This is a genomic window from Rhizobium sp. 01N424 (assembly GCF_056399485.1).
The window spans coordinates 166,314-220,434 of the sequence record NZ_JBFTRK010000001.1 but is presented as its reverse complement, the minus strand read 5'-3'; the positions used below and the strand labels follow the sequence as shown (position 1 = coordinate 220,434).

Annotated in this window: 61 protein-coding genes (2 of these 61 only partly in view); 37 read left to right on the top strand and 24 right to left on the bottom strand. The window is 61.1% G+C overall.

The window, feature by feature from the left end; genetic code table 11:
• From AC1DNK_RS01190 to AC1DNK_RS01180, 3 genes are all read right to left on the bottom strand, one after another.
• On the bottom strand, positions 1-703 hold the 5' portion of the coding sequence (locus tag AC1DNK_RS01190) for an HlyD family secretion protein (protein ID WP_477938906.1). Its footprint begins 407 nt before the window's first position; the window shows 703 of its 1,110 coding nt (coding positions 1-703); it begins with the start codon at positions 701-703; its stop codon lies off the left edge, out of view.
• Positions 704-733: 30 nt separating this feature from the next.
• On the bottom strand, positions 734-1,264 hold the full coding sequence (locus AC1DNK_RS01185; protein ID WP_477938904.1) for a transporter suffix domain-containing protein: 531 nt from the start codon (positions 1,262-1,264) through the stop codon (positions 734-736).
• 87 nt (positions 1,265-1,351) lie between these two features.
• On the bottom strand, positions 1,352-2,932 hold the full coding sequence (locus AC1DNK_RS01180) for a peptide chain release factor 3 (protein ID WP_477939842.1): 1,581 nt from the start codon (positions 2,930-2,932) through the stop codon (positions 1,352-1,354).
• A 91-nt stretch (positions 2,933-3,023) separates the two neighbouring features.
• Between AC1DNK_RS01180 and dut the strand changes: the two genes are divergently transcribed.
• The gene (dut, locus tag AC1DNK_RS01175) at positions 3,024-3,494 is read left to right on the top strand and encodes a dUTP diphosphatase (protein WP_477938902.1); all 471 of its coding nucleotides are present in this window, start codon (positions 3,024-3,026) and stop codon (positions 3,492-3,494) included.
• Complete coding sequence (locus AC1DNK_RS01170; protein WP_477938900.1) at positions 3,491-4,387, top strand: GNAT family N-acetyltransferase; 897 nt, start codon at positions 3,491-3,493, stop codon at positions 4,385-4,387. The genes dut and AC1DNK_RS01170 overlap by 4 nt, the downstream gene beginning before the upstream one ends.
• Here the strand turns inward: AC1DNK_RS01170 and AC1DNK_RS01165 are convergent, their stop codons facing one another.
• Complete coding sequence (locus tag AC1DNK_RS01165) at positions 4,388-4,879, bottom strand: Lrp/AsnC family transcriptional regulator (RefSeq protein WP_477938898.1); 492 nt, start codon at positions 4,877-4,879, stop codon at positions 4,388-4,390.
• 70 nt (positions 4,880-4,949) lie between these two features.
• Here AC1DNK_RS01165 and AC1DNK_RS01160 point away from each other — a divergent pair, with 70 nt between their 5' ends.
• Entirely contained in the window at positions 4,950-5,846 is an 897-nt protein-coding gene (locus AC1DNK_RS01160) for a DMT family transporter (RefSeq protein WP_477938896.1), read from the top strand.
• Here AC1DNK_RS01160 and AC1DNK_RS01155 read toward each other — a convergent pair.
• Positions 5,836-6,393 (bottom strand): cysteine hydrolase family protein, encoded by a 558-nt coding sequence (locus tag AC1DNK_RS01155; RefSeq protein ID WP_477938894.1) that lies wholly within the window; start codon positions 6,391-6,393, stop codon positions 5,836-5,838. The genes AC1DNK_RS01160 and AC1DNK_RS01155 overlap by 11 nt on opposite strands.
• Positions 6,394-6,476: 83 nt before the next feature.
• On the opposite strand from AC1DNK_RS01155, the gene AC1DNK_RS01150 reads away from it, so the two are divergent.
• Positions 6,477-7,094: a LysE family translocator gene (locus tag AC1DNK_RS01150; protein WP_477938892.1), complete on the top strand. Its 618-nt coding sequence runs from the start codon at positions 6,477-6,479 to the stop codon at positions 7,092-7,094.
• A gap of 133 nt (positions 7,095-7,227) precedes the next feature.
• A complete protein-coding gene (gene cysK, locus AC1DNK_RS01145; protein WP_112385193.1) occupies positions 7,228-8,190 on the top strand; it encodes a cysteine synthase A in 963 nt (320 codons plus the stop codon).
• 145 nt (positions 8,191-8,335) lie between these two features.
• Here cysK and AC1DNK_RS01140 read toward each other — a convergent pair whose 3' ends face one another.
• The 10 genes from AC1DNK_RS01140 to AC1DNK_RS01095 form a co-directional block, all read right to left on the bottom strand.
• Positions 8,336-9,868 carry a YifB family Mg chelatase-like AAA ATPase gene (locus AC1DNK_RS01140; protein WP_477938889.1) on the bottom strand — a complete coding sequence of 511 codons (1,533 nt, stop codon included), beginning with the start codon at positions 9,866-9,868 and terminating at the stop codon, positions 8,336-8,338.
• A 176-nt stretch (positions 9,869-10,044) separates the two neighbouring features.
• On the bottom strand, positions 10,045-10,992 hold the full coding sequence (gshB, locus tag AC1DNK_RS01135; RefSeq protein ID WP_477938887.1) for a glutathione synthase: 948 nt from the start codon (positions 10,990-10,992) through the stop codon (positions 10,045-10,047).
• A gap of 96 nt (positions 10,993-11,088) precedes the next feature.
• Positions 11,089-11,592 (bottom strand): cupin domain-containing protein, encoded by a 504-nt coding sequence (locus tag AC1DNK_RS01130; RefSeq protein ID WP_112385190.1) that lies wholly within the window; start codon positions 11,590-11,592, stop codon positions 11,089-11,091.
• Between the two features lie 100 nt (positions 11,593-11,692).
• On the bottom strand, positions 11,693-12,796 hold the full coding sequence (locus AC1DNK_RS01125; protein WP_477938885.1) for an ABC transporter ATP-binding protein: 1,104 nt from the start codon (positions 12,794-12,796) through the stop codon (positions 11,693-11,695).
• A gap of 2 nt (positions 12,797-12,798) precedes the next feature.
• The gene (ugpE, locus tag AC1DNK_RS01120; protein WP_112385188.1) at positions 12,799-13,647 is read right to left on the bottom strand and encodes a sn-glycerol-3-phosphate ABC transporter permease UgpE; all 849 of its coding nucleotides are present in this window, start codon (positions 13,645-13,647) and stop codon (positions 12,799-12,801) included.
• Positions 13,648-13,657: 10 nt separating this feature from the next.
• Complete coding sequence (ugpA, locus tag AC1DNK_RS01115; protein WP_112385187.1) at positions 13,658-14,542, bottom strand: sn-glycerol-3-phosphate ABC transporter permease UgpA; 885 nt, start codon at positions 14,540-14,542, stop codon at positions 13,658-13,660.
• A gap of 63 nt (positions 14,543-14,605) precedes the next feature.
• On the bottom strand, positions 14,606-15,931 hold the full coding sequence (ugpB, locus tag AC1DNK_RS01110; protein ID WP_112385186.1) for a sn-glycerol-3-phosphate ABC transporter substrate-binding protein UgpB: 1,326 nt from the start codon (positions 15,929-15,931) through the stop codon (positions 14,606-14,608).
• A gap of 125 nt (positions 15,932-16,056) precedes the next feature.
• Positions 16,057-16,425: a YraN family protein gene (locus AC1DNK_RS01105; protein WP_477938883.1), complete on the bottom strand. Its 369-nt coding sequence runs from the start codon at positions 16,423-16,425 to the stop codon at positions 16,057-16,059.
• Positions 16,415-17,332: a 16S rRNA (cytidine(1402)-2'-O)-methyltransferase gene (gene rsmI / locus AC1DNK_RS01100; protein ID WP_477939840.1), complete on the bottom strand. Its 918-nt coding sequence runs from the start codon at positions 17,330-17,332 to the stop codon at positions 16,415-16,417. The genes AC1DNK_RS01105 and rsmI overlap by 11 nt, the downstream gene beginning before the upstream one ends.
• Positions 17,325-17,483 carry a hypothetical protein gene (locus AC1DNK_RS01095; RefSeq protein WP_162698717.1) on the bottom strand — a complete coding sequence of 53 codons (159 nt, stop codon included), beginning with the start codon at positions 17,481-17,483 and terminating at the stop codon, positions 17,325-17,327. The genes rsmI and AC1DNK_RS01095 overlap by 8 nt, the downstream gene beginning before the upstream one ends.
• A gap of 95 nt (positions 17,484-17,578) precedes the next feature.
• Between AC1DNK_RS01095 and dnaN the strand changes: the two genes are divergently transcribed.
• From dnaN to AC1DNK_RS01060, 7 genes are all read left to right on the top strand, one after another.
• Positions 17,579-18,697, top strand: coding sequence for a DNA polymerase III subunit beta (gene dnaN, locus AC1DNK_RS01090; protein WP_112385183.1), 1,119 nt, complete (start codon positions 17,579-17,581; stop codon positions 18,695-18,697).
• A 114-nt stretch (positions 18,698-18,811) separates the two neighbouring features.
• Positions 18,812-19,405 carry a phospholipid N-methyltransferase PmtA gene (pmtA, locus tag AC1DNK_RS01085; protein WP_112538374.1) on the top strand — a complete coding sequence of 198 codons (594 nt, stop codon included), beginning with the start codon at positions 18,812-18,814 and terminating at the stop codon, positions 19,403-19,405.
• Complete coding sequence (locus AC1DNK_RS01080; RefSeq protein WP_477938880.1) at positions 19,405-19,995, top strand: histidine phosphatase family protein; 591 nt, start codon at positions 19,405-19,407, stop codon at positions 19,993-19,995. The genes pmtA and AC1DNK_RS01080 overlap by 1 nt, the downstream gene beginning before the upstream one ends.
• A complete protein-coding gene (gene pyrF / locus AC1DNK_RS01075; protein WP_310293404.1) occupies positions 19,992-20,687 on the top strand; it encodes an orotidine-5'-phosphate decarboxylase in 696 nt (231 codons plus the stop codon). Before AC1DNK_RS01080 ends, pyrF begins: the two co-directional genes overlap by 4 nt.
• Positions 20,688-20,710: 23 nt before the next feature.
• The gene (locus tag AC1DNK_RS01070; RefSeq protein WP_112514160.1) at positions 20,711-20,998 is read left to right on the top strand and encodes a DUF1330 domain-containing protein; all 288 of its coding nucleotides are present in this window, start codon (positions 20,711-20,713) and stop codon (positions 20,996-20,998) included.
• Between the two features lie 112 nt (positions 20,999-21,110).
• Positions 21,111-22,091: a complex I NDUFA9 subunit family protein gene (locus AC1DNK_RS01065; RefSeq protein ID WP_477938877.1), complete on the top strand. Its 981-nt coding sequence runs from the start codon at positions 21,111-21,113 to the stop codon at positions 22,089-22,091.
• Between the two features lie 141 nt (positions 22,092-22,232).
• Positions 22,233-22,529, top strand: coding sequence for a hypothetical protein (locus tag AC1DNK_RS01060; RefSeq protein ID WP_148194260.1), 297 nt, complete (start codon positions 22,233-22,235; stop codon positions 22,527-22,529).
• Positions 22,530-22,651: 122 nt separating this feature from the next.
• On the opposite strand, the gene AC1DNK_RS01055 is transcribed toward AC1DNK_RS01060, so the two are convergent.
• Positions 22,652-23,449, bottom strand: coding sequence for an undecaprenyl-diphosphate phosphatase (locus tag AC1DNK_RS01055; RefSeq protein WP_112385177.1), 798 nt, complete (start codon positions 23,447-23,449; stop codon positions 22,652-22,654).
• Positions 23,450-23,718: 269 nt separating this feature from the next.
• Between AC1DNK_RS01055 and AC1DNK_RS01050 the strand changes: the two genes are divergently transcribed.
• The 13 genes from AC1DNK_RS01050 (at position 23,719) to guaA (ending at position 37,370) form a co-directional block, all read left to right on the top strand.
• A complete protein-coding gene (locus AC1DNK_RS01050; RefSeq protein WP_112385176.1) occupies positions 23,719-24,411 on the top strand; it encodes a glutathione S-transferase family protein in 693 nt (230 codons plus the stop codon).
• A gap of 12 nt (positions 24,412-24,423) precedes the next feature.
• On the top strand, positions 24,424-25,581 hold the full coding sequence (gene queG, locus AC1DNK_RS01045; RefSeq protein ID WP_477938875.1) for a tRNA epoxyqueuosine(34) reductase QueG: 1,158 nt from the start codon (positions 24,424-24,426) through the stop codon (positions 25,579-25,581).
• Positions 25,581-26,453: an SDR family oxidoreductase gene (locus AC1DNK_RS01040; protein ID WP_477938873.1), complete on the top strand. Its 873-nt coding sequence runs from the start codon at positions 25,581-25,583 to the stop codon at positions 26,451-26,453. Before queG ends, AC1DNK_RS01040 begins: the two co-directional genes overlap by 1 nt.
• A gap of 399 nt (positions 26,454-26,852) precedes the next feature.
• Entirely contained in the window at positions 26,853-27,221 is a 369-nt protein-coding gene (locus tag AC1DNK_RS01035) for a septal ring lytic transglycosylase RlpA family protein (RefSeq protein WP_112385173.1), read from the top strand.
• A 140-nt stretch (positions 27,222-27,361) separates the two neighbouring features.
• Positions 27,362-28,651, top strand: a complete 1,290-nt coding sequence (locus tag AC1DNK_RS01030; RefSeq protein ID WP_477938871.1) for an RsmB/NOP family class I SAM-dependent RNA methyltransferase — start codon at positions 27,362-27,364, stop codon at positions 28,649-28,651.
• A gap of 176 nt (positions 28,652-28,827) precedes the next feature.
• Positions 28,828-30,105: an imelysin family protein gene (locus AC1DNK_RS01025; RefSeq protein WP_112514165.1), complete on the top strand. Its 1,278-nt coding sequence runs from the start codon at positions 28,828-28,830 to the stop codon at positions 30,103-30,105.
• Positions 30,106-30,391: 286 nt separating this feature from the next.
• Entirely contained in the window at positions 30,392-31,876 is a 1,485-nt protein-coding gene (locus AC1DNK_RS01020) for a di-heme oxidoreductase family protein (RefSeq protein ID WP_477938869.1), read from the top strand.
• The gene (locus AC1DNK_RS01015; RefSeq protein WP_477938867.1) at positions 31,876-32,970 is read left to right on the top strand and encodes an imelysin family protein; all 1,095 of its coding nucleotides are present in this window, start codon (positions 31,876-31,878) and stop codon (positions 32,968-32,970) included. Before AC1DNK_RS01020 ends, AC1DNK_RS01015 begins: the two co-directional genes overlap by 1 nt.
• A gap of 5 nt (positions 32,971-32,975) precedes the next feature.
• Positions 32,976-34,067: a DUF1513 domain-containing protein gene (locus AC1DNK_RS01010; protein WP_477939839.1), complete on the top strand. Its 1,092-nt coding sequence runs from the start codon at positions 32,976-32,978 to the stop codon at positions 34,065-34,067.
• 40 nt (positions 34,068-34,107) lie between these two features.
• The gene (locus AC1DNK_RS01005) at positions 34,108-34,560 is read left to right on the top strand and encodes a TspO/MBR family protein (protein ID WP_112385168.1); all 453 of its coding nucleotides are present in this window, start codon (positions 34,108-34,110) and stop codon (positions 34,558-34,560) included.
• Positions 34,561-34,628: 68 nt separating this feature from the next.
• Positions 34,629-35,078 (top strand): PaaI family thioesterase, encoded by a 450-nt coding sequence (locus tag AC1DNK_RS01000; protein WP_112385167.1) that lies wholly within the window; start codon positions 34,629-34,631, stop codon positions 35,076-35,078.
• Positions 35,075-35,713, top strand: coding sequence for a 5'-methylthioadenosine/S-adenosylhomocysteine nucleosidase (locus AC1DNK_RS00995; RefSeq protein WP_112385166.1), 639 nt, complete (start codon positions 35,075-35,077; stop codon positions 35,711-35,713). Before AC1DNK_RS01000 ends, AC1DNK_RS00995 begins: the two co-directional genes overlap by 4 nt.
• A 94-nt stretch (positions 35,714-35,807) precedes the next feature.
• Positions 35,808-37,370 carry a glutamine-hydrolyzing GMP synthase gene (gene guaA, locus AC1DNK_RS00990; protein WP_477938865.1) on the top strand — a complete coding sequence of 521 codons (1,563 nt, stop codon included), beginning with the start codon at positions 35,808-35,810 and terminating at the stop codon, positions 37,368-37,370.
• Between the two features lie 54 nt (positions 37,371-37,424).
• On the opposite strand, the gene AC1DNK_RS00985 is transcribed toward guaA, so the two are convergent.
• On the bottom strand, positions 37,425-38,021 hold the full coding sequence (locus AC1DNK_RS00985; protein WP_477938863.1) for a TetR/AcrR family transcriptional regulator: 597 nt from the start codon (positions 38,019-38,021) through the stop codon (positions 37,425-37,427).
• 111 nt (positions 38,022-38,132) lie between these two features.
• Here AC1DNK_RS00985 and AC1DNK_RS00980 point away from each other — a divergent pair, with 111 nt between their 5' ends.
• Complete coding sequence (locus tag AC1DNK_RS00980; RefSeq protein ID WP_477938861.1) at positions 38,133-39,158, top strand: SDR family oxidoreductase; 1,026 nt, start codon at positions 38,133-38,135, stop codon at positions 39,156-39,158.
• A gap of 64 nt (positions 39,159-39,222) precedes the next feature.
• Here AC1DNK_RS00980 and AC1DNK_RS00975 read toward each other — a convergent pair whose 3' ends face one another.
• The gene (locus AC1DNK_RS00975; protein WP_477938859.1) at positions 39,223-39,786 is read right to left on the bottom strand and encodes a methylated-DNA--[protein]-cysteine S-methyltransferase; all 564 of its coding nucleotides are present in this window, start codon (positions 39,784-39,786) and stop codon (positions 39,223-39,225) included.
• 327 nt (positions 39,787-40,113) lie between these two features.
• Between AC1DNK_RS00975 and AC1DNK_RS00970 the strand changes: the two genes are divergently transcribed.
• From AC1DNK_RS00970 to ybaK, 4 genes are all read left to right on the top strand, one after another.
• Positions 40,114-40,587 (top strand): 2'-5' RNA ligase family protein, encoded by a 474-nt coding sequence (locus tag AC1DNK_RS00970; protein WP_162702622.1) that lies wholly within the window; start codon positions 40,114-40,116, stop codon positions 40,585-40,587.
• A gap of 77 nt (positions 40,588-40,664) precedes the next feature.
• Positions 40,665-41,723, top strand: a complete 1,059-nt coding sequence (locus AC1DNK_RS00965) for a succinylglutamate desuccinylase/aspartoacylase family protein (protein WP_477938858.1) — start codon at positions 40,665-40,667, stop codon at positions 41,721-41,723.
• 2 nt (positions 41,724-41,725) lie between these two features.
• Entirely contained in the window at positions 41,726-42,076 is a 351-nt protein-coding gene (locus tag AC1DNK_RS00960) for an ArsC family reductase (RefSeq protein WP_112385160.1), read from the top strand.
• A gap of 2 nt (positions 42,077-42,078) precedes the next feature.
• Positions 42,079-42,552, top strand: a complete 474-nt coding sequence (ybaK, locus tag AC1DNK_RS00955) for a Cys-tRNA(Pro) deacylase (RefSeq protein ID WP_477938857.1) — start codon at positions 42,079-42,081, stop codon at positions 42,550-42,552.
• Here the strand turns inward: ybaK and AC1DNK_RS00950 are convergent.
• Positions 42,549-42,992, bottom strand: coding sequence for a MarR family winged helix-turn-helix transcriptional regulator (locus tag AC1DNK_RS00950; RefSeq protein WP_477938855.1), 444 nt, complete (start codon positions 42,990-42,992; stop codon positions 42,549-42,551). The genes ybaK and AC1DNK_RS00950 overlap by 4 nt on opposite strands.
• Before the next feature lie 74 nt (positions 42,993-43,066).
• Between AC1DNK_RS00950 and AC1DNK_RS00945 the strand changes: the two genes are divergently transcribed.
• Together AC1DNK_RS00945 and AC1DNK_RS00940 are read left to right on the top strand one after the other, a co-directional pair.
• Positions 43,067-43,744 (top strand): glutathione S-transferase family protein, encoded by a 678-nt coding sequence (locus AC1DNK_RS00945; RefSeq protein WP_477938854.1) that lies wholly within the window; start codon positions 43,067-43,069, stop codon positions 43,742-43,744.
• Between the two features lie 98 nt (positions 43,745-43,842).
• On the top strand, positions 43,843-45,093 hold the full coding sequence (locus AC1DNK_RS00940) for an aminopeptidase (RefSeq protein WP_477938853.1): 1,251 nt from the start codon (positions 43,843-43,845) through the stop codon (positions 45,091-45,093).
• Between the two features lie 52 nt (positions 45,094-45,145).
• Here the strand turns inward: AC1DNK_RS00940 and xseA are convergent, their stop codons facing one another.
• Both xseA and AC1DNK_RS00930 read right to left on the bottom strand, forming a co-directional pair.
• Complete coding sequence (xseA, locus tag AC1DNK_RS00935) at positions 45,146-46,732, bottom strand: exodeoxyribonuclease VII large subunit (RefSeq protein WP_477938852.1); 1,587 nt, start codon at positions 46,730-46,732, stop codon at positions 45,146-45,148.
• A gap of 59 nt (positions 46,733-46,791) precedes the next feature.
• Entirely contained in the window at positions 46,792-48,630 is a 1,839-nt protein-coding gene (locus AC1DNK_RS00930; RefSeq protein WP_477938851.1) for a hypothetical protein, read from the bottom strand.
• Positions 48,631-48,786: 156 nt separating this feature from the next.
• On the opposite strand from AC1DNK_RS00930, the gene AC1DNK_RS00925 reads away from it, so the two are divergent.
• Positions 48,787-49,812 carry a glycosyltransferase gene (locus AC1DNK_RS00925; RefSeq protein ID WP_477938850.1) on the top strand — a complete coding sequence of 342 codons (1,026 nt, stop codon included), beginning with the start codon at positions 48,787-48,789 and terminating at the stop codon, positions 49,810-49,812.
• Complete coding sequence (locus tag AC1DNK_RS00920) at positions 49,809-50,186, top strand: GtrA family protein (protein ID WP_477938848.1); 378 nt, start codon at positions 49,809-49,811, stop codon at positions 50,184-50,186. The genes AC1DNK_RS00925 and AC1DNK_RS00920 overlap by 4 nt, the downstream gene beginning before the upstream one ends.
• On the opposite strand, the gene AC1DNK_RS00915 is transcribed toward AC1DNK_RS00920, so the two are convergent.
• Entirely contained in the window at positions 50,187-51,173 is a 987-nt protein-coding gene (locus AC1DNK_RS00915; RefSeq protein ID WP_477938846.1) for a Gfo/Idh/MocA family protein, read from the bottom strand.
• A 180-nt stretch (positions 51,174-51,353) separates the two neighbouring features.
• Between AC1DNK_RS00915 and AC1DNK_RS00910 the strand changes: the two genes are divergently transcribed.
• A complete protein-coding gene (locus AC1DNK_RS00910; RefSeq protein ID WP_477938845.1) occupies positions 51,354-52,301 on the top strand; it encodes an aldo/keto reductase in 948 nt (315 codons plus the stop codon).
• An 11-nt stretch (positions 52,302-52,312) separates the two neighbouring features.
• Positions 52,313-52,756 (top strand): GNAT family N-acetyltransferase, encoded by a 444-nt coding sequence (locus tag AC1DNK_RS00905; RefSeq protein WP_112385149.1) that lies wholly within the window; start codon positions 52,313-52,315, stop codon positions 52,754-52,756.
• Here AC1DNK_RS00905 and AC1DNK_RS00900 read toward each other — a convergent pair.
• Positions 52,746-53,363 carry a hypothetical protein gene (locus AC1DNK_RS00900; RefSeq protein ID WP_477938844.1) on the bottom strand — a complete coding sequence of 206 codons (618 nt, stop codon included), beginning with the start codon at positions 53,361-53,363 and terminating at the stop codon, positions 52,746-52,748. The two genes, AC1DNK_RS00905 and AC1DNK_RS00900, sit on opposite strands and share 11 nt — an antisense overlap.
• A gap of 323 nt (positions 53,364-53,686) precedes the next feature.
• Here AC1DNK_RS00900 and AC1DNK_RS00895 point away from each other — a divergent pair, with 323 nt between their 5' ends.
• The gene (locus AC1DNK_RS00895; RefSeq protein ID WP_112538347.1) at positions 53,687-53,980 is read left to right on the top strand and encodes a hypothetical protein; all 294 of its coding nucleotides are present in this window, start codon (positions 53,687-53,689) and stop codon (positions 53,978-53,980) included.
• A 50-nt stretch (positions 53,981-54,030) separates the two neighbouring features.
• On the opposite strand, the gene pheT is transcribed toward AC1DNK_RS00895, so the two are convergent.
• Positions 54,031-54,121, bottom strand: partial view of a phenylalanine--tRNA ligase subunit beta gene (gene pheT, locus AC1DNK_RS00890; RefSeq protein ID WP_477938843.1) — the end only. It continues 2,345 nt past the right edge of the window; the window shows 91 of its 2,436 coding nt (coding positions 2,346-2,436); its start codon lies off the right edge, out of view; it ends in the stop codon at positions 54,031-54,033.

Genomic DNA, 54,121 nt, shown 5'->3' with positions numbered 1-54,121 from the left:
TGACAAAGCCACCGACGGACAGCTGAAGATTGGTGACAACGCCATCGGCGGGCGCGAGCACGGTGGTGCGGAGCAGATCGAGCCTGGCCCGCTCCAGCGCTGCAAGAGCGTCCTGTAGCTGCGGGTTATCCTGGCCGGCCGGTCCGAGCTCTTTCTCGGCGCTCGCAAGTTCTGCATCGGCCGCAGCTGCTCCCGCCTGCGCCTGCTGGAGCGTGGTCCGCGCCTGATCCGCCCGCGTCTGCGCGATGACCCCGCGTTTCAGCAAGGCCTCCGAACGGTTGGCCTGTTCCAGCGCGTTATCGCGTACAGCGCGCGCTTCCACGACTTTCGCCTGGGCGCCATCGAGCGCGGCGATCGAGGCGCCGATCGACTGGCCGACCTTGGCGAGCTGCGCCTCTGCTTGCGCCAGCGCCAGTTCGTATTGCTGCGGATCGATGCGAAACAGCATCTGACCCTTGGCGACCGGGCTGTTGTCGGAAACCGCGACATCTACCACCCGGCCGGAAACTTCAGGCGCGATGCCGACCACATAGGCGTTGACCGCCGCCTGCGCCGTTATTGGCGTGCGGCGTTCCATGAAAACGGAAACCGCGAAGGTGAAGACAAGAAACACGAGGACGCAGACCGCGACCCGGCGCAACGGGTTTCGTGCGCTCACCGGCGCGGCAACGTCCTGCACAGCTCTGTTGTCCTGCTGATCCATTCGCCCCTCCCGAAATCTCTGCGAGAATGATCAGCTGGTTTGGACGCCCTCAGCGGTGTTTACCGCGCGCGCGGTCCGAACAAACAGGGCGCGGATCTTGCCCCAGAAATTGCCGCCGAGAACGAAGATGCTGGCAATCAGCATGAGATCGCCGAGCAGCTGAAACTCCCAGCGGTTCGGGCGAAAATCCGGCCAGATGTTATCGACATAGGGTTCGAACAGCGCAGAAACGAGCGGCAAGCAGAACATCACGAGGCCAATGACATGGCGCAGCGGACTGACGATCTCGTCTTTCAGCGATGGCAGATAGCCGCCGAGCGTCCGCTTCAATTCCTGAAAGCCAGCCTTGCCCATCACCGCGATCATCACGACAAGGATGATCTTGTTGCCGACGAAGATGGCGCCCGTCAGCGCCGCGACGCGCGCAGGCGGCATTCCGGACATCGCCAGAACCGGGATTGCAACGACCAGCAGTAACATCAGCGCAAAGAGCGCAATGCCACATTTGAAACGCCAGCCGCCACTCGCAGGCACATTCTCCAGCTCGATATTCGTGCTCACGTTCGCCAGCCCCCCATGGATGAACGATTTACGAATATCTAATGTACATTAGTATGATTGCGCAGTCATCCCAGCATTTCTGCGAGATCACGCCGCCTTGGCGACGTGATATTCCTTGATGGCATCCATCTTGATTGCCGGGAAACGCTCGGCTTCGTAACGCAGTGAGAAGCTGTCCTGCGCGAGGAACACCGGATCGCCGTCGAGATCGCGGGCGATATCGCCACGCTTGACCGTCAGGAACTTGTCGAGATCAGCGCCATTCTCGGACGAAACCCAGCGGCAGACCGAGAAGCGCGACATTTCGAAGGAGACCGGCAGGCCGTATTCCTGCTGCAGGCGTTCCTTCAACACGTCGAGCTGCAGAGCACCGACGACGCCGACGATCGCCGGTGAGCCATCCTCCGGCGAGAACAGCTGGACGACGCCTTCTTCGGCCATCTGCTGCAGCGCTTCCTTCAGCTTCTTTGCCTTCATCGCATCCTCGAGACGCACGCGGCGGAGAATTTCCGGTGAGAAGTTCGGTACGCCCTGGAAGACCAGCGGTTCGCCTTCGGTCAGCGTGTCGCCGATGCGCAGCGTGCCGTGGTTCGGGATGCCGACGACATCACCGGCATAGGCGGTATCGGCCAGCTGGCGCTGCGAGGCGAAGAAGAACTGCGGTGCAGTGAGGCCGAGCTGTTTGCCGGTGCGGGCGAGACGCGCCTTCATGCCGCGTTCCAGCTTGCCGGAGCAGATGCGGGCGAAGGCGATGCGGTCGCGGTGGTTCGGGTCCATGTTCGCCTGAATCTTGAAGACGAAAGCGGTCATCTTGTCTTCGTTGGCATGAACGGTACGGATATCGGCCACCTGGTCACGCGGCGGCGGCGCAAAATCGGCAAGCGCGTTGATCAGATCGCGCACACCCAGATTGCGCAGCGCCGAACCGAAAAAGACCGGCGTCATATGGCCTTCCAGAAATGCCTGGCGATCAAAGGGGCGGCACGCCTCCTTGGCGAGGTCGACCTCGTCGATGAAAGCCGCACGTTCGTTTTCCGGAAGGCGATCGGCCACGGCCTGCGGGCCATTGACCACGATCGCATCTTCCTTGTCCGATCCGCGCGCCCGGTTTGCGGCGAGGTGGTAAGTGCCGCAGAAGCTCTTCGAGCGGCCGATCGGCCAAGTGACCGGGGCGGTATCCAGTGCCAGCTTTTCCTCGACCTCATCGAGAATTTCGAAGACATCGCGGCTTTCACGGTCCATCTTGTTGATGAAGGTGATGATCGGGATGTCGCGCATGCGGCAGACTTCGAAGAGCTTCAGCGTCCGTGGCTCAATGCCCTTGGCGGCATCGATGACCATGATGGCGGCATCCACCGCCGTAAGGGTGCGGTAGGTATCGTCGGCGAAGTCTTCGTGACCGGGCGTATCGAGAATGTTGAAGACCTTGTCGGCATATTCGAAGGTCATCACCGAGGTGACGACGGAGATACCGCGTTCGCGCTCGATCTTCATCCAGTCGGAACGCGTCTGGATGCGGTCCTTCTTCGCCTTGACTTCGCCAGCGAGCTGAATGGCGCCGCCGAACAACAGTAGCTTTTCGGTCAGCGTCGTCTTGCCCGCGTCCGGGTGCGCGATAATAGCGAATGTGCGGCGGCGGGAGACCGCCTCGGCGAGTGTTTCGGCCATCATGTGAATCCTGTGGAATTGCGGGCTATCTAGCGATTTAGGCCGGGCTTTGCAATTGACCTTCGGCGGCCGGACGCAAACTAATGCCCGCATGAACATTCAAAACGACCTCCGCCCGAAGCTCAATCTCGTCCGCCTCGCCAATGGCGAAGGGCTGGACCTGCCCTCCTACGAAACGTCAGGGGCTGCCGGGATGGACCTGCGCGCCGCTGTCGATGACGGCGCACCACTGGTGCTCGCCCCGGGCAAGCGTGCCCTGGTTCCGACGGGTTTCATCTTCGAGATACCTGAAGGTTTCGAGGCGCAGATCCGCCCGCGCTCCGGCCTCGCCTTCAAGAACGGCATCACCTGCCTCAACACCCCTGGGACCATCGACAGCGACTACCGTGGTGAAGTGAAGGTGCTACTGATCAATCTCGGCGAGGAGCCTTTCGAGATCAGCCGCGGCATGCGGATCGCCCAGATGGTCATTGCGCCGGTAACCCAGGTCCGCGTTGCCGAGATTACCGAGACCAGTGCCACGGCGCGCGGCGCCGGCGGCTTCGGCTCCACCGGCGTATGAGCGGCGGAACCAAGGCGACAGCTCTGGCGTTCCGGCAGGATTACTTTGCCGACCACGCCGCCTGGCGGGCGCTGGTTTCGCTTCTCCACGACACATTCGGCATCGATATCGGCCCATTGATGGAACTCGGCGGGCCTGATCCATCCAGCATGCCCTTCGGCTGGTTTGCCGAAGACGGGACGCTGGCCGCCAATCTTTCGGCCTTCGCCATGCCTATCGTCGTCAATGGCCGCCGGATCAATGCAGCCGGCCTGCAATCCGGCGCCGTGCGGCCGCCCTGGCGCGGCCGCGGGCTCTATCGCGATGTGACGAAGAAGGCGCTCGACTGGTGCTCGTACCAGGGCTTCGAGGCGATCGTGCTCTATACGGACAAGCCTGCGCTCTATGAGCCCTACGGCTTCCGGACATTGCCGATGCACAGCTTCGAGGGTGATGCGCCGAAACCGGATGGCGCCGCTGACGCAAGGACGCTCGATCCCCGGCTCGCCGCTGACCTCGCCTTGCTCCAGGATTTGCTGGCACGGCGAGAACCGGTGTCCGACACATTGGCCGTCGCCGGCAGCCCGGCGATGTTTTTGATCAATACGCAGCTCGATCCCGATGTGCGGCTGACATTCATCGAGAAGCTCAATGCGGTCATTGCCTGGAAGCTCGATGGCGAGCGCTTTATCCTGCTCGATGTCGTGGCGCCCTCGATCCCTTCCCTCGCTGCCATTCTCGGCGGGCTCGGCATCAAGCCTTCGCGCGCTGAAATCCTGTTCAACCCCGATAAGCTTGGCTGGAACGGCGCGCCGCTGCCGTCTTCTTCGCACGGGACGCATTTCATGATCCGCGGACTAGACGGCCTAGAGCTGCGGGCCCCCGCCATGCTCTCGCCGATGGCGGATTTCTGATCAAACCGGCGGCAGGCGGCGCTTGACCGGCGACGACTTGATCATCGACGTGTTGGTTTCGGCGCGCTCCGCGATCTTGTCGAGGATGCCGTCCAGCTCCCCCATCGAGCGCACGACGAGCCGGGCGATGAAGCAATCGTCACCCGTCACCTTGTCGCATTCGATGAATTCAGGGGTTTCCTGGATCAGCTTCTCGACGATATGCAGCTGACCTGGCAACGGGCGGACGCGGACGATCGCCTGCAGGGGATAGCCGAGTGCGGCCGGATCGATATCGATGGTGAAAGCCCTGACGATGCCGCGTTCCTCCAGCCGGCGCAGGCGCTCGGCGGCACTCGGCGAAGACATGCCGGCCGCCTGGGCGAGTTCCTTCAGGGAGAGGCGCGCGTTGACGGCGAGCGCATCCAGCAACTTCTGGTCCGTTTCGTCGATTCTGTCGTAATTAGCCACAACACTCCTTTCACCTAAAATTATTAGGCAATTCGCTTCCATTCTGCTTCACACGATATAGAGACGGCAGCGGTTGCGCAATAATCTGCGCCTCCATCACGGGAGAGTTGCGATGCAGAGCGAGATCAGGCGGGGAAGCGCGGAAATGACGGCGGCAATGCTGATTTCGGGCAGCATCGGCTGGTTCGTTATCATGTCAGGGCAACCGGTTGGCAATGTCGTTTTCTGGCGCTGCCTGTTCGGGGCCATCAGCCTGCTTGTCATCTGCGCGGTGCTCGGGCTTCTCAATCCTCGCCTGCTGTCGTTGAAGAGCTTCGGCATCGCCGTTTTCGGCGGCATCGCCATCGTGCTGAACTGGCTGATGCTTTTTGCGTCCTATTCGCATGCGTCGATCTCGATCGCCACCACGGTCTACAATACCCAGCCCTTCATGCTGCTGGCGCTGGGGGCGGCCTTTCTCGGCGAGAAGATCACCGGTACGAAGCTGTCCTGGCTCGGGCTCGCCTTCGCGGGCATGCTGACGATTGTCGAGGCCAAACCGGATAGCGGTGCGATCAACGGCAGCTACGGCATGGGGATCGCGCTGGCGCTCGGCGCCGCCTTCTTCTACGCGCTGGCGGCACTGGCTGCCAAATGGCTGAAAGGCACGCCGCCGCATCTGATCGCCCTCATCCAGGTTTCGACCGGCATTATTATGCTGGCGCCCTTCGCCGATTTTTCCGCCATGCCTACGGCGGCGGGGACTTGGTCGCTGCTGGTGACCATCGGTGTCGTCCACACCGGGTTGATGTATGTGCTGCTCTATGGCGCGATCCAGAAGCTGCCGACGCATCTCACCGGTGCGCTGTCCTTCATCTATCCGATTGCCGCAATTGCGGTTGATCGCATCGCCTTCGGCCACGCGCTGCAGCCCCTGCAGGTGGTGGGAGCGGCGATCATACTGCTTGCCGCTGCGGGCATGAATCTCGGCTGGACGCCGGGGCGCTTTCTGCGCGTGGTCAGAAGCTGACCTCGGCGGCCTTTGACAATCCGACGCCGTGAGAGCCGGCACCGAATCCCCAGAGAACCATGTTGTGATGCGCGATGATCTGCTCGAAGCCAAGTGCTCCGATATCGCCGCTCATGTGACCGTCCGTGATTAACGTCACATCGAAGCCGAGGGAGACGGCGCGGCGAACCGACGTGTCGATGCAGAAGGGCGTGACGCAGCCGCCGATGACGAGATGGGTGATGCCGCGCCTGCGCAGCTCGGCTTCCAGTGGCGTCTCGAAGAAGGCATCGCAAGCCTGCTTGTTCATCAGCAGCTCGCCGGGCGCAGGCACCACTTCCGCCCTGATTTCCCAGCCCGTGGTACCCTTGGCGATCGGATCGCCTTCGGCTTCGTCATGCTGGACGATGATAACCGGGACCGCTTCCGATCGCGCTTTTGCGAGCACGGCTGCGAGCCGTCTGGTCACTGCGTCGTAGGCTTCCTGGATCGCCGGTACACGCTCTTTCGTCCCCATGCCTTCCAGCACGGCATTCTGAACATCGATCAGCAGCAAAGCCTTGGACATTTCATCCCCCATGACGCCATTTTCGAAGTCGCTTGAAAGCCATTTCACACAGACGTAAATAAGCGGCAATCAGGGAGAGACAAATGACGATTGCAGCGCTCATTGCCTATAGCGGCGCACTGTTCATTGCAGCAGCCATTCCGGGGCCGGGTATCACGGCGATCGTGGCGCGGGCGCTGGGCTCGAACTTCCGCGAGACCTTCTTCATGGGGCTCGGCCTGGTGCTTGGCGACATGACCTATCTGACCGCCGTCATCCTCGGCCTCGCCTTCGTGGCGCAGACCTTCACCGAGATTTTCCTGGTCGTCAAGTTCGCAGGCGTGATCTACCTCTGCTGCATCGCCTACAAGCTTTGGACCTCGGGGCTCCTGCCGCAGGATATCGCCGCGCGCAAATCGAGCAGTATGGGCATGTCTTTTCTTTCGGGCCTGCTCGTAACCCTCGGCAATCCGAAAACGATGCTCTTCTATGTGGCATTGGTGCCGACGCTGATCGATATCCACACCATCGGCCTGCGCGAGTATGGCCTGCTGCTGGCCGCGACCTTCATCGTTCTGCTGACGGTGCTGATCCCCTATATGCTGCTGGCAACCCGTGCCCGCAGCATGCTGAAGCAGCCGCGCGCATTGCAGGCCCTGAACCGGACGGCGGCCGGCATTCTGGCGGGCACCGCAGCCTTTATCGCCACCCGCGCGGCCTGAAAAATTCATCCGTCAAACGGCGGTTTTCAAAGGATTTTTTCTCTGGCTTGCCACTCCTGCGCGTGAGGCTGGTCTGGTCTGACGCCCGCTTTGACCCTATTCTCTGCGCAACACACTTCAAGGGAGAGCACTCATGTCGAAAAAACCGGGCCGCGGCCGCATCTACTCGTCGATCACCGAGACCATCGGCGATACGCCGATCGTGCGCCTCGACAAGCTTGCCAAGGAAAAAGGCGTGAAGGCCAACCTGCTGGCAAAGCTCGAGTTCTTCAACCCGATCGCCTCGGTCAAAGACCGTATCGGTGTGGCGATGATCGAGAGCCTGGAAGCGCAGGGCAAGATTTCTCCCGGCAAGACGACGCTGATCGAGCCGACCTCCGGCAACACCGGTATCGCGCTTGCTTTTGCCGCCGCTGCCAAGGGTTACAAGCTGATCCTGACGATGCCGGAAACCATGTCCGTCGAGCGCCGCAAGATGCTGGCGCTGCTTGGCGCCGAACTGGTTCTCACCGAGGGACCGAAGGGGATGAAGGGCGCCATCGCCAAGGCCGAGGAACTGGCCTCGACGCTGCCTGACGCCATCATTCCGCAGCAGTTCGAAAACCCGGCCAACCCTGAAATCCATCGCAAGACGACGGCAGAGGAAATCTGGAATGATACCGACGGCGCAGTCGATATCTTCGTTTCCGGCATCGGCACCGGCGGCACGATTACCGGCGCTGGACAGGTGCTGAAGTCGAAGAAGCCCGGCATCAAGGTCATCGCTGTCGAGCCGGAAGAATCGCCCGTGCTTTCGGGCGGCCAGCCCGGACCGCACAAGATCCAGGGCATCGGCGCCGGCTTTGCGCCCGCCATTCTCGACACCAAGATCTACGACGAGGTCGTCACCATCAATAGCGCATTGGCCATGGAAACCGCCCGTCTGGTCGCCAGGCTCGAAGGCGTGCCGGTCGGCATCTCGTCCGGTGCGGCGCTTGCCGCCGCGATCAAGGTCGGCAGCCGCGAGGAAAACGCCGGCAAGACTATCGTGGTGATCATCCCGTCCTTTGCCGAGCGCTATCTTTCGACGGCGCTGTTTGATGGGCTCGGGAGCTGATCAGCGAATAGCGAATAGCGAATAGCGAATAGCGAATAGCGAATAGCGAATAGCGAATAGCGAATAGCGAAGCTTGCTCGGCCCTAAGTGCTCAGCAAGCTTTCTTTTTCTATTCGCTATTCGCTACTCACTATTCGCTTCCCTATCATGCTGCCGCGGTCAACCGCTCGCCTGCGATCCTATAGGAGATCGCTTCAGCCAGATGGATACGGCCAACCGTTGTCTTTCCATCGAGATCGGCCAGCGTGCGCGCGACTTTCAGAACGCGATGATAGCCGCGGGCGGAGAAGCGCATCTTCTCGGCCGCATCCCGCAACAGCTGCAAGCCGCCGGCATCCGGCTCGGCGTACTTCTCGATGAGCGCCGTCGAGCAGCGCGCGTTGGTGACGATGCCGCCGAGGCCTGCCGCGATGAACCGGTCGGCCTGCAAGTCTCGCGCCCGCGCGACGCGGGCCGCCACCGTGCTGCTCGCCTCAGCCGGCATCGGCCGGATCAGGTCGGTGGCGGAGACGGCCGGTACGTCGATGCGGATATCGATGCGATCCATCAGCGGGCCGGAGATCCGCCCCTGATAGTCGGACTGGCAGCGAGGGCCACGGGCGCAACTGTGGCCGGGCTCTCCGGCCATGCCGCAGCGGCAGGGGTTCATGGCGGCGACCAGCTGGATACTGGCCGGATAGGAGACCCGGTGATTGGCGCGGGCGATGATGCATTCGCCGGTCTCCAGCGGCTGACGCAATGCATCGAGCGCCTGCGGCGAGAATTCCGGAAACTCATCGAGAAAGAGCACGCCATGATGGGCAAGCGACGCCTCGCCGGGCCTTGCCCGCAAACCGCCGCCGACCATCGCGGCCATGGTCGCTGAGTGGTGCGGGGTGCGGAATGGACGGCGATCGGAAAGCTTGCCGCCGGAGAGCTGCCCGGCGATCGAGTGGATCATCGAGACTTCAAGCAGCTCGGCGGCCGAAAGCGGCGGCAGGATCGACGGCAGGCGCGCCGCGAGCATCGATTTGCCCGAACCGGGCGGGCCGACCATCAGCAAATTATGATTTCCAGCCGCTGCGACCTCGAGCGCGCGCTTGGCGCTTTCCTGCCCCTTGATATCGGCGAGATCGGGCAGGTTGGCGGCGTTGGCGCGGATCGACGGTTCGGGGCGCGACAGCACCTGCGTACCGCGGAAATGATTGGCAAGAGCGATCAGGCTTCTCGGCGCCAGAATATCAAGGCCGGTCCCGGCCCAGGCAGCTTCCGGGCCGCTGTCGGCCGGGCAGATCAGGCCTTTGCCAAGGCCGTTGGCTCCGATCGCCGCCGGAAGCGCGCCGGCAACGGGAGCAATCGTGCCATCCAGATTGAGTTCGCCGAGCACGACATAATCCGCGAGCGCGTCGCCAGGAATGGCGCCGAGCGCCGCCATTAGGCCAAGCGCGATCGGCAGATCGAAATGCGAGCCTTCCTTTGGAAGATCGGCAGGCGCCAGATTGACGGTGACCCGCTTGGCCGGAAGCGCCAGCCCCGACGCATGAAGGGCGGCCTGAACCCGCTCGCGGCTTTCCGCTACGGCCTTGTCGGGAAGACCGACGATCTGCATGCCGACCTTGCCCGGAGCGACCATCACCTGGACTTCGACCGGCACACCTTCAATGCCCTGAAATGCAACCGTACTGACGCGCGCGACCATGCCCCTGCCCCCGCAACCAACTACATCGCGTTTTACGACCCATCATGGCCGTCAATTGCAATCTGGCATGGAAAACAGAATAAAACAAGAACAATAAACGAACAGATTCCCGCGCTCGCTGCGTTCAGGTTGCAGCGGGTTGTATCGGCCCGTCAAAATGAGAACAAAACACCGCTTTATCTACGCTTGCGTTCGATGGCATCCCAGAGAAGGCTGGCAATATCGGCGCCACCGAACTTTGCGACCTCGCGCAATCCGGTCGGAGAGGTAACGTTGATCTCCGTCATGTAGTCACCGATGACGTCGATGCCGACCAGCAGGAAGCCGCGCTCCTTGAGCGCTGGGCCGATACGCTTGCAGATTTCCTTCTCGCGCGCCGTCAGCTCGGTCGCCTCGGCGCGACCGCCGACATGCATGTTTGAGCGGCTGTCGTGCTCGGCCGGAACGCGGTTGATGGCACCGACAGGCTCGCCGTCGACGAGGATGATCCGCTTGTCGCCCTTGCGCACATCAGGCAGATATTGCTGGGCGATGAAGGGCTCGCGGAAGAGCTGGCCAAACATTTCGAGCAGCGAGGAAAGGTTGCGGTCGTCCTTGGTCGAGTGGAAGACGCCGGCGCCGCCATTGCCGTAGAGCGGCTTGAGGATGATATCGCCCATCTCGTCGCGGAAGCGGCGGATTTCGGCGGCATCCTTGGTGATCAGCGTCTTCGGCATCAGATCGGCGAATTCGGTGACGAAGATCTTTTCCGGCGAATTGCGTACCCAGGCCGGATCGTTGACGACGAGGGTCTTCGGGTGGATGCGCTCGAGCAGATGCGTCGAGGTGATGTAGGCCATGTCGAAGGGCGGATCCTGACGCAGCAGGACGACATCCATGGTCGAGAGATCGATGCGCTCAGGCGCGCCGAGCTCGAAATGGTCGCCCTTGACGTCGCGCAGCACCATAGGCTCGACCGAGGCGAAGACCTGGCCGTCGCGGAAACTCAGCCGATCAGGCGTGTAGTGAAAGAGCTTGTAGCCCCGGGTCTGCGCCTCAAGGCTCATGGCGAAGGTGGAATCGCCTGCGATGTTGATGCCCGAAACATGGTCCATCTGGACCGCTACGTTCTTGATCTTGGCCATTTCCGTCCCTCACTGAATGCCGGACAGATGTAGGTCGCAAGACGGCTGAACGCAACGGCCAATCAATGGCTTCGTGATATCGCAATTAAGGTTTATTCAGGCCGCGAGGCCCTGCTGTCCGGTGTTGCGCAGCATGTTGCGGAGGCGGTAGGCGAGCGCCACCGGCTTCGGGAAGGGCTTGCGCAGGAAGGCAACCTTGCGAACGTAATTATCGACCCGCCAGCTGGCCCAGGTGCCGCCGGCGAAGAAGGCGACGTCGCCGGCGCGGAGTGTGCGTTCGGTGCCGTCTTCAGCGGTGATATGGACCTCTCCCTCGATGATCATCACGGTCTCGTCCCAGCCGAAGAACCAGCGGAACTCACCGGCGGTGCAATCCCAGATCGCTGTCAGCGAAGCTTCGTCGTGGCCGCGTGAATGCTCGGCGGTGCGGGCCTGCGGGTCACCGCTGACCACCCAGTCCGGGTTAATCGGAGTCGACTTCATCGGCAGATGGTCGCTCGAATGCGCGATGAAGGATTTGCCGCGCGGCATCGCCACGGCATACGGCACCGTGCGCGCAGCCATTGCGACCGCACTTGCAAGCATAAGCTTCCAGGCCATGAAACACCCCGTTTGCTACCCCAATGTTCGCGGAATAACAGACAAGTCGTAAGAGAGGCGTTCAAGCAGCCGCTAAAATTTTAACGGATCCTGACGAAGCCTAGTGGACTGGCTCGGCGGCGACCGGCGCGACCGTGCTGGCCGCGACGCCGGCACCGATCCGCTTGCCGCTATCGGCTGCGAAGAAGTGAAGCTTTTCGGGAGCGATGACGAAGCGCATTTCACTGGTGATCGGCGTTTCCGGTGAGACGACCGCGGTCAGCTGCTGGTCACCGAGCATTCCGTGGACGAGGCGCTGCGAGCCCAGTTCCTCGACATATTCGACGGCGAGCGGGATGGCATATTCGTCCGGGCGCGCGAGACGCAGATCCTCGGCACGCATGCCGATGGTAACAGGGCCGGAGGCCGGAGCGTTGCCTGCGAGGTCGATCAGGCTCGGGCCGATCGCCAGCTTGTCGCCATGCAGTTCGGCCTTCAGGAGGTTCATGGCCGGCGAACCGATGAAGCTGGCGACGAAGGTGGAGGCAGGAGTGTGGTAGACATCGAGCGGCGCGCCGATCTGTTCGATCTCGCCGCCGTTCAAGACGACGAGACGGTCCGCCAGCGTCATCGCTTCCAGCTGGTCGTGGGTGACATAGATCGAGGTGGTGCCGAGGCGGCGTTGCAGACGCTTGATCTCGCCACGCATCGAGACGCGCAGCTTGGCATCGAGGTTTGACAGCGGCTCGTCGAAGAGGAAGACGGCCGGCTTGCGGACGATGGCGCGGCCCATTGCGACGCGCTGGCGCTGGCCGCCCGAGAGGGCCTTCGGCTTGCGCTCCAGATATTGCTCGATCTGCAGCATGCGGGCGGCTTCGGCGACGCGAGCGTCGATCTCCGCCCGCGGCGTCTTGCGGTTCTTCAGACCGTATTCGAGGTTCTGGCGAACGGACATATGCGGGTAAAGCGCATAGTTCTGAAACACCATGGCGATGTCGCGATCGGCCGGCTCCACGTTGTTGACGACGCGGTTGCCGATCTTCACCTGTCCCTCGGAAATGCTCTCAAGACCGGCGATCATGCGCAGCAGGGTGGACTTGCCGCAGCCGGACGGTCCGACGAGGACGATGAACTCGCCGTCCCTGATGTTGATGCCGACACCCGAGACAGCCTTGACGCCGCCCTGATAGATCTTGCCGACGCCTTCTACATCGATAGAGGCCATTGTCATTTCTCCGTTTCGACCAGGCCTTTGACGAAAAGGCGCTGCATGACGATGATGATGAGAACCGGCGGCAGGGCGGCGAGGATGACGCCTGCCATCACGAGGTTCCATTGGGTGTCGCCGTCCAGTACCGAGGCCAGACGCTTGATGCCCATGACCGCGGTGTAATAGCCGGGATCGGTGGTGATCAGCATCGGCCAGAGATACTGGTTCCAGCCATAGATGAAGAGGATGATGAACAGCGCCGCGATGTTGGTGCGCGACAGCGGCAGCAGGATATCCCGGAAGAATTTCATGGCGCCTGCGCCATCGACTCGGGCCGCTTCCATCAGTTCTTCCGGGATGGTCAGGAAGAACTGACGGAACAGGAAGGTCGCGGTCGCCGAGGCGATCAGCGGGATGACGAGGCCCGGATAGGAATTCAGCATGCCGAGATCGGCGACGACCTTGTAGGTCGGCAGGATGCGGACCTCGACTGGCAGCATCAGCGTCAGGAAGATGATCCAGAAGGCGACCATGCGCAGCGGAAAGCGGAAATAGACGATGGCGAATGCGGAGATGATCGAGATGGCGATCTTGCCGACGGCGATCATGACAGCCATCAGCAGGCTGTTTGCCAGCATCAGCGCGAAAGGCGGCGCACCGGCCACAGAATTCCCGGCGCTGAGCAGCTGGTCGAAATTGGTAATCAGCTGATCGCCAGGAAGCAGTGGCATGAGGCCGCTCATGAAGTCGGTCGGACCATGGGTGGCGGCGATGAAGGCGAGGTAGACGGGGAAGACCACCGTGACGACGCCGACGATCAGGATCAAGTGCGTGAGGAAGTTCAGAAAGGGACGGTTCTCGATCATCGCACGGGCCTCAATACTGGACTTTTTTCTCGATCCAGCGGAACTGGATGACGGTCAGGGCGACAACGATGAGCATCAGCACCACCGACTGCGCCGCCGAAGGGCCGAGGTTCAGGCCGACGAAACCATCGGCATAGACCTTGTAGACGAGCGTATTCGTCGATTGCGACGGGCCGCCTGACGTCGTGGAATCGACGATCGGGAAGGTGTCGAACAGCGCGTAGGTGACGTTGATGACCGCCAGGAAGAATGTGGTCGGCGAAATCAGCGGGAAGACCACCGTCCAGAACCGTTTGAACGGTCCGGCGCCATCGATCGATGCAGCCTCGATGACGGACTGCGGGACGGATTGCAGGCCTGCGACAAAGAACAGGAAATTGTAGGAAATCTGCTTCCAGGCCGAGGCGATGACGATGAGGATCATCGCGTCATTGCCGTCGAGGCGGTGGTTCCAGTCGTAGCCGAACTGGCGAAGGATATAGGGCAGGATGCCGATGCTGGGGTTGAACATGAACCACCAGAGCAGGCCGGCGGCCGCTGGCGCCACGGCATAGGGCCAGACGAGCAGCGTCGTATAGATGCGGCCACTCTTCAGCACGCGGTTGACGCAGACGGCAAAGAGCAGTGACAGCCCCATCGACAGCACGGTGACGGAGACCGAGAAGATCAGCGTCACCCACAGCGCGTTCATATAGTCGGCGCTGCCGAAGAGCTTGGTATAGTTGGCGAACCAGACAAAGGTCGTCTTCATGCCGAAGGGGTCTTCGCGCAGGAAGGACTGCCGGAAGGCCTGAAAGGCCGGCCAGATGAAGAAGACCAGGGTGACTGCGAGCTGCGGCGCCAGAAGAAAATATGGCAGGACGCGGTTCGAAAAGATTGTGCGCTTTGTCTGCATGGCTCGCCCGATATGGAAAGGCCCTCCCCGGACTGGGGAGGGCTCAGCTTCTGCTTCGAAAGCTTAGTTCGAGTTGGCGGCTTCGAATTCGCGCAGGATGGCGTTGCCTTCCTTGACGGCTTCGTCGAGCGCCTGCTGGGCGGTCTGCTTGCCCGACAGCACGGTTTCGAACTGCTGGTCGATAACGTCGCGGATCTGGGTCAGGTTGCCGAAACGAACGCCCTTGGAGTTTTCGGACGGCGTGCCGCGCAGGATCTGCTTCAGGCCAACGTCGGAGCCCGGGTTCTTGTCGTAGTAACCCTGGGACTTACCGAGATCGTAGGCAGCGTTGGTGATCGGCAGGTAGCCCGAGAACTGGTGCCAATCAGCCTGAACTTCCGGCTGGCTGAGGTAGGTGTAGAACTTGGCGACACCCTTGTAGACTTCCGGCTTCTGGCCGTTCAGCGTCCAGAGCGTTGCGCCGCCGATGATCGAGTTCTTCGGATCCTTGGTGACGTCGTCATAGTAGGGCAGTGTCGAGAAGCCGACCTGGAACGCCTTGGCGTTGTTGATCACACCAGCGCGCGAACCCGAGGAGCCCATGTAGATGGCGCATTCCTGCGAGTAGAACTTCGGAGCTGCATCGGGGCCGCCGCCCGGACCACCGTACTGGAAGTAACCGGCATCCTGCCACTTCTTCAGGTCGCTCCAGAGACGAGCCTGGTTCGGACCGTTGAAGCTCAGCTCAGCCTTGGTGCCGCCGAAGCCGTTCTGCAGCGTGCCGTAGGGCAGGTCGTGGATGGCCGAGAAGTTTTCGAGGCCGAGCCAGGTCGCAGCGTAGGTGATGGTGAAGCCGCACTTGGCAGCGCCGGAGTCGACGATCTTCTTCGAGAACTCAGCCAGTTCGGCATAGGTCTTCGGGGCAACTTCCGGATCGAGGCCAGCCTTCTTGAAGACGTCCTTGTTGTAATAGAGGATCGGCGTCGAGGAGTTGAACGGGAAGGACAGGATGTTGCCTTCCGGATCGGAGTAGTAACCGACGACAGGCGCGATGAACTTCGACGGATCCCAGGGCTCGCCCTCGTCGGCCATCAGCTTGTAAACCGGATAGACGGCGCCCTTGGCGGCCATCATCGTGCCGGTGCCGACTTCGAAGACCTGAACGATAGCCGGCTGCTGACCAGCACGGAAAGCGGCGATAGCGGCAGTCAGGGTCTCAGGATAGGTGCCCTTGAAAACCGGGGTCACGTGATATTCGGTCTGGCTGTCGTTGAACTTCTGAACGATCTGCTCGAGCTTCTGCCCGAGTTCGCCACCCATGGCGTGCCACCAGGTGATCTCGGTTGCGGCGAACGATGCCGACGAAGACAATACGACCGCGGCAGCGGCCAGAGAAAACGTCTTGAACATGGATAAATCCTCTCCACCAATTGTTGGGGTGAGGAAGCCAATAGAGGCCTTACGTGACGCCTCCTTTACATTTGCATGACAGAAAAATTACAAAGCCTGTCTGTCTGCACGCCTATGCAATGCCGCTAGAAGGCATTTGGGAAATGCCGGGGCAAGCGGCCGGGCAATACGGCCACGATATCGTAACGCTGCGATAGCAGGTGATTGGCCGGCTGGCGGGCAAGCCAGAGGTCGCTGGCATCACGGATGCGTTTCTGAGCCGCATAAGAAACAGCGTCCACCGCGCCGCGCTCGTCCCGCCGGGCTTTGACCTCGACAAAAATGGCGAGATCGCCCTTGCGGGCGATGATATCGATCTCGCCGAGCTTGGTGCGATAGCGGAAGGCGGCGATGCGGTAGCCCTTCAAGATCAGAAAGAGTGCGGCTGCGTATTCCGAGAACTGGCCCCGGCGCAGCGCCTTCTGCCTGTCCGCGCGAGGGCCGCTACCGCTCATCCGCCTTCATATCCAGCAAGCGCTGATAAAGCTCCTTGCGGGGCAGGCCCGTCAGCTTTGCGGCCTCGGCTGCCGCCTTCGCTGTCGGCATCGTGCCCGAGAGATCGGCAAGGATCGCATCGACATCGGCCGCATCGGCCGGCTTCTCGGCGGCCGGTGCGACGACGAGGACGATTTCGCCCTTCACATTGTCGTTCTCGGCATAGTGGGCAGCAAGTTCCGCGAGCGTGCCGCGGCGGAATTCCTCATAGGTCTTGGTCAGCTCGCGACAAACCGAGGCAAGGCGTTCACCGCCCAGCACATCGGCCGCAGCCGCCAGCGTCGCGCCGATGCGATGCGGGGACTCGAAAAACAGCAGCGTTGCCGGCGTGGTTGCGAATTCGCCCAGCCGGTCGCGGCGCGCCTTGTCCTTGACCGGCAGAAAACCGGCGAAAAGAAAGGCTTCGTTTGGCAGACCGGAACCGACGAGGGCCGCGAGAGGTGCGGAGGCACCCGGGATCGGAACGACCTTGTAGCCGGTCTCGATGGCTGTCTGAGCCAGACGATAGCCCGGGTCGGAGACCAGCGGCGTTCCGGCATCCGAGACCAGCGCGACCGATTTTCCGGCCTCGATCGCCTGCATCAGACGCGGCCCGGCCTCGTCTGCATTGTATTCGTGATAGGAAAAGGGCCGGTTCTGGATGCCGTAGCGGTCGAGAAGCACGCGCGTCACACGCGTATCCTCGCAGGCGAGCACATCGGCTCCCGCCAGCGTTTCCAGCGCGCGAAGCGTGATATCGCCGAGATTGCCGATCGGCGTTGCGACCAGATACAGCGCCGCTTCGAGCGGGCGGGCGGGGATGCTGACATTGTGCAGGCGGTAGGTGCGAAGCTTGCCGCCCTCGCCCGCCGTCTCTTCATTACTCAATTTCAAAGGCCCTCTCTGGCGTCGGCTCTTTATGCGCGCAGGCTTCGTTCGCGGCAAGGGTTCGGATTTCTGTGAGGATCATTGGGTAAATGCGCCTTTGCAGGCCTGCAAAGCCTTGCACCCCTTGCAATGCCCGGCAAAGTTCTGCCATTTTGCCCGTCCACTCCTCCGGCCATGGAGCCGGAAAGGCATTTTTCTGGCGCGCTCGCGCGCCCGGACAGTCACGGTCGAAAGCGGTAGCATCCCATGCGTATTACGATTGAGCGTTCCAACCTCCTGAAGTCGCTGAACCACGTTCACCGCGTCGTCGAACGGCGGAACACGATCCCGATCCTGTCCAACATCCTGCTGCGCGCCGACGGCCAGAACCTCGACATGAAGGCGACCGACCTCGATCTCGAAGTCACCGAAGCGACGCCCGCCAATGTCGAACAGGCCGGTGCGACCACTGTTCCTGCCCATCTTCTTTACGACATCGTCCGCAAGCTGCCCGATGGTTCGGAAGTTCTGCTTGCGACATCGACCGATGGCGGCTCGATGACGGTGCAATCCGGCCGCTCGAAGTTCTCGCTGCAGTGCCTGCCGCAATCCGACTTCCCGGATCTGACCGCCGGCACCTTCACCCATTCCTTCAAGCTGAAGGCAACGGATCTCAAGATGCTGATCGATCGCACCCAGTTTGCGATCTCCACCGAAGAGACCCGCTATTACCTGAACGGTATCTTCTTCCACACGATCGAAAGCGAAGGCGACCTGAAGCTGCGCGCCGTTGCGACCGACGGCCATCGTCTCGCCCGCGCCGACGTGAAGGCGCCTTCGGGCTCCGAGGGCATGCCCGGCATCATCATTCCGCGCAAGACCGTCGGCGAGTTGCAGAAGCTGGTCGATAGCCCGGATGCACTTGTTACCGTTGAAGTTTCCGACGCCAAGATCCGCCTCAGCATCGGCTCGATCGTCATGACATCGAAGCTGATCGACGGCACGTTCCCGGATTACCAGCGCGTCATTCCGACCGGCAACGACAAGGAAATGCGCGTCGATTGCACCACTTTCGCCCAGGCCGTCGACCGCGTCTCGACGATTTCGTCCGAGCGTGGCCGCGCCGTGAAGCTGGCGCTTTCCGACGGACAGCTGCTGCTGACGGTCAACAATCCGGATTCCGGCAGCGCAACGGAAGAAGTCGCCGTCGGCTACGACACGGATTCGATGGAAATCGGCTTCAACGCCAAATACCTGCTGGATATCACGGCGCAGCTTTCCGGCGATCAGGCGATCTTCCTGCTCGCCGATGCCGGTTCGCCGACGCTCATTCGCGACACGGCTGGCGATGATGCTCTCTACGTTCTGATGCCGATGCGCGTGTAAACGCGCGTCGCATTTGGCGGGCAAAGTTTTCAGATTGCGACGTTTGGTCTTGTTTTACTGCCGGATGATTGCAATTAGATAGCCAGCGGTTTGTTGCTTGACGAGGAGGACGGCATGGCGTTGCGGCTGAAAGAACGGCTCGGCAAAAAGTTCGATGAGGAAATCCGTTTCTTCAAGGGAATGATGCAGGGGCCGAAGACTGTCGGCTCCATCGTTCCCACCTCCTCGATTACCGCCAAAAAGATGGCAAGCGTCATCAACATCAATTCCGGTCTGCCGGTGCTTGAGCTTGGACCCGGTACGGGCGCGATCACCAAGGCGATCCTCGGCCGCGGCGTTAAGCCAGAAAAGCTTGTCGCAATCGAATATTCGACGGATTTCTACGAGCACCTCGTTCGCCTCTATCCGGGCGTCCACTTCATCAACGGCGACGCTTTCGATCTCGACAAGACGCTCGGCGCACTGAAGGGACAGATGTTCGATTCCGTGGTGTCCGCCGTGCCATTGCTGAACTTTCCGATGCAGGCCCGCAGCGCATTGCTGGAAAGCCTTCTCGACCGCGTTCCGGCTGGCCGGCCCGTCGTCCAGATTTCCTATGGGGCCGTCTCGCCGATCATCGCGCGGCCGGATCGTTACCACATCCAGCATTTCGACTTCATCGTCCGTAACATCCCCCCGGCTCAGCTCTGGATCTACCGCCGCGGCTGATGTTCGCGCTCTATATCACTCACCCACAGGTCAGGATCGATCCCGATGTCCCCGTTCCGCAATGGGGTCTGTCGGAAACAGGTGCTGCCCGCGCCGGACTAGCCGCCGAACGCCCGTGGGCCACGCAGCTGCGGCGGATCGTCTCCAGCGACGAGACCAAGGCGATAGAGACAGCAGACATTCTGGCCGAAGCCGCCGGGATCCGTGTTGAGATCATCCATGGCATGCATGAGAACGACCGGTCGGCGACCGGATTTCTGCCGCCAGCGGAATTCGAAAAAGCCGCCGACTGGTTCTTTGCCAATCCGGACCTCAGCTTCAAAGGCTGGGAGCGGGCTATCGATGCGCAGGCTCGCATCGTTTCCGCCGTCGATCGCATCCTGTCGTCTCACAATACGGACGAGCCGATCGCCTTTATCGGGCATGGCGGCGTCGGAACACTGCTAAAATGCCACCTGGAAGCAAAGCCGATTGAGCGCGACCGCGACCAGCCCGGCGGAGGCGGCAATCTCTACGCTTTCTCCCTTGCAGACCGGCGCTTATCATGCGACTGGACGCCCATTGAAAGCTGGCAGGGGTGGATGAGATGAACGCACGCGAACGGTTGATCGTCGGGCTCGATGTTCCGACACTGGGCGAAGCGGAAAAGATCGTTTCAACGCTCGGCGACGACATTCTCTACTACAAGATCGGCTATCAGCTGGTCTTTGCCGGCGGGCTGGAATTTGCTCGCGAGCTTGCCCAGAGCGGCAAGAAGATCTTCCTCGACATGAAGCTCCTCGACATCGACAACACGATCGCATCGGGTGTCGAGAACATCGTCAAGATGGGCATGTCGATGCTGACGCTTCACGCCTATCCGAAGGCAATGAAGGCGGCTGTCGAGGCCGCAAAAGGCTCCGATCTTTGCCTGCTCGGCGTTACGGTGCTGACCTCGATGGACGAGCAGGATCTGACAGCGGCCGGTTACGAATATGATCCGCACACCCTGGTGTTGCGCCGTGCCGAACAGGCGCTCGCCGCCGGCATGGGCGGCATCGTCTGCTCGGCCGAGGAATCGTCAGCCGTCCGCAAGATCGTTGGCCCTAACATGGCGATCGTTACCCCGGGCATCCGCCCGGCCGGCAGCGACAAGGGCGACCAAAAGCGCGTGATGACACCGGCAGACGCCTTGAAAGCGGGCTCCAGCCACCTTGTCGTCGCCCGCCCGATCGTCAAGGCGCCGGATCCGAAGGACGCCGCCCGCGCGATCCTGGCCGAGATGGACGCAGCGCTCCGTTAAGCAAAGAGAGGGAGAGGAAGATCATGGCCAAGGGTTACTGGATCGCGCGCGTCGATGTTCGTGACGCCGAGCGCTACAAGGACTATGTCGCGGCCGCAAAACCGGCCTTCGAGAAATACGGCGCCAACTTCCTCGCCCGCGGCGGTGCGATCACCGAGCTCGAGGGCAAGGCGCGGGCGCGCAATGTCGTGATCGAGTTCCCGTCGATGCAGGCAGCCGTTGATTGCTACAACTCGCCGGAATACCAGATCGCCGCCAAAATCCGCCAAGAAGTCGCGGATGCCGAAATGGTGGTCGTCGAGGGAATCTGAGGCGTCTTCGCAGATGCGAGACTGCGGCGCGATGGGCCTTTCCGTCGCGTCTGGATTGGGCTAATACGGGAGCCAACAACCACTCTCTCCCAAGCCTTTCGAGGAACCTGCCATGACACTTGCCAACCTGCCGCCGCTCGTCACCGTGTTCGGAGGCTCCGGCTTCGTCGGCAGGCATGTGGTTCGTGCGCTGGCCAAGCGCGGCTATCGCATCCGCGTCGCCGTGCGCCGTCCCGACCTCGCAGGCTTCCTGCAGCCACTCGGTAATGTCGGCCAGATCTCCTTCGTGCAGGCCAATCTGCGCTACCGCCAGTCGGTCGAGCGCGCCGTCGAAGGCTCCGACTGTGTGATCAACTGCGTCGGCATTCTTTTCGAGACCGGCCGCAACACCTTTGACGCGGTGCAGGATTTCGGTGCGCGCGCCGTTGCCGAAGCAGCGAAGAATGCCAAGGCTCGTCTCATCCACATTTCGGCAATCGGCGCCGACGAGAAGTCGGAATCGAGCTATGCCCGCAGCAAGGGGCGCGCCGAGACGGCGGTGTTGTCGATCAAGAAGGATGCAGTGATCTTCCGCCCGTCGATCGTTTTCGGACCCGAGGACAGCTTCTTCAACAAGTTTGCCGACATGGCCCGTTTTTCGCCGGTTCTGCCTGTCATCAGCGGGGGCAAGACCAAGCTGCAGCCTGTCTACGTCGAGGACGTTGCCGAGGCCGTGGCGCGCGCTGCCGACGGCAAGGCTCTCCCTGGCAAGATCTACGAACTCGGCGGTCCTGAAGTCCTCAGCTTCCGTGAATGTCTCGAGACCATGCTGAAGGTGACAGCGCGCAAGAATCCGCTGGTATCGATGCCGGCAGGTATCGCCTCGCTGATCGGCAGCATCGCATCGCTGATCCCCTTCGTTTCACCGCCGATCACGCCTGACCAGGTTCGCCTGCTGAAATACGACAACGTCGTATCGGCAAAGGCGGAGAAAGAAGAGCGCACGCTGAAAGGCCTCGGCGTCACGCCGACGATGGCGACCTCGGTTCTGCCGTCCTATCTGGTGCACTACCGTCCGCATGGGCAGTACACGGGCACCGGCAAGGCCGCCTGATTCGTCCCATTAGAATTAACCGAAACGCCGCCTGCGGATTTCCACAGGCGGCGTTTCTGTTTTGGGTGAAAGCTCAAATCTGGCGCAAGTTTCGCGTGTTTTTGTGGCCTGAAAACCGGATTGGCGTTGCATAAAAGCCGCATGAAAAAATTAGTGAAATTAACGTCACATTTAGCAGGAACATTTATTGCTATTTGCCATTCCACTGACTACACACCCGGCGCGCAACTAGCGGCTCACGAGGCTTGGCAGGCGCGTTCAATCGATTTGAAAGGCTTTATACCGATGGGCAAGTCAATCGCGCTTCTCTTTGCGTGTGCGGCACTGGTTATCCTGGCCGGCTCCTTCATCGCGCCCGGCTCGGTCGCGGCTGTGAAGGATGGCTGTGCGCCGGCTTACGGTGTCGACCCCTGCTCGACGGCAAGCATTCCCCAATAAGTGGGAGCTTTTCCGCGCGGCTGAGTTGAACAGCCCGCTTGGCGGAAAGCAACGATTTTCAAAATAGTCTGAATTGGTTTCAGCCCCCTGCCTGCCGGCAAGGGGCTGTTTTTCGTCGAGGCTCAGGCAATGATGCCGGCATAGGCCATGCCGAGCAGCACGGCGCCGAGAATGATGCGGTAGATTGCAAAGACGGTGAAGCGGTTGCTCTGGATATAGGAGAGCAGCCATTTGACGGCGATGAAGGCAACGATGGTCGAGACCACGAAGGCAATGCCGAGCGCGGTCCAGTCTTCGTTTGCCGCCCCGCCATCCTTCACGGTCTTGAACAGCTGATAGGCACTAGCCGCGTACATGGTCGGAATGCCGACGAGGAAGGCGAATTCGGTGGCCGCGGCGCGATTTGCCGTTCCGGCCAGCATGGCAACGAAGATCGTTGCGCCGGAGCGCGAGGTGCCCGGGAAGATGCCGGCGACGACCTGAGCAATACCGACCAGAATGGCAACCATCCAGGTGATGTCCTTGTAGGGCGGCTTCTTGGCGGCGGCCCATTCGGCAAAGATCATCCAGAAGCCGCCGATAATCAGCGCCCAGGCGATTGGCGTGGCATGTTCCGGCAGCTCGAAGCCGAGCTTCTTGACGATCAGGCCGAGCACGGCGGTGATCAGGAAGGCGACGATAAGCCTGGAGGCGTAGCGGCGGTTCTTGGGTTCCCGCCAGCCGACAACCAGATCCACGAGGCGGCGCCAATAAATGATGGTGACGGCCAGAATGGCGCCAGCCTGAATGACGATATTAAACGTGTCGGACCGGGCGCCGAGCCACTGCTCTGCAATGATCAGGTGGCCGGTACTGGAGATCGGCAGGAACTCCGTTATCCCCTCGATGACACCCAGGATGATCGCGTTTATATAATCCATCTATGGTCTCCGGTTAAAATTCCTGGCCGCCGAATCAGGACCGGGCAAGCGCCGGCGGCGGGCAACTCATTGGTCATCAGGATGGCGGAAAAAGGCCGGATCTTTCGGGAGATCATGAAAAACCCATCATTGGCCGCACTTAGAAGCGGCTGTAACCCTGCTTCGCAGTTGAAGCCGCCATCCAATCCTATATCTTTCTTAAACTCTAATTGTTAGGAGTTTGAGAAGGACACAATGTCGCCGAAACGCGGGCGGACCGAAAACCCATAATGCCAGTACTTTATCATCACCCCATGTCGACCGCCTCCCGGTTTATCCGGCTGGTGCTTGCAGAATACGGCTATCAGGTCGATCTCGTTGAAGAGCAGACCTGGGACAAGCGCCGTGATTTCCTGGCGTTGAACCCCGCCGGGACGCTGCCGGTCTATGTCGACGACAGCATGCGCGCACTCTGCGGCGCCATGGTGATCTCCGAATATCTCGACGAAACGCACGGCGTCCTCAAGCGGGACCGCCGCCTTCTGGCAGAAGACCCGTTCCAGCGCGCCGAAATCCGCCGCCTCGTCGAATGGTTCATGCTGAAGATGGAAACCGACGTGACGCGCCCGCTGGCGCGCGAGCGGGTCTACAAGCTGCAGATGACTGCGGAGCAAGGCGGGGGCGCGCCTGACTCCAAGATGCTTCGCACCGCGCGCAGCAACATCCGCCAGCATCTGAAATATGTGACCTGGCTTGCCGGCTCGCGCCAGTGGCTGGCGGGCGAGCGCATGAGCTATGCGGACCTGGCCGCTGCGGCATCGATTTCGATCCTCGATTACCTCGGCGAGATCGACTGGGCGGAAACGCCTGTCGTCAAGGACTGGTACCAGCGCATCAAGTCGCGGCCGTCCTTCCGCCCGATGCTCAACGAGCGGGTTCGCGGCCTGACGCCGGTTTCCCATTACGCCGACCTGGATTTCTGACGGGGGCTCTCGATGCCCGCACGATCAGAGCAGGATAAAGAGCGAAAGAAGCGCGAGAGCCTGACCGCTTTCGTGCGCGCCGAGGCAGCAAGCCTCGGCTTCGAGCTCTGTCGCGTGACCCGGCCGGACTCCATTCCTGAAGCCAAGGCACGGCTCGGTGAATTCATTGATGCCGGACGGCACGGAACGATGGAATGGATGGCCGAGACGCAGGAGCGGCGTGGCGATCCCCGCACGCTCTGGAGCGATGTCCGGTCCGTCGTGGTCTTCGGACTGAATTACGGCCCGGAAGAGGATCCGCGCAGCATTCTCGAGAAGCCCGATAAGGCGGCAATCTCGGTCTACGCCCGCAATCGCGACTATCACGATGTCATCAAGGGCCGCCTGAAGGAAATCGCCACGCGCTTTGCCGCACGCGCCGGAGCCGACGTGAAAGTCTTCGTCGATACCGCGCCCGTCATGGAAAAGCCGCTGGCTGCCGCTGCCGGGCTTGGCTGGCAGGGAAAGCACACGAACCTCGTCAGCCGGGCGCATGGATCCTGGCTGTTTCTCGGCTCGATGTTTACCACTGCCGACCTCGATATCGACGCGGCGGAGAGTGATCATTGCGGCTCCTGCCGCGCCTGTCTCGACGCCTGTCCGACCAATGCCTTTCCCGCCCCCTACCAGATCGATGCGCGGCGCTGCATCTCCTACCTGACGATCGAGCACAAGGGGCCGATCGCCCCTGAATTCCGGCCGATGATCGGCAACCGCATCTATGGCTGCGACGACTGTCTCGCCGCCTGTCCCTGGAACAAGTTTGCAGCGTCGGCCTCCGAGATGAAGCTTCAGGCCCGCGAAGACCTGAAGGAACCGGAGATTGCCTTTCTGCTGACGCTCGACGATCCAGGCTTCCGGACGTTCTTCAGCGGCTCGCCCGTCAAGCGGATCGGCCGCAACCGCTTTATCCGCAACGTCCTGATCGCCGCCGGCAATTCCGGCCAGCGGCAATTGATCGATCTCTGCCGCAGCCTCAGCCGCGATCCCTCGCCTGATGTGCGCGGAATGGCGGTGTGGGCCCTTTCGCGGTTGATGGACGCTGGCGAATTCCAGTCGTATGCGGCAGAAAGGCAAACCGAAGAGGACGGCGACGTCCTGAACGAGTGGCGGCTGGCGGGAGTATTGTGATGAAGCTGATGATCTTCGGATGTGGCTTTTCGGGGATGGCGATTGCCAAGGCATTTGCCGCAGCGGGTGCCAGCGTCTACGGCACGACCCGCAGCCGCGACAAGCTGGATCAGCTGCGCGCCGCTGGGATCGACGGCCATATCTTCGACGGCGAGAGCTTGAGCCCGGAGCTGATAGCGGCGATGCATGGGGCAACGCATCTCGTGCAATCGATCGCGCCACGCGAAAGCGGCGATCCCCTCGTCAATATTGCCGGATCGTCCCTCCGGACGCTGATGCCGCAGCTGCAATGGATCGGTTATCTTTCGACAGTCGGGGTCTATGGCGATCACAAGGGTGCTTGGGTCGATGAGGAGACCGTCTGCGTGCCGGTGTCGGGCCGTTCCAAGGAGCGGCTGGAGGCGGAGCAGGCCTGGAGCGACCTCGGCACAGCACTGAATGTACCGGCTGCCATCCTCCGCCTCTCCGGGATCTATGGACCGGGGCGCAACGCCTTCGTCAATCTCGAGCGTGGCACGGCGCGGCGGCTGATCAAGAAGGATCAGGTCTTCAACCGGATCCGTGTCGAGGATATCGGCGGTTCGGCGCTGTTTCTTTCGCAGAGAAAACTGGGTGGCATCTATAATGTCACCGACCATCTGCCAGGCCCACCGCAGGATGTGATCGTCGAGGCGGCCCACCTGATGGGTGTCGAGCCGCCTGCCGAACAGGCCTTCGAGACCGCCGAACTGACGCCGATGGCCCGTTCCTTCTACGGGGAGAACAAGCGGGTCTCGAACGCCAAGCTGAAAGCCGCCGGTTTTGCTTTCGCCTTCCCGAACTATCCCATGTCGCTCGCCCAGATGTGGCAGGACGGGCGATGGAAAATCTAACACTTCCGAGCTAGCGATCTAACTCCTCAAAGAGCAGAAAATTCCTACTTCCGAATTTTAGCAATCAAAATTTCGCGCCCATTTATGGTTAACGGCCTCTAAATTTGCGCAAATACGGCAACAAATATGGCGGTCTAGCAAAATTATTTTTGTGATCACCGTAACATTCCGTGAGCGGACCCAGCCCTCGGAAAAATTGTTCTAATTTTACCTGATTCTATTGTCTTTTTTCCATGAATGCCGCAGCAAGACTTTATTGACCTTAATCCACCGGGAATCACGAATATTACAGACTGTAACATTCCGTGATTGCGCGTGGCACTTTTTCGCCACTTTTGAGCGGATTCAAGCCCTCACCGCCCCCAAGGCGCAAGTTCAATAGTTGAGGGATACTCCGTTTTGAGGAAAACCAGCCGTTCTCTAATCACTGCCGCGGCGATTGCAGCCTGTTCTTTCATCCTTCCTGCCGAAGGATTTGCTGCAGCCGGCTGTGGTGGTGCTTCGTGGTACGCACTGCACTCCAAAACAGCTTCCGGCGAACGCATGAACCCCGCCACACTGACTGCTGCACATCGCTCGCTGAAGTTCGGTACCAAGCTGAAGGTCACCAACCGCAACAATGGCCGTACGGTCATCGTTCGCGTCAATGACCGTGGCCCCTTCATTCGCGGCCGCGTCCTCGATCTCTCCCGTGCCGCCGCTCAGAACATCGGCATGGTCAGCTCCGGCACCGCCAAGGTCTGCTACGAAGTCGTCGCCTCCCGCTAGGCGTCCATCTGCTTGCGCCGAGGCGCTTGCTCTTGCCGTCAATCGCGTTTACCACGCGCTTGAGACTTGTGAATTATCCGCTGCATCCGTCTTCTTTCCCGCGGATCGTTCACAAGCCGTTGGCAACAGGAGACTTGTGAATGCGTTTGGGCGGCCGCCTCGAAGGGGCGATTTCGGTTCTGGCTGACATCGAGCAGCGAAAGAGACCTGTCGCCGACGCTCTCAAGGACTGGGGTCTGGCGCACCGCTTTGCCGGATCCGGCGACCGCGCCGCGATCGGCAACATCGTCTATGACGCGCTGCGCATGCGGCTCTCGCATGCTTTCCTGATGGATGACGACAGCCCGCTGGCGCTTGCCTATGCGGTGATGCTGCGTCAGTGGGGCTTTACACAGGAAAGCCTCGCAGCCGAACTTTCCGGCGACAAATTTGCGCCGCCGGAACTGCCGGATGCGGCAGCCGCCGCTTTCGCAAGCCGCGATCTTTCGTCTGCCCCCGCACATATACAGGGCGATGTGCCCGAATGGGTTCAATCTTCCTTCGAGACCGCCTTCGGCGACAGCTGGCTTGCCGAGGCGCAGGCGCTTGCCGCCCGCCCGACACTCGACCTGCGCGCCAATATCCTCAAGGCCAGCCGCGAGAAGGCCGTGAAGGCGCTGGAACGCGCAGGCGCGCAGGATGCAAAGATCGCCCGCTACGGCATCCGCATACCGGCCGGCGAAGGTGCCTCAAGACTTCCAAACGTCACGGCCGAGCTTTCGTTCCAGAAGGGCTGGTTCGAAGTTCAGGACGAAGGATCGCAGATCGTTGCCGACCTGGTGTTGCCGAAGGATGGCGAGCAGGTGCTCGACTATTGCGCCGGCGGTGGCGGCAAGACGCTCGCCATGTCGGCGGCCATGCATAACAAGGGTCAGGTCCACGCCTATGACGCCGATCGCAAGCGCCTTGCGCCGATCATCGAGCGGCTGAAGCGGGCGGGAACGCGCAATGTCCAGGTTCATGACGACGCGAGAGCGCTCGCAAGTCTCAAGGACCGCTGCGACAAAGTTCTGGTCGATGCGCCCTGCACCGGCACCGGCACCTGGCGCCGCCGCCCGGACACCAAGTGGCGGCTGACCGCCAAGAATCTCGACGAGCGAACCAGCCAGCAGCAGGACGCGCTGACCCAGGCCAGCGCTTTCGTGCGTCCCGGCGGCGAACTGATCTTTGTGACCTGCTCGGTGTTGCCGCAGGAGAACGAGGAACAGGTCCGCAAGTTCACCGCCGATAACCCGGAATTCTCGATCGTCAGCGCCCTGCCGGCCTGGAAAGACCTGTTCGGTGCGTCAGCGCCGCAACCGCGCTCCTCCGATCAGCAGACCATCACGCTGACGCCGGCATCGACCGATACCGATGGCTTCTTTTTCTGCCGGATGCAGCGGAAGGCGTAAGGCGCTTTCGGCACTGTCGCGAGATATCCACGCCACCGCTGGACGCGTTTTTGAAACGCGGACGTTTTAGCACTTTCGATCCTTAAAACCATTCCAAACTAGAGTGTTTGACACCAGTTTGCTTTTGGGCGATGAGACTTGGGCATTTCAGACGGATATCCGTCAAGGAGAGGACCATGAAGCTCAACAAGAATGTCTGCGCAGCACTGGCGCTGGCGGTAGCCCCCCTATCCGCCGCTCCGGCTCTCGCAGCAGCCCCGAAGGCTGCCGAAGTCGTCAAATATTATACCGAAGTCGCGCATGCGAAATACGAGGACTCGCTGACCACGGCGAAGACGCTCGACGCAGCGATCGACGCCTTCCTGAAGGCGCCGACCGACGAGACGCTGAAGGCTGCGCGTGACGCCTGGATCAAGGCACGCGTTCCCTATCAGCAGACGGAAGTCTACCGCTTTGGCAACCCGATCGTTGACGATTGGGAAGGCAAGGTGAACGCCTGGCCGCTCGACGAAGGCCTGATCGACTATGTCGACGCCTCCTACGGCACCGAAAGCGACGAGAACTCGCTCTACGTTGCCAACGTCATCGCCAACAAGACGATCAAGATCAACGGCAAGGATGTCGATGCATCCAAGTTGACGCCCGAGTTCCTCTCCGGCACGCTGGCTGAAGCAGGCGGCGTCGAGGCAAACGTTGCGACCGGCTACCACGCCATCGAATTCTTGCTCTGGGGCCAGGATCTGCACGGCACCGGACCGGGTGCCGGCGAACGTCCTGCCAGCGACTACGACCTGAAGAATTGCACGCACGGCAATTGCGACCGCCGCGCCGAGTACCTGAAGTCGGCCTCCACCCTGCTGGTCTCCGACCTGCAGGAAATGACCGACAACTGGGCTCCGGATGGCGCTGCCACCAAGCATGTCGAGGAAAATGCCAAGGCTGGCCTCACCGCCATCCTGACCGGCATGGGTTCGCTCTCCTACGGCGAGCTTGCCGGCGAGCGCATGAAGCTCGGCCTTCTGCTGCACGATCCTGAAGAAGAGCACGATTGCTTCTCCGACAATACCTACAACTCGCACCTCAACGACGCGATCGGTATCGCCGCTGCCTACACGGGTGACTACACCCGCGTCGACGGCAAGAAGATGACCGGCCCGTCGCTTCACGACCTCGTCGCTGCTAAGGACAAGAAGCTCGACAAGGAAGTCGAAGGCAAGCTGAAGACCACGCTCGACGCCATGCACGCCATGGCCAAGCGCGGCGAGACGGTCGAGAAGTACGACCAGATGATTGCCGAGGGTAACAAGGAAGGCAACGCGACCGTTCAGGCCGCCATCGACGGCCTCGTCGATCAGACCAAGTCGATCCAGCGCGTTATTGCCGCACTCGATCTCGGCAAGGTCGAGCTTGAAGGTTCGGACAGCCTGGATAATCCTAACGCTGTCTTCAAGTAAGCAGATAAAGGCGGGCCGTCCTGAAACAGGGCGGCCCGAACTCCGAAATGCCGCGTACCCCTAGATCAACCACTTCCTCATTCCTGTGCTTGTCACAGGAATCCAGCCACGGCGCGTCTGCGCCGTGAATGACTTGGCCAAAGAGCATTTTCCCGCGCCCAAGGACTTGGGCGCACTGGATTCCTGTGACAAGCACAGGAATGAGGGCACTGGGATTGCTAGCCAGCAACAAAAGCACCTTTCCAGCAGATCCAAACTGATTTCCCGCATCGCCGCGCTTGCCCTTATGTCGGCCGCTCCCGTCGCCCTCGCCGCCAATTTCGATCTGCCGGTGAAGCGGACCGATCTTTCCGATGCCGACATGAAGCGGGTAGCAGACGTGACGCGTCCAACTGCGGACTTCTCAAAGGCCGAACCCTATGAGGCCATGCAGGCCGGGGCAACGACGTCGATCGATCCCGTTACCGAAGACAGTTTCTCGCATATCTCCGCCAATATTCCCTTCGAGGAAGAGCAGAACTTCAAGCTCGGCAATGCGCTGTTCAAGAAGCTCTGGGTATCGGCACCATCCTCGACACAGGCTTCCGACGGGCTTGGCCCGCTTTTCAACGCACGCTCCTGCATGAGCTGCCACGTCAATGACGGGCGCGGCAAGCCGCCGGAGGGCGGCGCCAGCGCAACGTCGATGGTCCTGCGGCTGGCGCGGCCACCAAAGACATCAGCGGAAGAAAAGGCGATCGCCGATGCCGAAACGCTGAATTTTCCCGATCGGGTCTACGGGCACCAGCTGCAGGACCTCGCAGTTCCTGGCATTGCCGCCGAAGGCAAGATGGCGATCCGCTATAGCGAAAGAAGCGTGATGCTGGCGGGCGGCGAAACCGTCATGCTGCGTACGCCCGAATATTCGGTGACCGGTCCCGCCTATGGGCCGCTCGATCCGGCGACGACCATCTCGCCGCGTGTCGCACCGGCAATGATCGGGCTTGGCCTCATCGAAGCGATCCCTGCGGCAGATATCCTGGCGCATGCCGATCCTGACGACCGAGATGGCGATGGAATCTCCGGCAAGGCGGCGATCGTGCGCGACCACCGCACCGGCGACATCGCGCTCGGCCGCTTTGGCTGGAAGGCGCAGAACGCCACGGTGCGCGACCAGAGCGCTGATGCGTTCTCCAACGATATCGGCATCTCCACCCCGGACCGGCCGGATGCCTATGGCGACTGCACGGATGCCGAGACCAAATGCCGCAAGATGCCGACGGGCGTTCAGAAGCGGCTCGGCAACGAGGAGGCGCCCGGACCGGTGCTCGACCTAGTGACCTTCTACTCCGCCAATCTCGCCGTTCCCGCCCGCCGCAAAGCGAGCTTTCCGGATACGCTGCGCGGCAAGCACCTGTTTTATCAGTCCGGCTGCATTTCCTGCCACGTTCCGAAATTCGTCACCCGTCGCGATACGGCTGAAAAAGCTCAATCTTTTCAGCTGGTCTGGCCCTATTCCGATTTTCTGCTGCATGATATGGGCGATGGACTGGCCGACGGACAGCAGGTCGGGCTTGCAAGCGGACGTGAATGGCGCACCCCGCCGCTATGGGGTATAGGACTGACCCGGACTGTCAGCGGACACAGCTTTTTCCTGCATGACGGCCGCGCCAGGAACCTGACCGAAGCGATCCTATGGCATGGCGGCGAAGCAGAAAAAGCCCGCAACGCATTCTCCTCTCTGCCGAAAGACGATAGAGAAGCCCTGATCAGATTCCTGGAGTCCCTGTAATGCGCCTTTGGCAGCCTCTCGTTCTTTCGCTTGCCCTTGCCGGCCAGGCAGCCGCCCAGACGGCAGCGCCTCCCTCGGGTCTCAACGAAGATGCCGTGCCGCAGGTGATGGCCCGCGCCGTCGACGAAGTGATCCGCCCGGGCTACCGTAACATGCAGCAGTCAGCCGCCCGGCTGACGACCGTGATGAAGGACCTTTGCGCCGACGGCACGCAGCAGACGCTCGACAAGGCGAAGTCGACTTTCGACGATACGATCCGCTACTGGTCGAATATCGAGATCGTCCAGACCGGACCGGTCATTCACGACAACCTCTTCGAACACATCCTGTTCTTCCCCGATCGCAAGGGCGTCGGCCTGAAGCAGGTCCAGGCGCTGATCGCCAAGGCCGATCCGAAGGATACGACCGTCGATGCCATCGCCGGCAAGAGCGTTGCGCTGCAGGGTCTGACAGCGCTGGAATACGTGCTCTATGGAAACGGATCGGAAGACCTGATCAAGCAGAAGAACGGCTTCCGCTGCCAATATGGCGCAGCCGTCGCCGGCAATATCCAGCGCGAGGCCGGCGAAGTCGTTGCCGCCTGGGAAAAGCCCGATGGCGTGCAGGCGAGCTGGAAGCATCCAGGCCCCGAGAGCGAAGACTTCATGGACAACAAGGAAGCCGTCACAGCGCTGCTCGGCATCCTCGTTCACGGCGCCGAGACGGTGCGCGACCAGCGGCTGGAACAGTTCTACAAGGGCAAGGACACGGCACCGCGTCCGCGCATGGCGATCTACTGGCGCTCCAAGAACACCTGGAAGTCGATGACGGCCAATATCGAAGGTCTGCGCACGCTCTGGCAGAAGGCTGGCATGGCCGAGCTGCTGCCCGCCGACAAGAAGCCGATTTCCGATGCGATCGACGCCAATTTCAAGACGTTGCTCGACACCGTGCCGAAGCTCAATCCTGACATCGACGTCGCGACCAGTGACGCCGAGAAGGCCAAGCTCGATGCATTTCTGGCGACCAGCCGCGACCTGATCACCCGTATCAGCGATGATTTCGGTGGTGCGGTCGGCCTTTCGGCCGGTTTCTCCTTCTCCGACGGAGACTGATGCCGATGTGGCGTAGTGCTGCGATCGACCGCCGCGGCTTCATGAAAGCCGCAGGCGTGACGTTTCTTGCGGCGCTGCAGCCACGCAGCCTCTACGCGCTTGAGCGCGCCGACGCCGTCTATGCCTCCGGTATCCGGGCGGCTGACGGCTCTTTCGCGGTGGCGACGGTCACCGACCGCGGAGAGATCATCGATCAGGTAGCCTTGCCTGCCCGTGCGCATGGCATGGCCTTCAGCAAGGCGACCGGCAGAACCGTGGCCTTTGCCCGCCGTCCCGGCACCTATGCGATGATCTTCGATCCCTGGAACAAGGGAGAGCCCGTTGTCATCACCTCGGTCGAGGGCCGCCATTTCTACGGGCACGGCGCCTTTTCTCCCGATGGCCGCATCCTCTATGCCAGCGAGAACGATTTCGACGCCAATCGCGGCATGATCGGGCTCTATGACACCACCAACCGCTTTGCCCGTATCGGCGAATACGAGACCTATGGCGTCGGCCCGCACGACATGACGGTTTCCGATGACGGCAAGATGCTGATCATTGCCAATGGCGGCATCGAAACGCATCCGGATTTTGGCCGCACCAAGCTCAATCTCGACCGCATGCAGCCATCTCTGGTGCTGATCGATGCGGCATCAGGCGCGCTCATCGAGCGGCGCACCTTGCCGCCGCAATGGGCGCAGGTCTCGACCCGGCATGTCGATCTCGATGATGATGGCCGCGTCTGGTTTGCCTGCCAATACGAAGGGTCGCGGCGTGATCTTCCGCCGCTGGTCGGCCACTTCTCCAAGGGCGAGGATGTCACCCTCATCGACCTGCCCGAGGACACGACGCGGCGGCTCGGCAGCTATGTCGGCGCAATTGCCGTCAACCGTGCCGACCGGCTGATCGGCATCACCTCGCCGAAGGGTGTTTCGGTCACCATCGATGGGCGCACGGGGCGGATGGTTGCAGAAGACGCTCTGCCGGATGCGGCAGGTATCGCGCCCGCGGAACACGGGTTTGCGGTGTCTTCCTACGAGGGTGAATTCCTGTCGACCCAGAGCGATGTGGCATGGGATCAACACATCGTCCGAATTCAGCGCAAAGGCGCCTGACATCGCTGGACCGCGGGCCCCACGGCCCTACCTCTGCGGCATGAACAAAGCGCTCACCTACATCGTCTTCATTGCCGTCTCCCTCGGCGGCGGCCTGCTGATCGGCACCAACAATCTCCCCGGTGAATGGTACCAGTCGCTGGCCAAGCCGGTCTTCAATCCGCCTAACTGGATCTTCGGCCCTGTGTGGTCGATCCTTTACGTGCTGATCGGCATTGCCGGCGCGCGGACCTGGCTGCGCGGTCACCTGTCGGCAGCCATGCTGATCTGGGCCGGGCAGATGGTCTTCAACTTCCTCTGGTCGCCATTCTTCTTCGGCGCCGAGATGCCCAAGGCAGCACTGGTGGTCATCGTTATCCTGCTCGGGCTGGTGCTGGCCTTCATCATCAATCGCTGGTCATCGGACCGTATATCCGCCAGCCTTTTCCTGCCCTATGCCGCCTGGGTCGGCTTTGCGACAATTCTCAACGCCTCGATTGCCTACCTGAACTGATTTACCCCTTGGCATCCTTGTCGAATCCGGCGCGCCGTGCCACTTTCGCGGCTCGAAGAGGACAAGGCATGAGCGTCGGCAACAACGGTGATTTCCGCGAACGGATAAGGCAGAGCTTTTCGCGCCAGGCGGCGATGGAGACGATCGGAGCGGAACTGACGCGCGTCGAACACGGCGTCGTCGAGATCGAACTGCCGTTCGACGTGAAATTGACGCAGCAACACGGCATTCTGCACGCGGGTATCATTTCCGCTGCGCTCGACAGCGCTTGCGGTTTTGCCGCCTACACGATGATTGACGCCGATGCCTCGATCCTGACAATCGAATTCAAGGTGAACCTGATGTCTCCAGGCCGCGGCGATCGCTTCCTTTTCCGGGGAGAGATCACCAAGCCGGGCAGCAACATCATCGTCGCAGACGGGCGCGGCTACGCGATCGGCGACGGTCCGGCGAAGCTGATCGCATCGATGACGGGCACGATGATGGTCGTGCGGGGAAGAGAGGGAATTACCGGATGAAGTTCGAACTGAAATCCGTTGCCGGAAAGTCGATCCTGTTCGTGATGGCAGCGGAGGCGGAATATGGTCCGTTCCTCAAGTCCCGCTTCGAACCGCTGATGACCGGTATCGGTCCTGTCGAGGCAGCTGTGGCGATGACCAAGACACTGACGCGGCTGGATGCTGCCGACGATCTTCCGCAGCTCGTCGTCTCTTTGGGATCGGCCGGTTCCGCCAAGCTGGAGCAGACGGAAGTCTATCAGGTTTCCTCGGTCGCCTATCGCGACATGGACGCCTCACCGCTCGGCTTCGAGAAGGGCAAGACGCCGTTTCTCGATCTTCCTGCAACGCTCGACCTGCCCCTGCGCATTCCCGGCATTCCCGAAGCGACGCTTTCGACCGGCGGCAACGTCATCTCGGGTGCCGCCTATCAGACGATCGACGCCGACATGGTCGACATGGAAACCTTCGCGATCCTGCGGGCCTGCCAGGGATATAACCTGCCGCTGATCGGGCTGCGCGGCATTTCCGACGGCATCGAGGAATTGCAGCATATTTCAGGCTGGACCGAATATTTGCACGTCATCGACCGCAAGCTTTCCTACGCCGTGGACAGCCTCTTTACAGCGCTCGAAGACGGTGTCTTCTGGTTCTGAAAGCCTTGCAGGCAGGGACAATCGGGACAATAAAATCGGTCAGGCCGTGATTTCCCGCATTGCAAGACCGGGTGCTATTCATTAAAGGCTCGCCATGACCCAGACAGCACATCCCGACAGCGTTCTCATCGTCGATTTCGGCAGCCAGGTAACCCAGCTGATCGCGCGCCGTGTGCGCGAAGCGGGCGTCTACTGCGAGATCGTTCCCTTCCAGTCCGCCGAAGAGGGCTTCAAGCGCCTCCAGCCGAAAGCCGTGATCCTGTCCGGCAGCCCGGCCTCGACGGTCGATGAAGGCTCGCCCCGTGCGCCGCAGATCATCTTCGACAGCGGTCTTCCTGTCTTCGGCATCTGCTACGGCCAGCAGACGATGTGCATGCAGCTCGGCGGCAAGGTCGAAAGCGGCCATCACCGCGAATTCGGCCGCGCCTTCCTTGAGGTCGATGAGGACAGCAAGCTGTTCGAAGGCCTCTGGTCGAAGGGCTCGCGCCACCAGGTCTGGATGAGCCATGGCGACCGCGTTACCGCGCTGCCCGACGGCTTCAAGGTCGTGGCGACCTCGCCGAACGCGCCTTATGCCTTCATCGCCGACGAGAAGCGCAAATATTACGGCGTGCAGTTCCACCCTGAGGTCGTGCATACGCCCGATGGCGCCAAGCTGATCGGCAACTTCATTCACAACATCGCCGGCATCAAGGGCGACTGGTCGATGTCTGCCTACCGCCAGAAGGCGGTCGATACGATCCGCGAGCAGGTCGGCGACAAGCGTGTGCTCTGCGCCCTCTCCGGCGGCGTCGATAGCTCCGTTGCGGCCCTGTTGATCCACGAAGCGATCGGCGACAAGCTGACCTGCGTGCTGGTCGATCACGGCCTGATGCGCAAGGACGAGGCGGCCAATGTCGTCGCCATGTTCCGCGAACACTATAATCTGCACCTGATCCACGTCGACGCGTCCGACAAGTTCATCGGCGAGCTCGAGGGCGTTTCCGATCCCGAGACGAAGCGCAAGATCATCGGCCGCCTGTTCATCGAGACCTTCGAGGAAGAAGCCAAGAAGCTCGGCGGTGCCGATTTCCTCGGCCAGGGAACGCTCTATCCCGATGTGATCGAAAGCGTTTCCTTCACGGGCGGCCCGTCGGTGACGATCAAGTCGCACCACAATGTCGGCGGCCTGCCCGAGCGCATGAACATGCAGCTCGTCGAGCCGCTGCGCGAGCTCTTCAAGGACGAAGTGCGCGTGCTCGGCAAAGAGCTCGGCCTGCCCGACAGCTTCATCGGCCGCCACCCCTTCCCGGGTCCAGGCCTGGCCATTCGCTGCCCGGGCGGCATCACCCGCGATAAGCTGGAGATCCTGCGCGAAGCCGACGCCATCTATCTCGACGAAATCCGCAAGGCCGGTCTCTACGACGCGATCTGGCAGGCTTTCGCGGTACTGCTGCCGGTCCAGACCGTCGGCGTCATGGGCGACGGCCGCACCTACGAATTCGTCTGCGCGCTGCGCGCCGTGACCTCGGTCGATGGCATGACGGCGGACTTCTACCACTACGACATGGAATTCCTCGGCCGCGCCGCCACCCGCATCATCAACGAAGTCCGCGGCATCAACCGCGTCGTGTATGATGTGACCAGCAAGCCGCCCGGCACGATCGAGTGGGAGTGAGGGCGACAACGCCCTCGCTTTTGCCTGGATCGCTTCGATCCTGATCGGCACCGCCTATTTTTTTGGTTCGATCAGACTTGCAATGACCGGTGTCAGCAATTCGACGAGCAAAGCCGGTTCGGCTTTCGTCAGCGGCTCGAGTTCGAGCATCTGACGCATCATCTGCACACCGGCAACAACCGCCAGAAATAGAGCTGCACGCTCTGAAGCGTGGTCCCCTGAAATGGCCTCTGTCGCGGCTGCGTGATGTACCTTGGCGATACGCTCGCGGGCAATACGCGCTGCTGTCGCACTTCCAGTAGAGCGAAACAGGATCAGAAATCCGTCAAGCGGCACCTTGCCTTGCGTCGTCACCCCGACGAGCGCTTCCGCAAAGGCGCGGGATAACTCGGCCCGCTTCAGATTGTCCTGTGACAGGATGATCGGATCCCGCATCGTGTCGGTGACCACCTCGCCGAACAAGCCCTCCTTCGATCCGAAATAGCGTCCGACCATCATCGCGGTAACACCCGCTGCTTCAGCGATGCCACGCAGGCCCGCGCCGTCATAGCCATGTTCCGCAAAGGCTCTTCGCGCCGATGCGAGGATCGCGGCACGTGTCGCGTCGGCCTTGGCGGCGCGGCTATTGGGCGGCTGCGTTGATTTCATCATACACCTGTAGACTTAAGTCGAAATTCAGTATACGGTCGTATATCGAATGTCACAACCGCGATCCGTTCGTACCCTATAACGCCGATCGCTCAATATCCTCAGGAGTTTCATATGGACGAACTTGTCCTCGTCACGGGCGGAACCGGCTTTATCGCACAACATTGCATCGTCGCCCTGATCAATGCCGGCTACCGAGTCAGGACAACCGTGCGATCGTTGTCGCGCGAGGCAGAAGTGCGCGCCAACTTGAAGGCCGGTGGTGTCGAGCTTGGCGAGCGGTTGTCTTTCATTGCTGCCGATCTCAATTCCGACGATGGATGGGCAGAAGCGGCAGCCGGTTGCGCCTACGCCTTTCACGGTGCTTCACCCACTCCATCCGGAAGCTATGCGAGCGAGGAGGAATGGATCAAGCCTGCAGTCGATGGCAACCTCCGCGTTCTGCGTGCATCGCGCGATTCAGGCGTCAAGCGGGTCGTTCTCACCTCGGCCTTCGGCGCAATCGGCGCTGGGCACAAGCCGCTCGCCCGCCCCTTCGTCGAGACCGACTGGACCGATCTGACCGGAAACGTCGCGCCCTACCAGAAATCGAAGACCCTTGCCGAACGGGCGTCATGGGACTTCATTGCCAACGAAGGCCGCGGGCTGGAGCTCGCGTCTGTCAACCCCACCATGGTACTCGGACCGGCGCTGGGGCCGGATTATTCGCATTCGGTCCGCACGATCAGAGAAATGCTGGAGGGTCAGCCCGGATACCCGAAGATCAAGACCTGCGTGGTCGATGTGCGGGATGTCGCCGAGCTGCATCTGCGTGCCATGACCGATCCTGCTGCAAACGGCGAACGCTTCCTGGCCACCTCAGGCGAAGGGCTTTGGCTGGCGGAAATTGCTAAGCTGCTTAAAGAGCGTATGGGCATGGCTGCTAGCCGTGTCTCGACGCGTGTGTTGCCAAACATACTCGTGCGTTCGATGGCTCTCGCCAACCCGGCAATGAAAGGTCTCGTGCCGCTTCTGGGGGCCAAACTGGACGCCAGCGGAGAAAAGGCAGAACGCCTGCTCGGCTGGACGCCTCGCTCGCGAGAAGAGGCAATTGTGGCCAGCGCCGAAAGTCTGCTAAGGTTGGGCCTTGTCAAAACCTGATTGCCGATGAGCAGATCCCGCCGCAAACTCGAAAAGCAGATGGGAGCAGAACCCCTCTCGCTGCCTAAAACCCCAGCGACTGCTGGGCCGGTTCAGGCGGACCGAGGTTGACACCCTCCAGTTCCAGCATCTTCGCCTTGGAGTTCGCCCCACCGGGGGCGGAGAAGCCGCCGAGCTTGCCGCCGGCGGCAAGGACGCGGTGGCAGGGGATGATCAGCGCAACCGGATTTTTCGCCATGGCCTGACCGACGTCGCGGGCGGCTTCCGGGCCGCGGCCGAGTTCCTTTGCAAGCGTGCCGTAGGTCGTCGTCCTGCCCCAGCCGACACGCCGGGCGGCGGCGTAGATTTCCCGGAAGAACTCATCCTGATTGGACAGATCCACCGCAACATCTGAGAAGTCCACAGTCTCCCCGGCGAAATAGCGTTTGACGGATTCGATCGTCGCCGCGACCGCGGCCGGCGGATCTGCGCGAAGACCTGATGACAGTCGCTTCAGCAGCAACTGTTCGGTCGAATGCCCGGATTTGGTCGGCAGCTGGAAGCGGACGATGCCGGCCGCATTCCAGGCGATGCCGCAAAAGCCGCCTGCGGTTTCGAAGATGCAGTAGTGATGCGTTGCCTCGCTCATGACGCAACCTCCATGATTGACTGCTCCAAAGATCGTATGCCTGCGCGCGGCCTTCAACCCGATTCTTGCGCGTAACCGTCATCTCAACAGTTCGATTATTTGTTCTCTTTTTGTTCTTGTCAATTCCTGCACTGATTGCTAGCCTCTAGTCCTTCACGAGGAGGCGGCGCTTGCCGGTTGGAGATGGTTGCTCAGAACCAGACGGAATTTTCATTTGACGGTGCGCCTGACCCCGCGGCGCCGGGTCACGGTGGAGCGGATCGAAAGCCTTGCAATGTCTACTTCGCGCTGCGCCCCGACGAGCGGGCGGCAGAGCAGACGAGGCGCATGGCGGGTGATCTGAGGCGGCGTTTCGGTCTGCGGGAGAAGCCGAAACCCAAGCGCCTGCTTCATGTCTCGCTCTGCCATCTCGGCGAGTGGGATGCGATCCCACCGAGCATGCTGTTCGATGGTCTGGCGGCCGCCGCTGCCGTCAGAATGCGCCCCTTCAAGCTGACCTTCCGGCGCGCCGTGAGTTTTCGCCAGGGCAAGCCGGCACTGGTTCTGCGGGCAGACGAAGGGCGGCAAGAGGTTCTCTCATTGCATGCGCAGCTCGCCCTGTCGCTGCTCAACCGAGGCGTCAGCGTCCGGGTCCAGCCGAAGCTCGAGCCGCATATGACGCTGCTCTATGACTACCGCAGCGTGCCCGAGACGATCCTTTCGGAGCCGATCGTCTGGACGGCGAAGTCTTTCGTGCTGGTGAACAGCCTCGTCGGCGAAGGCCGGCATGTGGATATCGAAGAATGGCCGCTGCTTGGATGAGGAGCCCCTATTGACGCTTGCGCCGGTGCTGCGGAGTTGCTTAAAGCTGCTCCCAGCAGATTTTGCGGAGTGCTGACATGGATACGACCGAGATCATCATTCCTGGCGATACGCCGGGCATCGAATGGCGCCTGCCGGTGCTGCATTTCAAGGGCAGCGACCCGCACGCGCCGCGGATCTACATTCAGGCGGCGCTGCATGCCAACGAGCTGCCGGGAACGGCGCTGCTGCATTTCCTCTGCCGGAAGCTCAGAGCTGCCGAAGATGCCGGAAGGATCGCCAGCGACATTACCATCGTTCCGCAAGCCAACCCGATCGGCGCGGCGCAATCCCATTTCGGCGAGCTGCAGGGACGCTTCGATCTCGGATCGCGCACCAACTTCAATCGCGACTTCCCGCTGATTTCGCTGCGGGATCGCGATACGCTGGTCGAGGATCTGGACCGGTATCCGGCTACGGATCGTCTCAAGCGGCAGCTGATCCACATGGCACTCGGCGCCGATCTGGTGCTCGACCTGCATTGCGACGATGAATCACTGCAATATGCCTATATCGACGAGGCCTTCTGGCCCGAGGCGGCCGATCTGGCCAGCGCTCTGTCGATGGATGCCGTGCTGCTTTCGGATGGCGAAAGCTCGGCTTTCGAAGAGGCCGTCGGCTTTGCCTGGAAATACGAGGTGCCCGGCGAGAAGCGCAGCCGCTTGCCCGGCAAGCTCTCCGTAACGGTGGAGCTTCGCGGCCGCCGCGACGTCTATCCTGACATGGCAAGCGCTGACGCCGATGGCGTCTTCGCCTTCCTCGCCGCCCGCGGGGCGGTCAGGGACAGCGCCCCTCTCGGTGCTTTTACCAGACCTGCCGTGCCGCTCGACAATATCGAGATGATCCGCACGCCGGTTGCCGGCACCCTTCTTTTCCACCGCGACATCGGCGAGACGGTCGCTGCCGGCGATCTTTTGGCAACCATCGTCACGCGGCCGGGCATGGTCGATGGCGAGACGGAGATCCGTGCCCCGCAGGCAGGCTTGATCGTGACGCGCACGTCCGACCGGCTGGTGCGGCGGCGCGCAGACCTGATGAAGATTGCCTGCGGCGAGCCAAGCACGGCGCTGCGCAAGGCCGGAACGCTGGAAGACTGACGATGGCAACGACGATTTACGGCATCAAGAACTGCGACACGATGAAGAAGGCCCGCACCTGGCTCGAGGAGAATGGGGCGGGCTACGACTTCCACGATTATAAGGCCTCGGGCATCGACCGGGCACATCTGGAAGACTGGGTCGGCAAGGCCGGATGGGAAACGGTGCTGAACCGTGCAGGAACAACCTTCCGTAAGCTGCCGGATGCCGATCGCGAGAACCTGACACGCGACAAGGCGATCGCGCTGATGCTGGAGCAGCCTTCGATGATCAAGCGCCCGGTGCTGGAGCATGACGGCAAGCTGCTTGTCGGTTTCAAGCCTGATCTCTACGCTGCCGAATTCGGAAAGTGATCATGTCGAAGACGACGCGTGCCACGCAGGTCCTTGCCAAATCGGGCGTCGAATTCACGGTCCATACCTATGACTACGATCCGAACGCCGAACGCGTCGGCCTGCAGGCGGCGGAAGCGCTCGGCGAGGAGCCGCGCCGGGTTCTGAAGACACTGGTGGCCGAAGTCGATGGCAAAGCGGTCTGCGTCGTCGTCCCATCCGACCGTGAAGTGAGCATGAAGAAGCTGGCCGCAGCGTTTGGCGGCAAGTCCGCGAACATGATGAAGCCTGCCGACGCCGAACGGCTGACCGGCTATCATGTCGGCGGCATCAGCCCCTTCGGCCAGAAGAAGCTTGTGCCGACGGCCCTTGAGGAAGCAGCACTTACAGAAGCCCTGGTCTATATGAACGGCGGGCAGCGCGGACTGCAGGTGAGGCTCGCGCCTGGAGATGCGCTCAAGGCGCTGAACGCAAAGGCGGCATCGCTGATCGCCTAGGCCGACAGGTTCTTCAAAAGGCCTGAGAGCGCTTTTGCGGACGTATCGTCGAGCTTCGAGCCGACATGCCTTTCGATCGCCTTCGAATAGACCACCCACATCCGCTCCCGAAGCGCCCGGCCCGCATCGGTCACGACCACCCATCGACCACGGCCATCCTCCGCAAATGTCTCGCGGCCGACCAACCCCTCACGTTCGAGCCGGTCGATCAGGCGCGAGAGATTGTATTGCGCCAGCAGCGTGCGCTCTTCGATCTCGAAGGGCCTCAGACGGCTATCCGGCGCGCGGACCAGTTCCCACAAGACATCGTACCAACCAAGCGGCGGCATGCCCGCCTTTTTCAGGTCGGCCTCGATTGCGAGAAGCAACTTCTGCTGCGCATGCATGATACCGATCCACGCTTCGGTGACGGCATCGGATGGGGTGGTTTTCTCCGGCATGGATGCAATTACATCTACCTTGACGGATGCCGCAAGCATATTTATATGCAATTACATCTATAATGGAGATACCGATGCAAAAGCTCACCCTCATCTCGCACCATCTCTGCCCTTACGTGCAGCGCGCCGCGATCGCGCTCAGCGAAAAGGGCGTCCCCTTCGAGCGTGTTGTCATCGACCTCGACAACAAGCCCGAGTGGTTTTCGAAGATCTCGCCCCTCGGCAAGGTTCCGCTCCTGCTCATCGAGGACGATGGCGAACAGACAGCGCTCTTCGAAAGCGCGGCAATCTGCGAATATCTGGACGAAACACAGCCGGGGCCGAGACTGCATCCTGCCGATGCGTTGCTGCGGGCGCGGCATCGCGGCTGGATGGAGTTCGGCTCGTCCATCCTTTCCGATCTCTGGACCTATGAGACGACAGGCGATGCACGGCAGCTGGAAGACAAGCGCAAGGTGATCGCCGGAAAATTCAGAACCATCGAGGCGGAGCTCTCGGCCGGCCCGTTTTTCGCTGGCGATCATTTCAGCCTGGTCGATGCCGTCTTTGCGCCGATTTTCCGGTATTTCGACGTTTTCGATACGCTCGGCGAAAGCAATATCTTCAACGGGCTGCCGAAGGTGCAGGCATGGCGTAGCGAACTTGCGAAACGCCCCAGCGTGCGCGCGGCCGCCGCACCCGATTATCCGGAAAGGTTGATGGCATTTCTTGAAAAGCATCAGTCGGCGCTGCTTCGTCGGGCCGCCGCCTAGGGCCACATCCTCAAGCGGCGAATTCGATGCATCGAGCTTCATTTTCGCCGCAAACGGGTCTAAGTCTGCTGCCTGCAATTTATCAGGAGGTCGCGACCATGAACTTCATGCCCCAGAACCATTCGATCGACCCGGTCAAGCTGGATAAGCTTGCCGAGGTCGCGGTGAAGGTGGGCCTGCAGCTGCAGAAGGGCCAGGATCTGGTCATCACGGCGCCAGTCGTTGCCATTCCGCTCGTCCGCCTGATCACCAAGCATGCCTACCAGGCCGGCGCCGGCTTGGTGAATGCCTTCTATTCCGACGAGGAATCGACGCTCGCCCGCTATCAGTATGCGAGCGACGAGAGCTTCGATCGCGCCTCCGGCTGGCTCTACGATGGCATGGCCAAGGCCTATGCCAACAATGCCGCCCGGCTTGCCATCGCTGGCGACAATCCGATGCTGCTTTCGGACCAGGATCCGGGCAAGGTCAGCCGCGCCAACCGCGCCAATTCAAGCGCCTACAAGCCGGCGCTCGAGAAGATCTCGAATTTCGACATCAACTGGAACATCGTTTCCTATCCAAACCCTTCCTGGGCCAAGCTCGTTTTCCCCAATGATCCCGAAGCGATTGCCGTTGCCAAGCTCGCCAAGGCGATCTTTGCCGCGTCGCGCGTCGATCTCGATGATCCGATTGCCGCCTGGGCAGAGCACAACGGCAACCTCGCCAAGCGTTCGGCATGGCTGAACGGCCAGCGCTTCGCGGCCCTGCACTTCACCGGACCGGGCACGGATCTGACGGTCGGGCTTGCCGACGGCCACGAATGGCATGGCGGCGCATCGACGGCGAAGAATGGCATTACCTGCAACCCGAACATCCCGACCGAAGAGGTCTTCACCACGCCGCATGCGCTGCGCGTCGAAGGCCATGTGTCGAGCACCAAGCCGCTCTCGCATCAGGGCACGCTGATCGACAATATTCAGGTGCGCTTCGAAGGCGGCCGCATCGTCGAGGCCAAAGCGTCGCGCGGGGCCGAAGTGCTGAACAAGGTGCTGGATACCGACGAGGGCGCACGCCGCCTGGGCGAAGTGGCACTGGTGCCGCATTCCTCGCCGATCTCTGCCAGCGGCATCCTGTTCTACAACACGCTGTTCGACGAGAATGCCTCCTGCCACATCGCGCTCGGCCAGTGCTATTCGAAATGCTTTGTGGATGGCGCAACGCTCAGCCAGGACCAGATCAAGGCACAGGGCGGCAATTCGAGCCTGATCCATATCGACTGGATGATCGGTTCCAACAAGGTCGACATCGACGGCATCAGGCCAGATGGATCGCGGGTGCCGGTCATGCGCCAGGGCGAGTGGGCGTAACGGCAATCCAAGCTGGCGCGCGATACCATCGAGCGCCAGCTCTCCGGGCGTCCTAGAAGAGGCTTCCCTGGTTCGGAGGGGGCGCCTGTTCGCCGGACTTGGGCGGACGCTTCTTCGTCGCTGGCGGCGTTCCGCCCTCGGTGGTTACGGCACCGATGCGGCCATCCGAGAATTCGATCGAGATCCCAGCACCTGACGTCAGCATGGCGGCCTGCGAGACCGGCCGGTCCTCATCATCCCTGATGACTGCATAACCGCGCTTCAGCACGTTCTTGTAGGAAAGCGACTGCAGCACGCGATCCTGAGCGGCAAGCTCTCCCCGCGCCCGTGTCAGCTGATGGCGGACGGCCGTGTCGCCATGGCGGGACAGATTGGCGAGGTGATCGCGCATCCGGGCAGTCTGCGTCGTCAGGCGCGCCGGGACAGACGACAGCGTCACGCCGAAACGCTCGACCCGGCCTTTCAAGGCATCGATACGGCGCTCGACGATGCGCTCGGCCCGCGTCATCCGCTCGGCCAGCATCTGCCGCCGCTCGGTGATCCTGTTGGACAGCACGTCCGGGCGCAGATGCGATGCCACGCGCTCGAAACTGCCGCGCTTGTTGATGGTGTTGAGTTCCAAACCACGCCCGAGACCGGAGGCCGCTTCGTCGAACCGGCGGCGCGGCAGAGCCAGCAGCTGATCGAGCGATGGCAGTGCGCGCATCAGCGCCCGCACGGATTGGCGGCGATGATCCATCTGCCGTGTGATACAGCCCTGAAGACGGGCAGAAAGGCCGGCGATCTGCGCTTCCAGTTCCGCCTTGACCGGCACCGCCATTTCAGCCGCACCCGTCGGCGTCGGCGCCCTGACATCGGCCGCGTAGTCGATCAAGGTCCAGTCCGTTTCATGGCCGACGGCCGAAATCAGCGGAATAGCGCTTTCGGCCGCTGCACGGACGACGATCTCGTCGTTGAAGCTCCACAGATCCTCAAGACTGCCGCCGCCGCGGGCAACGATCAGCACATCGGGCCTTGGCATCTCGCCCGAAGGCTCGAAAGCGTTGAAGCCGCGGATGGCATTGGCAACCTCTTCGCCGGATCCTTCGCCCTGCACCTTCACCGGCCAGACAAGCACATGAACGGGAAAACGATCGGAGATGCGGTGAAGAATATCGCGGATGACAGCGCCCGTCGGCGAGGTGACGACACCAATTACCTTCGGCATGTAGGGAAGGCGGCGCTTGCGCGCCGGATCGAAAAGCCCCTCGGCACCGAGTTTGCGCTTCCGCTCCTCGATCAGCGCCATCAGCGCGCCGGCACCAGCCGGCTCCAGCGTTTCGATGACGATCTGGTATTTGGACGATCCGGGGAACGTCGTGATCTTGCCGGTGGCGATAACCTCCATGCCTTCCTCAGGCCGGAAGCGGAGACGCGAGAAAACACCCTTCCAGATGACGGCATCGATGCGTGCGCGATCATCCTTCATAGAAAAATAAGCGTGGCCGGATGAATGCGGCCCGCGATAACCGGATATTTCGCCGCGCACGCGGACCTGATCGAATGCGGTCTCGACCGTGCGCTTGATCGATCCCGATAGTTCGGAAACCGAATATTCCGTGAGGTTTGTCGGCGAATCGCCGTCGAAGACATTGCTCATGTCTTCGTTCTATCCGAAATACGGCGAAAGATCAGCCGGAAGATCGCCGGTCCGCGGCGTCAATCCACCGGCTTGAAGAGGAAGTACTGGACGCCTTCGGCCTTGGCATAGGGCTGAAGATAATTCGGCACATTGCCTTTGGCGAGCTGGGCGTAGAGGCCGTCGGGCTTGAGTTTTGCAAGCTGCTCGGTCGAGGGATCCTCATTGCAGAACGCCACCGCCGTTACGCCCGCACCACGCATGAACGCTTCGGCTTCCTTCGGTTCGGCGAGGCCGATATGCAGTTCGGTCAACATACCGCGCTGATTGCGATGATAGGGTGCAGTCAAGATGTGCTGACCGCTGAAACGCAAGATCGGTACACCCAACTCCAACGAGGCGACAACCATTCCCGTTGGGAGATTGTTGAGCGGTGCAATCGCTTCCTTTGATCGGCAGGCGGCCATATTCTCGGCCGCCTTCGCCTCCCCGTCCGCCTGTACCGCCTCATTTTTCGGCAGCGCTATCAGATCCGCGGAGACGGCCCAGATGGCAGGAACACTTCCAAGCACGACCAGAATAAAACAAAGCGCCGCCGCGACGCTTTCCCGATCAGCATTGGAGACTTTCCTAACGTCGATGATGAGCAACGCCAGCGGCAGGGCTGCCAAGATATTGGAGAATGGTGCGCCACGAACCTGAACGAGCGCGATTGCCCAGCTGACCGCGATCAAGAACAGCAAGATCAAGTGGATCTCGACGCGGTCCCGCTGCAGGATACGGAACAGGCAAGCGGCAATCGCAAAAATCCCGGTCGCATAGAAGGCACCAAGCGTATAGGGCTCCGTATGGCTCAGCGCGATGAACGACTGGGCCTCGGAAACTCGGCTTAGCCAGAGTTCGACAAGCATGGGGTCAAGGTCGCTGAGCGGATTGTGCAGGCACTGAGGCGCAATCAGCACCGCGGAGACAGCGACACCAGCACCAATGCCAGCGAGAACGATAAATCGTCTGCGCCGCGACATGCTGCTGGTGAACACCGCCGCCACGAACAGCAGCCCGCCCCCGATTGCGGAAAGGCTGTAGAAGCCAAGCGAGAGGTTGTCGCAGGTTACCGCAGAATAAAGGCTTGGAGGGATAGTTCCGAAAAACAGAATGCTGATGAACAGTGCCAAGGACAAGCCGAACGCCTTTGCGGCAGCGGTATAAGCTTCTCCGTGCCATGCCCAGGCGACAGCAACAATAATGCAAACTGAAGCTACCGCTGGTGTCGTTTCGGCACCGATGGCGATTGCTACGGCCGCGCAGAAGCCCGCGACTGCAAAGCTGCGCGCGCGATACTTATCGTCGAGCAGCATGGCGGCCATCATAGCGACCAACGCTTGCTGCGCATTGTGGTGATCGATAGCACCCGGCAGAAAGCGGCCACTGATAATAGTCGTCAGAAATGTCAGGCCGAGCGAGATATGCATCGCCAGAGCACCGCCAATTCGCCGGCCGGCGATTGCCATTGCCAACATCAGGGGTACCACGAGCGAGACAGGCCATATCGCCAACGCTACCGCCTCCGCGCGCTCCCCGGACAGAAACAGCCCAAAGAACTTGATGAGCGACGCAATCGGCAGATCGATCAACCGCGACCAATGCATCATCGTGCCGTCGACACCGAGGCGATATTGCATAAGATCGAACCAGTTCTGACCTCCTAGCAAATCGCGAACCTCGACAAGCCGCATGCCATCATCGTTGTCGGGCCCGACGTAGTCCTTCGCGTTTGGCAGCTTCATGATCAGGATCGCTACGATCAAGACCGCGCTATAGGCGAATACCGTCGGCCAAAGCCGCGAGAACAGCGCCTGAAATCGTGCAAGCTTGCTGCCTGAAGGGGAAATGGCGGTCATCTCTACAGCGTTCGTCATTTCGGGAACTCGTTGCCAGTTCCAGCTGGTTTATCAGCAGGCGATCAAGAAAGAGTAAAACGTGCCAGTTGAGCGCAATTGGCTGCCTGCGTCATAGCGTCTTATTAACATTGGCTGACTTATACTGCGTCCCGGCCAAACCCGGTGAGCAAGATCATGAACAGATCGCAGAACGATACCCCATCCATTGCCGTGCTCCTCCCCTGCTACAACGAGGCAGCAACGATCGGCTCCGTGGTTCGCGGGTTCAAGGCAGCGCTTCCCGAGGCACAGATCTACGTCTACGACAACAATTCCACCGACGGCACCGCGCTGCATGCAATGCTCGCCGGCGCAAATGTCGTGCGCGAGCGGCGTCAGGGCAAGGGCCATGTCGTGCGCCGGATGTTTGCCGATATCGATGCCGATATCTACCTGATGGCCGATGGCGACGGCACCTATGCACCGGAAGACGGCGAAGACCTGATCCGCACGCTTCTGACGGAGCGCGCCGACATGGTGGTCGGCACCCGCCGGAACGTCCGCGCCGACGCAGGCCGTCAGGGCCACGCCTTCGGCAACCGGATTTTCAACGTCCTCTACCGGACGATCTTCGGCCCTGATTTCACCGATATCTTTTCCGGCTATCGCGCCTTCTCGCGCCGTTTCGTCAAGAGTTTTCCAGCGGTATCGGGCGGCTTCGAAATCGAGACCGAAATGTCGGTCCATGCCTCCCGCCTGAAGCTGCCGGTCAGCGAGCTCGAGCTCGATTACGGCCGGCGGCCGGAAGGCTCGCATTCCAAGCTCTCCACTTTCAGGGACGGCGGTAAGATCCTCTGGATGTTTGCCATGCTGATGAAGGAAACACGGCCTTTCGCCTTCTTCGGCATCATCAGCGCAACATTCATGCTGGCAAGCCTTGGGTTCATGACGCCGGTGCTGGCGGAATATTTCGCGACCGGTCTCGTCAGCCGCATGCCTACCTGGGTTCTGTCCATGGCGCTGATGATGATCTCGTTCATGCTTTTCACCGCGGGCACGATCCTTGATTCCGTTGCGCGCTCACGGGCGGAGCAGCTGCGCATCCACTACATGGCAGCTGGTGCCGCAAGCCGACGCGAGCGGCAGCGCACAGAGCTTTCCGAGAATATTGCCGAGCCGGCGCGCAAGCCTGTCGCGGCCCGTAAGGCAGGTGCCGCGTGAAAAAGCTGCTGCGCTTCGGCATCGCCGGCGGGATTGGCTTCGTTGTCGACGCCGGATTGCTGACGCTGCTGCTGCATGTCACATCGCTCGGCCCGTTCATCGCCCGGCTGATTGCGATCGCGCTGGCGATGGTCGTCACCTGGATCTTCAACCGGACATTCACCTTCGACCGGTCGCCGCATTCGCTTGCCGTCGAAGGTTTCCGTTACGGGTCCGTCGGGATCACGTCTGCGCTCGTCAATTACGGCCTCTACGCCGCCCTGCTGTTGACGATGCCCGCGCTGCAGCCACTGGCGGCGCTGGTGCTTGCCACCGCCGCGTCGATGTTCTTCAGTTTCTTCGGTTATTCCCGCTTCGTCTTCCGCAGCGAGTGATCAGACCGGCTCCCAGCCGTCCTTCTCGCTGGCGCGATAGATCGCGTCGATCACCTTCTGGTTCAGCTTCGAATTTTCCAGCGTGACGACCTCTTCCTGCTCGCCCTTGGCGGCGCGGGCAAAGGCCTCCGCCTGCTTGCGATACTGGCGGCTGTCCTGGAAGCGGAAGATGGTCGACTGGTTGTGGGCGCGATTGCTGAGCTCGATCTCCTCGGGCCCCCAGCGGTCAGCATTGAAGGGGGATTTCACCTCGATGAAGCCTTCGGTGCCGTGGAACACCATCAGCTGGCGGTTGGCCATCTGCGTCGAGATGTAGAAGCTCAGCTCGAACTCGCCGAAATCGGCCTTAACGCTCGAATAGATATCGGTGCCGAATTCTGGATCGCGCTCAGTAACGGCCTGGATGCGCAGTGGCTCCAGACCGGTCGAGAAGCGGGTGCTGATCGTCGGGTAGACGCCGATATCGGGCAGACCGCCGCCGCCAAGCTCGGGGATATTGCGCATGTTGCCCGGATCGCGGTTGAAATAAGTGAAGACACCCTGAACATGGCGTAGCTTGCCGATGGCGCCCTCGGCGATCAGCGAGCGGACTTTGCGCCAGACCGGCGCATAGGTGACCATGAAAGCTTCCGAGATCACCACCTTGTTGCGGTCCCGCGCCGCGATCAGCTTGTCGATCTCCCCAGCCTTCAGCGCGATCGGCTTTTCACAGAGGACGTGCTTGCCGGCATCCGCCGCCTTGATCGCCCATTCGATATGCTGCGACGTCGGCAGCGGGATGTAGACGGCGTCAATCTTGTCGGATGCCAGCATCTCTTCGTAGGAGCCGAAGGCATGCGGGGCAGAGAAACGGTCCGCCATCTCGCGGGCGCGAGCCAGATCACGGCTGGCGACGGCGCTGACAACGCAATTTTCGGCATCCTGAATGGCGGGCACGACAGCCTCACGACCGATCTTGGCGGTGGAAATGATACCGAAACGCAGCATGGATAAGCCTCCCAAGGGTTGATTGCGCGCACCTTATTCACCGGGCGGCAGGCAGGCAATGGCGCGGCTGCAGATCACGAAAGTTTGGTTTCCTTCGGCGCCGGGCTGCACTAGGTTATTCTCCGGCGGCGTTCTGTCGTGTCTGCACTTTCACTTAAATCAGCACTTTAGGAGAGCGCCATGGAAATGCGCCGGCTTGGAAAGACAGGTCTTTCAATTTCCCCGATCGTTTTCGGCGGCAACGTTTTCGGCTGGACTGCCGACGAAAAGACATCCTTCGAGATTCTCGATGGCTTCTTCGACGCTGGTCTCAACACGATCGACACCGCAGACGTCTATTCGGCCTGGGTTCCGGGCAACAAGGGTGGCGATTCCGAGGAGATCATCGGCCGCTGGTTGAAGAAGGGGAAGGTGGCGCGCGACAAGACTGTCATCATCACCAAGGTCGGTTCCGACATGGGCCAGGGCAAGACGCTGAAGGAGCAATATATCCTCAAAGCGGTCGAAGACTCTCTGCGCCGCCTACAGACGGATTACATTGACGTCTACCTCTCCCATTGGCCGGATGCCGATACGCCACATGAGGAAAGCCTGACCGCCTATGCCAAGCTGAAGCAGCAGGGCAAGATCCGCTCCTTCGGCTGCTCGAACTACGATGCGCCGATGCTGCGGGCATCCCTGGACGCTGCCGACAAGGCAGGGCTGCCGCGCTATGACGTGCTGCAGCCTGAATATAATCTCTACGAGCGCTCAAGCTTCGAGGGACCGCTTGCCGATCTTTGCGTCAAGGAAGACATCGGCGTGATCACCTATTTCAGTCTGGCCGCCGGCTTTCTCTCCGGCAAATACCGCACCAAGGCCGATACGGAGGGCCGGGCGCGCGAGGGGCGTGTTTCCCAGTATCTCGACGCCAAAGGCATGCGCATCCTCGACGCGCTCGACAAGGTTGCCGCTGAAACAGGCGCCAAGCCTGCAGAGATTTCGCTCGCCTGGTTGCTGAACAAGAAAGGCGTGACGGCGCCGATTGCCAGTGCTACCAGCCTTTCGCAGCTCGAAAGCCTGGCAAAGGCCGCGAGGCTGCAGCTTTCCAGCGAAGCTTTGGCGCTGCTCGACAAGGCAGGCGCCTGAGGAGATAATCAATGACCGTGACGATCCGGGATGCGAGACCTGAAGATGAAAGCCGCTGGCGGGACCTCTGGAAGGACTATCTCGAATTCTATGACGTCACCGTCGATGAAAGCATCACCGATTCCACCTGGCGCCGGGTTTTCGATCCGGCGTCGGCAATCTTCATGCGTGTTGCCGAGATAGATGGCGCTGTCGCCGGCTTCAGCCTGTCGCTGACGCATGAGGGCACCTGGATCCATGGCAAGGACTGCTATCTTGAGGATCTCTTCGTCGATCAATCGATCCGCGGCAAAGGTATCGGGCGTGCCCTGCTCGACGATCTCGTCGATCTCTGCAGGGCGAACGGCTGGTCCCGGCTCTACTGGCATACGAGCGAGAGCAACGCGCGGGCACGGGCACTCTACGACAGCTATGTCGAGAGCGACGGACATATCCGGTATCGTATCAATATCTGAGCGGCGGGAAGCCCTGGTAGAATTCGGAATGATCGCCCTCCCAGTTGGCCATGCCTGACTTGGTCAGGATACCTCGCGGGCGCACGTAGCTCTGGATGATCCGCCGCGGACGCTCGTGCCATTGAATGTTGAAAGCCCATAGCTTCGGGAAGAAGCAGAGCGCCGCGTAGGGAAGCTTGTCGTGGATCCACCAGGCAAGCCGTTGCCAATCCTCTTCGTCGCGGTAGTTATCGACAAGCCAAGGGACCACAACACAGGCTGTCGCTCCCATGCAGCCATCGAGATCCCGCATATCCCAGATATGATCGGCTGCCGTCGCCGCATTTGACGAGCAGTTCAGCTTGTTCCTGTTGCCGAAGCCGTTCACCTCGGCCGACCTGTAGCCCGACCGGATGTGAAGGCGGCCGAATGTCGCCTGCAGAGGCTCCAGAAGCTCCTCGCAAAGCCGCCTGCCCGCCTCGATCGCCAATTCCGGATCGTCGGGAATATTCGGAATGCGATAGAAATCGGCGATCTCGGAATGGAGGAAGTCGCGGAAGAAGAAATTCTTCGACAGGCGCGCACGACCCATGTCTTCCAAAGACTTCATCGATCCCGGCTTTTTCATCAACGCCCTCCTCTTGCCACGCAGAGCATCGGCGAATTCGCTGCGTGTTTCCACCCGGTTTCGGCAAAACGGTCGCGATCCCGGGGTTGGTAGCGCGGCGCTGGCCCGCAAAGTAATTCGAGCGACCGCGTGCGCCGGAAAAGCGAAACGGCAGAAAATCTGAACTCAGCACGCGTCACGGATCAATAAAGGCAGCGGATCCGGCGAATAAAACGGCTCGCAACTTATAATACCAAATGTATTGCGGCTTTCGCACAACCTAGCCTTCTTTTTGCATCGACCGGCACTAGTTAGAAGGCGTGACCGGAAATGGGGGACAAATCATGCCGGATGCCAAGAAGGACAGCGCGAAAGCGACATCAAGCAATCTGTCCGATATCGAAGGCCGTATGCTCGTGCTGGAAATCGTGGCGATGACATCGCTCGCCATGGTGCTTGATACATCCGATCCCGAGAATGCCAAAATCGGTCGAGGCGTGCTCTATCTCATCCGCGAGGCGGTGGAGAAAAAGTGTGAGGAAATGAACCTGTCCGAAGAGGCGACGGATACGGCGCAGGTCTATGTGGAGGAGCTTCTCCAGACAGCGATGCATTCGCTCTTTCCGGAAAAACACTAGAGACAAAGAAAAACCGGCTTCCGCCGGTTTCTCGTTTGGTTTTCTGAACCTTAGCTTCGCAGCACGCCGCCGGTGAATTTTGTCACGCTGGCGATGATCTTCTGCGTCAGTGCTTCGAAATCTTCGTCCGTCAGCGTCCGC

Excerpts from the sequence above, each read along its gene's own strand:
- AC1DNK_RS01180 (WP_477939842.1), bottom strand. The coding sequence starts at position 2,932 with ATGGCCGAAACACTCGCCGAGGCGGTCTCCCGCCGCCGCACATTCGCT.
- dut (WP_477938902.1), top strand. The coding sequence starts at position 3,024 with ATGAACATTCAAAACGACCTCCGCCCGAAGCTCAATCTCGTCCGCCTC.
- AC1DNK_RS01170 (WP_477938900.1), top strand. The coding sequence starts at position 3,491 with ATGAGCGGCGGAACCAAGGCGACAGCTCTGGCGTTCCGGCAGGATTAC.
- AC1DNK_RS01165 (WP_477938898.1), bottom strand. The coding sequence starts at position 4,879 with ATGGAAGCGAATTGCCTAATAATTTTAGGTGAAAGGAGTGTTGTGGCT.
- AC1DNK_RS01160 (WP_477938896.1), top strand. The coding sequence starts at position 4,950 with ATGCAGAGCGAGATCAGGCGGGGAAGCGCGGAAATGACGGCGGCAATG.
- AC1DNK_RS01155 (WP_477938894.1), bottom strand. The coding sequence starts at position 6,393 with ATGTCCAAGGCTTTGCTGCTGATCGATGTTCAGAATGCCGTGCTGGAA.
- AC1DNK_RS01150 (WP_477938892.1), top strand. The coding sequence starts at position 6,477 with ATGACGATTGCAGCGCTCATTGCCTATAGCGGCGCACTGTTCATTGCA.
- cysK (WP_112385193.1), top strand. The coding sequence starts at position 7,228 with ATGTCGAAAAAACCGGGCCGCGGCCGCATCTACTCGTCGATCACCGAG.
- AC1DNK_RS01140 (WP_477938889.1), bottom strand. The coding sequence starts at position 9,868 with ATGGTCGCGCGCGTCAGTACGGTTGCATTTCAGGGCATTGAAGGTGTG.
- gshB (WP_477938887.1), bottom strand. The coding sequence starts at position 10,992 with ATGGCCAAGATCAAGAACGTAGCGGTCCAGATGGACCATGTTTCGGGC.
- AC1DNK_RS01130 (WP_112385190.1), bottom strand. The coding sequence starts at position 11,592 with ATGGCCTGGAAGCTTATGCTTGCAAGTGCGGTCGCAATGGCTGCGCGC.
- AC1DNK_RS01125 (WP_477938885.1), bottom strand. The coding sequence starts at position 12,796 with ATGGCCTCTATCGATGTAGAAGGCGTCGGCAAGATCTATCAGGGCGGC.
- ugpE (WP_112385188.1), bottom strand. The coding sequence starts at position 13,647 with ATGATCGAGAACCGTCCCTTTCTGAACTTCCTCACGCACTTGATCCTG.
- ugpA (WP_112385187.1), bottom strand. The coding sequence starts at position 14,542 with ATGCAGACAAAGCGCACAATCTTTTCGAACCGCGTCCTGCCATATTTT.
- ugpB (WP_112385186.1), bottom strand. The coding sequence starts at position 15,931 with ATGTTCAAGACGTTTTCTCTGGCCGCTGCCGCGGTCGTATTGTCTTCG.
- AC1DNK_RS01105 (WP_477938883.1), bottom strand. The coding sequence starts at position 16,425 with ATGAGCGGTAGCGGCCCTCGCGCGGACAGGCAGAAGGCGCTGCGCCGG.
- AC1DNK_RS01095 (WP_162698717.1), bottom strand. The coding sequence starts at position 17,483 with ATGGCAGAACTTTGCCGGGCATTGCAAGGGGTGCAAGGCTTTGCAGGC.
- dnaN (WP_112385183.1), top strand. The coding sequence starts at position 17,579 with ATGCGTATTACGATTGAGCGTTCCAACCTCCTGAAGTCGCTGAACCAC.
- pmtA (WP_112538374.1), top strand. The coding sequence starts at position 18,812 with ATGGCGTTGCGGCTGAAAGAACGGCTCGGCAAAAAGTTCGATGAGGAA.
- AC1DNK_RS01080 (WP_477938880.1), top strand. The coding sequence starts at position 19,405 with ATGTTCGCGCTCTATATCACTCACCCACAGGTCAGGATCGATCCCGAT.
- pyrF (WP_310293404.1), top strand. The coding sequence starts at position 19,992 with ATGAACGCACGCGAACGGTTGATCGTCGGGCTCGATGTTCCGACACTG.
- AC1DNK_RS01070 (WP_112514160.1), top strand. The coding sequence starts at position 20,711 with ATGGCCAAGGGTTACTGGATCGCGCGCGTCGATGTTCGTGACGCCGAG.
- AC1DNK_RS01065 (WP_477938877.1), top strand. The coding sequence starts at position 21,111 with ATGACACTTGCCAACCTGCCGCCGCTCGTCACCGTGTTCGGAGGCTCC.
- AC1DNK_RS01060 (WP_148194260.1), top strand. The coding sequence starts at position 22,233 with ATGAAAAAATTAGTGAAATTAACGTCACATTTAGCAGGAACATTTATT.
- AC1DNK_RS01055 (WP_112385177.1), bottom strand. The coding sequence starts at position 23,449 with ATGGATTATATAAACGCGATCATCCTGGGTGTCATCGAGGGGATAACG.
- AC1DNK_RS01050 (WP_112385176.1), top strand. The coding sequence starts at position 23,719 with ATGCCAGTACTTTATCATCACCCCATGTCGACCGCCTCCCGGTTTATC.
- queG (WP_477938875.1), top strand. The coding sequence starts at position 24,424 with ATGCCCGCACGATCAGAGCAGGATAAAGAGCGAAAGAAGCGCGAGAGC.
- AC1DNK_RS01040 (WP_477938873.1), top strand. The coding sequence starts at position 25,581 with ATGAAGCTGATGATCTTCGGATGTGGCTTTTCGGGGATGGCGATTGCC.
- AC1DNK_RS01030 (WP_477938871.1), top strand. The coding sequence starts at position 27,362 with ATGCGTTTGGGCGGCCGCCTCGAAGGGGCGATTTCGGTTCTGGCTGAC.
- AC1DNK_RS01025 (WP_112514165.1), top strand. The coding sequence starts at position 28,828 with ATGAAGCTCAACAAGAATGTCTGCGCAGCACTGGCGCTGGCGGTAGCC.
- AC1DNK_RS01020 (WP_477938869.1), top strand. The coding sequence starts at position 30,392 with ATGTCGGCCGCTCCCGTCGCCCTCGCCGCCAATTTCGATCTGCCGGTG.
- AC1DNK_RS01015 (WP_477938867.1), top strand. The coding sequence starts at position 31,876 with ATGCGCCTTTGGCAGCCTCTCGTTCTTTCGCTTGCCCTTGCCGGCCAG.
- AC1DNK_RS01010 (WP_477939839.1), top strand. The coding sequence starts at position 32,976 with ATGTGGCGTAGTGCTGCGATCGACCGCCGCGGCTTCATGAAAGCCGCA.
- AC1DNK_RS01005 (WP_112385168.1), top strand. The coding sequence starts at position 34,108 with ATGAACAAAGCGCTCACCTACATCGTCTTCATTGCCGTCTCCCTCGGC.
- AC1DNK_RS01000 (WP_112385167.1), top strand. The coding sequence starts at position 34,629 with ATGAGCGTCGGCAACAACGGTGATTTCCGCGAACGGATAAGGCAGAGC.
- AC1DNK_RS00995 (WP_112385166.1), top strand. The coding sequence starts at position 35,075 with ATGAAGTTCGAACTGAAATCCGTTGCCGGAAAGTCGATCCTGTTCGTG.
- guaA (WP_477938865.1), top strand. The coding sequence starts at position 35,808 with ATGACCCAGACAGCACATCCCGACAGCGTTCTCATCGTCGATTTCGGC.
- AC1DNK_RS00985 (WP_477938863.1), bottom strand. The coding sequence starts at position 38,021 with ATGATGAAATCAACGCAGCCGCCCAATAGCCGCGCCGCCAAGGCCGAC.
- AC1DNK_RS00980 (WP_477938861.1), top strand. The coding sequence starts at position 38,133 with ATGGACGAACTTGTCCTCGTCACGGGCGGAACCGGCTTTATCGCACAA.
- AC1DNK_RS00975 (WP_477938859.1), bottom strand. The coding sequence starts at position 39,786 with ATGAGCGAGGCAACGCATCACTACTGCATCTTCGAAACCGCAGGCGGC.
- AC1DNK_RS00970 (WP_162702622.1), top strand. The coding sequence starts at position 40,114 with ATGGCGGGTGATCTGAGGCGGCGTTTCGGTCTGCGGGAGAAGCCGAAA.
- AC1DNK_RS00965 (WP_477938858.1), top strand. The coding sequence starts at position 40,665 with ATGGATACGACCGAGATCATCATTCCTGGCGATACGCCGGGCATCGAA.
- AC1DNK_RS00960 (WP_112385160.1), top strand. The coding sequence starts at position 41,726 with ATGGCAACGACGATTTACGGCATCAAGAACTGCGACACGATGAAGAAG.
- ybaK (WP_477938857.1), top strand. The coding sequence starts at position 42,079 with ATGTCGAAGACGACGCGTGCCACGCAGGTCCTTGCCAAATCGGGCGTC.
- AC1DNK_RS00950 (WP_477938855.1), bottom strand. The coding sequence starts at position 42,992 with ATGCCGGAGAAAACCACCCCATCCGATGCCGTCACCGAAGCGTGGATC.
- AC1DNK_RS00945 (WP_477938854.1), top strand. The coding sequence starts at position 43,067 with ATGCAAAAGCTCACCCTCATCTCGCACCATCTCTGCCCTTACGTGCAG.
- AC1DNK_RS00940 (WP_477938853.1), top strand. The coding sequence starts at position 43,843 with ATGAACTTCATGCCCCAGAACCATTCGATCGACCCGGTCAAGCTGGAT.
- xseA (WP_477938852.1), bottom strand. The coding sequence starts at position 46,732 with ATGAGCAATGTCTTCGACGGCGATTCGCCGACAAACCTCACGGAATAT.
- AC1DNK_RS00930 (WP_477938851.1), bottom strand. The coding sequence starts at position 48,630 with ATGACGAACGCTGTAGAGATGACCGCCATTTCCCCTTCAGGCAGCAAG.
- AC1DNK_RS00925 (WP_477938850.1), top strand. The coding sequence starts at position 48,787 with ATGAACAGATCGCAGAACGATACCCCATCCATTGCCGTGCTCCTCCCC.
- AC1DNK_RS00915 (WP_477938846.1), bottom strand. The coding sequence starts at position 51,173 with ATGCTGCGTTTCGGTATCATTTCCACCGCCAAGATCGGTCGTGAGGCT.
- AC1DNK_RS00910 (WP_477938845.1), top strand. The coding sequence starts at position 51,354 with ATGGAAATGCGCCGGCTTGGAAAGACAGGTCTTTCAATTTCCCCGATC.
- AC1DNK_RS00905 (WP_112385149.1), top strand. The coding sequence starts at position 52,313 with ATGACCGTGACGATCCGGGATGCGAGACCTGAAGATGAAAGCCGCTGG.
- AC1DNK_RS00900 (WP_477938844.1), bottom strand. The coding sequence starts at position 53,363 with ATGAAAAAGCCGGGATCGATGAAGTCTTTGGAAGACATGGGTCGTGCG.
- AC1DNK_RS00895 (WP_112538347.1), top strand. The coding sequence starts at position 53,687 with ATGCCGGATGCCAAGAAGGACAGCGCGAAAGCGACATCAAGCAATCTG.